This is a genomic window from Paenarthrobacter sp. NPDC091711 (assembly GCF_044756605.1).
In the GTDB taxonomy this organism is placed as follows: Bacteria; Actinomycetota; Actinomycetes; order Actinomycetales; family Micrococcaceae; genus Arthrobacter.
Genome location: NZ_JBIVTF010000011.1, coordinates 1 through 56,557 on the forward strand (window position 1 = coordinate 1; position 56,557 = coordinate 56,557).

Genomic DNA, 56,557 nt, shown 5'->3' on the forward strand with positions numbered 1-56,557 from the left:
GCGAAGAAGACGGTGTTGAGAACGAGATCAACGAGAAGCTGTACACCACCACCGAAGACGCCCTCGCCACGATCGAGGCCCTCGGTGCCGGCGAGCACGGCCGTTACCTGACCGCGTTGACGTTCGGCAATGTGCACGGTGTGTACAAGCCGGGCAACGTGAAGCTCCGCCCGGAACTGCTCAAGCAGATCCAGGCCGAGGTTGGTGCGAAGATCGGCAAGGAAAACCCGTTTGATCTGGTCTTCCACGGCGGTTCGGGCTCCACCGAGCAGGAAATCGCTGACGCCGTTTCCTATGGTGTGATCAAGATGAACATCGACACCGACACCCAGTACGCATTCACCCGCCCGGTGGCCGGCCACATGCTCGCCAACTACGACGGCGTCCTGAAGATCGACGGCGAAATGGGCAACAAGAAGACCTACGATCCCCGCGTTTGGGGCGCTTCCGCCGAAGCCGGCATGGCCGCGCGCATCGTCGAAGCCGCCCAGCAGCTCGGATCGGTTGGCAAGACCTTCTAATGTCTGACGAATTCCGCAGAAACCTCATGGGGCCGGAGCCCACGCTCCTGCCCGCCGAAACCGAAATCTACCAGCACCTGGCTCTCGGCAACGAAGCGCTTGACCTGGTGGCGAAGAACCCCACGTCGTCCCTTCTGTGGGCCATCCTCGCAGAGGAAGCCTGGGCGGAAGGCCGGACCATCGAGTCCTACGCCTATGCCCGCGTTGGCTACCACCGCGGCCTGGATTCCCTGCGCCGCAACGGCTGGCGCGGAGTGGGACCCATCCCGTGGGAGCACGAGCCCAACCAGGGCTTCCTGCGTGCCCTCTACGCCCTGGGCCGTGCGGCATCGGCAATCGGCGAAGCTGAAGAGCCGGAGCGGATCGAGAAGTTCCTGAACGACTCGGATCCCAAAGCCAAGGCAGCGCTCGAGGCCCGCTAGGAACTCAAGCACGAAAACGACGGCGACCCTCACCAGAAAGGTGAGGGTCGCCGTCGTCGTTAAGGGTGTTAGTCCGTGACCGCCGCGTGCCTCGGCCGCCCGAGCGGTACCACCAGCGGCGTGTGCGTCACGGGGTCATCGATAATTTGGCAGGCCATTCCGAACACTTCGTCCACCAAGGATTCCGTGATCACGTCAAGGGGAGCGCCTTCGGCCACCACCACGCCGTCCTTCATGGCAATGATGTGGTCCGCATAGCGGCTGGCGTGGTTGAGGTCGTGCAGCACGGCAACCAAGGTGTGGCCCTTGTCCAGGTTGAGCTCGCGGAACAGTTCCAGCAACTCGATCTGGTGGGCGATGTCCAGGAACGTGGTGGGCTCGTCCAGGAGCATCAGCGGCGTCTGCTGGGCGAGCACCATGGCCACCCACACGCGCTGGCGCTGGCCTCCGGACAGTTCGTCCACCAGTCGCCCGGATAAGGCCGAAACGCCCGTGGCTTCCATGGCTTCCACCACTGCGGACTCGTCCTCCTCACTCCACTGCCGCAGCAGTTTCTGGTGCGGGTAGCGGCCGCGCGCCACGAGGTCCGCCACGGTGATGCCGTCGGGGGCGATGGAAGACTGTGGCAGCAATCCCAGGCGCCGTGCCAGCTCCTTAGCCGGAAGCGAGGTTACGGACTTGCCGTCCAACAGCACCTGCCCACTGCGGGGCTTGATGAGCCGGGCCAATGCACGCAGCAAGGTGGACTTACCGCAGGCGTTAGGTCCGACGATCACTGTGAACTTCCCCTCGGGGATGCGCACATTGAGGTTCTCGGAGATGATGCGTTGCTCGTAGCCGATGGTCAGGGCTTCGGCATGGAGCTGCGGCGCAGCTGTAGTGAGGCTCATGATTTCCTTGCTTCCCTGGCCAAAAGCCAGACGAGGTAGATACCGCCGATGCACACCGTCACAACACCAACGGGCAACTGGATCGGTGCGAACAGGCGCTGTGCGGCAAGATCGCTCGCCACCAGCAGGAAGGCGCCCATCACTGCGGAGGGAACCAGGGTGATGCCGGCGCTCCGGGTGAGTCGGCGGGCCAACTGCGGAGCGGCGAGGGCCACGAACGCGATGGGCCCGGCCACTGCAGTCACTGCCGCCGTCAGTGCGACGCCCAGAATCAGCAACAACAAACGCGTGGGTTCCGCCCGGACGCCCAAGGCGCGTGCGGCGTCGTCGCCCATTTCAAGAAGCTGCATCCGACGCGCCACTGCCAGCGTGGCCAAGCCAACCACAACAACCACGACGGCGGCAGGCGCCGCTTGCTCCCACGTGATGCCGTTGAGGGACCCGGCTCCCCAGACAGCAGCCGCCAGGGCGGCCTCAAGCTCGGCCTGCAGGATGAGCCAGTGGTTCAAGGCGGCGAGCATCGCACTGATGCCGATGCCTACGATGATGAGCCGGAAGCCCTGGGAGCCGCGGCGGTAAGCCAGTAAGTAGACGGCCAGAGCGGTGAGGACGCCACCCACCAGGGCGCCCGCTGCGATGCCAAGGTAGCCGCCGCCCACCGTCAGCATCACGATGAGTGCCCCGGTGTAGGCGCCCGTGTTGAACCCGATGATGTCCGGGCTGCCCAGCGGGTTGCGGGTCATGGACTGGAATATTCCACCGCTCATTCCCAAGGCCGCGCCGAACACCAGCGCCGCAAGTACACGGGGGAGACGCCACTCCATAACGATGGTCTGGGCGAGGCCTGGTGCATCGCCGGTGAAGGCTTGCAGGACCTGTTGCACGGAGACGTCGTAGTCGCCGGTGGCCAGTGAAACAACAGCCACAGCGAGTGCGGCCAAGGCCAACGGGATGCAGACGAGGATGCTCCGGACATCAAAAAGGAGGCTCAGGGAGCGGTTGCGGAGCAAGATCGTGGGCCGGCCAACGTCGATGCGGCTACCGGGATCCAAGCGCGTCATAGCCCGCTCACCTTCCGCCGACGAGCCAAGGCGATCAGTACGGGGGCGCCAATGAACGCGGTCACCACGCCTACCTGCAGCTCACCGGGCGCGGCCACCCTGCCAACGACGTCGGAGACCAACAGCAGGATGGGGGACAGGACCACAGTGGTGGCCAGGATCCAACGCTGGTCCGGCCCTACGATCCACCGGGCCACATGCGGAATCATGAGCCCCACGAATCCGATGGCGCCAGCCCCGGCGGTAGCTGCGCCGCTCAGGAGTGTGATGGCTACGATGCCCAGGACGCGTGTGCGGTTGACGTTGGCGCCGAGGGAGGTGGCGAGGTCATCACCCAGTGCCACGGCGTTGAGTCCACGGACGCAGAACAAGGCCACCAGGAGCCCCACACCCATGAACGGTGCCACGGTCAGGACGGACTCCATGCTGCGGGTGTCCAGCGAGCCGATGCTCCACGAGCGCAGGTGATCGAAGGCTTTGGGGTTCAAGAGGGTGAGCCCGGAGCCGATCCCGGTGAGGACCGCGCCCAAAGCAACGCCCGCCAGCGTCAGCCGGATGGGATTCACCACGTTCCTGCCGGAGGTCCCGATCAGGTACACGGCCGCGGTGGTGAGGATGGCGCCCGCAAACGCAAACCAGATGTAGCCGCTCAGGGAACCAATGCCAAAGACGCCAATTGCCAGCACTATCGCGAAGGATGCGCCAGCGTTGACGCCCAGGATGCCCGGATCGGCCAGGGGGTTCCTTGTGATGGCCTGGATGAGCGCGCCGGCCACACCCAGGGCAACGCCGACGGCGATCCCCATTAAGGTGCGTGGCAGGCGGCTTTCAAGAATGATCGCGTGATCGGCCGTGTCCTGCGGGTTGGTGAACGCTTCCAGGACAGTGGCCGCCGGGATGAACTTTGCGCCGACGCCCAGGCTCAGCACCACGGTGCCCAGCAGGACTGCCGCGGCAAGTACCAGGACAGCGATGCGCCAGCGGGATTTATTGACGACACCGGAACTGGCCACTGCGCTTGCAGCCGAACGGGCGGGAGCGGCTACTTGGGACATAGCGCCGTCAGGTGGGACACAGCAGGGGACCATTCCGAGAGGGGTGGGGCAGGAGAAGTGGGCCATCCCGTGACTGTTGTCACAACGTCACGGAAGTGTGCCTTAATTAGGTTAGCCTTACCCAGTGAAAAATGACGATTTTGAAGTGCAGCCCCGTAAGGCTTCCCGCATGCGCAAACTTGCCATGAAGGTGGCTGGCGCCGCCGTAGTGGTGGGCCTCCTCGCGGGCTGCGGCAGCAGTGGCGGCTCCGGCTCCACCGCTGGCAACGCCGATGTTGCCACCGGCGGATCCAAGTTCACCACCGCGGACCAGGAAACGGCAAAGCTCGGCACGGACGCCGCCCCCGGCGTCTTCCCGCGCACTCTCAAGCACGCCAACGGGGAAACCACCCTGGAGAAGAAGCCCACCCGCGTGGTGGTCCTCGACACCGGTGAGCTGGACGACGTCGTGAGTCTCGGCATCACGCCGGTAGGCATGGCCACCACCGAAGGCGCCAACCCTGTTCCCACGTACTTGGCTGACAAGGTCAAGGACGTGGCCTCGGTTGGCACCATCCAGGACCTCAACCTTGAGGCCATCGCAGCGCTGAAGCCGGACCTCATCCTGGGCAGCCAGCTCCGCGCCGACAAGCTGTACAAGCAGTTGTCCGCCATCGCTCCCACAGTGTTCAGCATCCGTCCGGGCTTCCCGTGGAAGGAGAACTTCCTCCTGGTGGGCAAGTCCCTGGGTGAGGAAGACAAGGCCGTCAAGGCGCTCAACGACTACCAGACCGAAGCTGACGCCCTCAAGGCAGACGTCAAGGGCGATCCCAAGATCTCGCTGGTCCGCTTCCTCCCCGGCAAGATCCGCCTCTACGCGAACAAGTCGCTGATCGGCGTCATCCTGAAGGATGCCGGCCTGGCCCGTCCGGAGAACCAGAACATCGATGAACTCGCAGCGGAGATCTCGGCCGAGAACATCGAACAGGGCGATGCCGACTGGATCTTCTACAGCAGCTACGGCGATCCCGCAGCCACCGGCGAAACGTCCGTTGTTGAAGGCGCCGTCTGGCCCAAGCTCGGTGCAGTCAAAGCCGGCCAGGCCAAGGCCGTCAGCGACGACGTCTGGTTCCTCGGCCTCGGACCCACAGGCGCGCAGCTGATCCTGAAGGACCTCCGCAGCATGCTGGTCGGCTAATAGACCCAACCCCCACAACAAGCACCCCAACAACGAACGGCGGCCCCCACCAAAAGGTGAGGGCCGCCGTCGTTAAGCGCAGGGGTAATTAGGCCTTGCGGGGAATGCCCGTGCGGGCCATGGCCTCGGCGTAGGCGCCGTGGATGGCGTCCAGGTATTCCTGCTGGCGGGCCGGGGTGCCGGCGAAGGAGCGGCCACCGAGCGAGCGGACCTTGAAGGTCTTGAAGCCGCGGCGCGCGATGCTGGCCGGTGCGGCCTTCATGAGCTGATCGGCGAGGCGGTGTGCCTCGTTGCCGTGTGCCACCAGGGCGGAGGTGCGCGGAAGGAGCTGCAGAAGGCGCAGGAGCGGCTTGAGGCCCTCGGTGATGTTGGCGGGCGTCAGCTTGCCCGGTTCCTCGGAAGGTTCAATCCACGGGTACGCGTTCCAGGGCATCATGAGCTCGGGGCGCAGGCCCAGCTGCCACTGCATGCCCAGCATGCGGGTGGTGGCTTCTTCGTCGCCCGGGTTGATGAAACCCTCGCCGGTGTTGGTGCGCTGATTGGAGAAAAGGCTGACGATTCGGCAGTCATCCATGCTGTGGGCGGGGTCGATGTAGAGGACCTCGCTGCCCGGCTTCTGCACCTTGATGGAGTCGCACAGCTCGTTGACCTCGGCAATGTGCGGTTCGTAGCGGCGGTTCCAGAGGATTTCTTCGGGTGATTCAGTCGCCAGTTCTTGCATCAGGGGTTAGGTCTCCTAGGTGTTACAGCGCACCGTTCCAAGGTGCCGCGGGCATGCCGCAGCCAAACCTCAAAGGGTGCTGTTGGGGGCTAACTAACCTTACCGGACTATGGGGGTGAACGGGGCCTTGTTCGGCGCGCCTTCTGAATGCGACGCGGCGTGTTGCCCAAGAACGTGGCACGCATCTCGACGCCGACGGGCACCCCTCGACGCTGGCAGTCACTCTGCGCCATGATGCGGCCTATGGAGAAATCAGAGTCGTCCGCTGCCGCCACCGCCGCCTTTGAAGGTCTGGGAGCTGATTTGGCTTCGGCCGGGGTGGTGATGGGAAAAATGTTCGGGGCACGCTCCCTGATGATGAACAACGGCTCTTGCCGAATCGGCGCTGCACTTCGTGGCAGGCGGCTCGGCCACATAAGGCGGCCCGCACCGTCGTCGAACGTCCGCGTTAACCCTAAAGTGCACCCCGGCCCGCGGCGGCATTTCCCACCCACATACTGTCTTTGAAACCACCAGTTTCGGGGGAACCGTATGGCCACCCCACCAGATTCAGGTCTCAGCGTCACCTACCGTGGGGGGTAAGAAAAAATGGTCGCAAAAACGTCATCCAATAAGGCCACGAAGGTCCGGGCACTTCTTGCCGGTGGACTTGTGCTGGGCGTCGGCGCAGCTTTCACCTTGGCTGCCTGGACGGATAATGAGTGGATCTTCGGTAATTCAGGTGGGGACAACGGCCCCGGTACCCTGACGTACCACATGGAGCAGAACACGTTCACGAACACCAACGGCGGTGGGGCTGATCTGTGGAGCGACAAGCCGAACATCCCCACGGCGCCGGATTCTTCCGCAGGTGGAGACAACGATGGCGCCCTGACATTCGGTGCCATCTCGGCTGCCCTGAAGCCCGGCGATACGGCCTACGCACCCATGCAGCTCAGGGCTGCAGCGGGCTCGGAAGCGCTGACCGCCACCCTCGCCGAAGCCCTCAAGCTCGGCGGAACGGCCCCGGCATCTGACACCACTGACAACTCCCTGGCCCTCTACAATGCCTTGACCGTCCGCGCGGTTTCAGGAGTCACCAAGCAGAACTGCGCCGATGGTGTCCTGACCGGCGGCACTGACATTGTGGGTTCCGCAGGTGCCAGTGTGCCGTTGACCACCACGTCCGGCGTAGCCATCTCCTTGCCGAAGGGCGCAGACGCAGCTACCGCGGGCGCCGCAGTAGATGTCTGCTTCGCCATCACGCTGCCATCCTCGGTGACGGATGTGGCCCTTCAGGGCAAGCAGACCATCCCCCTGTGGAGGTTCACCAGCATCGCTGGCTCCTAGCCAAGCTCTGTGACAGAGCCTTTGACCCGGACCAGAAGCTCGTTCCCGCTGCCGCCCGCGGCCCCTGCCGTGGGAGGGGCGGGTTTCTGGCCCGTCATTTCCCGGATCCTTAAAGTCTCACGCGAAGTCGCACTCACTGTGGTGGCCCTCTTGGGGTTGCTGTGCATCGTGGCGTTGGTTCTGGGGTTCATTTTCAAGGCCTCGTTTGTGGTGTTCAGGACAGGCTCCATGGAACCGGTCTATCCCGTGGGGGCGTTGTCGCTCACCGTTCAGGTGCCGGCTGAGTCGCTGGTTCCCGGCGACGTCGTCTCAGTTCAGCGTTCCGAATCCGGGGTGTTGGTAACGCACCGGGTGGTCTCGGTGGAGCCCGACGGTTCCGGGGCATCCCTCAGGCTCAAGGGTGATGCGAACAGTTCCGAGGATCCGCTGCCCTACGAGGTGGAAACGGCTCAAAAGGTGCTGGCAACAGTCCCTGCTGTCGGCTCTTGGGTGATGGCCATGAGGGGACCAGGTTTCATTGGCGGCGCCACCTTGGCCGTGGCCGTGCTGGTGGTGTGGGCCTACTGGCCCAAACGGGTTGCCCGGCACAAGGGGTGACCTGGCCCGCGCAAGGATTTAACAGCGCGCAAGGATTCAACAGGGAGGTGATTGAGCAGTGAAGTGGTGGATGCAGGCAGCGAGGCCGGCAGCGGTGGTGTGCGCCGCCGTCGTGTGTGTATTGACGTTTGCCTTTCCCGCCAAAGCTGCCGATCAGCTCATTCCTGTTCTGGAGAACGGCACGCCCGGCCTGCTGTGGCTCTCCTCATCCGTGTACCCCTTGGAGTTTCCCGCACTGGACGCCGGGGACTCCTTTTCCTGGCAGATCGGGTTGTCTCTTGAGAAGCCACGGGCAACGTCCACGCTCCAGCTGACGGCGGGCGGTGGACTGGCCGGGGCCGGCGGTTACGCCATCGCTGTGGACGAATGCGCCACTCCCTGGCAGGGCGACAGCGGACTCAACCAGCAACTGGAATGTCCGCTGGGTTCGACCTCCCGGATCGCCGCCACCACCTTGGACGCCTGGGACCAGAGCGTGCGGATTCCGCTCAGGGACTTACACGCCGGAACGTCGCCCTACCTGCGTTTCACACTAAGCAAACCACTGAACAGCGCACCCGCGGAGGGTGCCAACCTCACCTTGGGAATCGGGATCACTGCCATGGGAGACGACGACGGCGGGGGCGCACCTTCGCTGCCACCGCCCGCAGACGGGAACACCTCGACCCACGGACGCGAACCTCTCGGAGACACCGGAGCATCGTCCTTGCCGGCACTCTTCGCTGGTGGCGGGTTGCTCCTTGTGGGGGCTGCGCTCCTGACCATGATGAGGCGCCCGCGAGAAACTGCGGACCCGCACGGAAGCTCAGACCCGCGCGAAACCTCAGGGCAGAGCGCATGAGGGCACGGCACATCTTCCGCCGTGTCCTGGGCCGGCCGCGACGCTTGGTGCTTGTAGCAGCCACCGCAGCGATCACACTCGCTGCGACAACCAGCGTCACCACCGCTGCCTGGACGGACAACGAATGGGTGAGAAGCGCCGTCGGCGTCAGCTCGCCGGGCGACTGCAGCACCACCACCATGTTCACCAACCAGTCCTGGGCCAGGCAGTTGCAGGGCACAGTGCTGAACACCAGCCTGGACACTGTTGCCGGAGTCCAGGGGCTGACCGTGCTGAACAACGGCACCACGGCCACACGCACACCCCTGTCCGCAACCCTCGTTCCCGGAACCACGGACGCTTACGTCACCAAGATCCCCGTCTCAGTGCTGGGCAGCAGCCCCATCTCTGTGGGCTTGGGACTGGGGTTGCCCGTGGGCGGCGTGGGCACCTACACACAGTGGGCCCGCTCCGAGAACAGCGGCCAAGCACATGGTGCGTCCGGCCTGGTCTCGGATCAGACCGGTGCCGTGGACGTCGCCGGGACAGCGCAGGGTGCGGCCACCGCGCCGAAATCGGCCAGTATTTCCTTGGGGAACATCGTCCCGGCCTCGCTGGCCGGAGTCACGCTGGACGTAGGGGCAGTAGCCTCGTCGTCACAGCTGGACGGCTGCGACATGGTCAACGGATGGCCCACGCTGGACCCCACACCCGAGGTGCAACGCCAATACGGCATCGCAGGCTTGGACCTGAACGCGGCTGTTCCGGCCGTGGGCACGCTGTCCACGCAGGGTGCCTCGCTGGTGGGAGCCGTGCCCACACAATTGAACGCGTTGTTGGGGACCGGTGGGTTGACCACCGGGATTACCAATGGACTAAAAGCGATCGTGGATCCGCTGCTCGGGACACTGGCGCTGGGAACCTATAGCACCACGGCTACTTTGAGTGCTCCGAACCTCACCGGAGTGACAGCGCTGATGACGGAGTCCATGACGGACGGGATCGTGACGGTGGACCTTGGCGCTGGAACAGTCAAGGTGAATATCGCCGCCTTGGCAGGCAGCAGCACCCTTGGCCTGAACGGGATGGAACCGAACCACGCAGTTGTGCTGGACGCGGCAATGACGGCGGCGGTCACCTCCAGAGTTACCGCCTTGTTGGACTCGTGGAAAAACCGGGTCCTGGCGGCAGTTACCGTGGCGCTGAGCAATATCACCCTCGAAGCAACCACGACCATTGACCTCAGAGCACCCCTGCTGGGCACCCCCTTAGCCAAAGTGACGGTAGCCATTGGTCCGGCCTCACTTGGAAGCTTCCTGGCCGGTACGGCAACAGCGCCGAAAGTAACCACTCAAGTTCTTGGGGGCGATGCGCTGGGTGTGGTGACTGCGCTGCTCAACACTCTCCTGGGTCCCCTGTCCACCGGCACCAACAACGTGGTCAAGAACGTCCTCAACGCCACCATTTTCAACACCGGGCTCGTCACCAACCTGGGCTCAAGCCTGCAGTTACTGATCACACCGGTGATTAACGCCGTCGGGCCTCTCCTGACAGCAGTCCGGTCTCTGGTGGCCATCAACGTCAACGTGCAACCGGATCAAAGCTGGCCCGGGACCAAACCGGCGGATGTTACGGCGGCAGTGGGGGAGTACAAGGTCTCGGCCATCAGAGTGGGGCTGGTGGACAGTGCCGGCTTGTTGAGCCTGCAACTGGGCAGTTCCTCGGCTGGTCCTGTGGCGCTCGCCGTTCCTTGACTTATCCACAACGGCACCCCAACGCCGGGCAAACACCAGAGAAACCGTTGTGATCGGCTAAACTTGGCTGGTAAGAGCCCCGAAACTCTTGCGTATGCCGTGCCTCCGGGCAGGCTGCACCAGCTACGTCGGGGCATTCTCATGTACGGCGTCTAGTCCTGGTCATCCGGCTGGGTTTGGGCCCGAAAGAATGGGGGAGGATCCCATGCCCGCTATCGTGATCGTCGGAGCCCAGTGGGGCGACGAAGGCAAAGGCAAAGCAACCGATCTGCTCGGTGGCCGCGTTGACTACGTGGTCAAGCCCAACGGCGGTAACAACGCCGGGCACACCGTGGTTGTTGGCGGTGAGAAGTATGAGCTGAAGCTCCTTCCCGCGGGCATCCTGAGCCCCAACGCAATCCCCATTATTGGCAACGGCTGCGTGGTGAACCTGGAGGCACTCTTCCAGGAAATCGATGGCCTTGAAGCCCGTGGCGCGGACACCTCCCGCCTTCGCGTTTCGGCCAACGCCCACTTGGTTGCCCCGTACCACCAGGTGCTGGACAAGGTGACCGAACGCTTCCTTGGCAGCCGCGCCATCGGCACCACCGGCCGCGGAATCGGCCCTGCGTACATGGACAAGGTGGCCCGCCTGGGCATCCGCGTCCAGGACGTCTTTGACGAATCCATCCTCCGCCAGAAGGTGGAAGGTTCGCTGCGCCAGAAGAACGAACTCCTGGTCAAGGTCTACAACCGCCGCGATATCGTGGTGGACGAGATCGTGGAGTACTTCCTGTCGTTCGCTGAGCGTCTGCGCCCGCTGGTTATTGACAGCACACTTGTCCTCAACAACGCCCTGGATGAGGGCAAGGTTGTGCTCATGGAAGGCGGCCAGGCAACGTTCCTGGACGTCGATCACGGCACTTACCCGTTCGTCACCTCGTCCAACCCCACGGCTGGCGGCGCGTCCGTTGGCTCGGGCATCGGTCCCACCCGCATTTCGCGGTCCATCGGCATCATCAAGGCCTACACCACCCGTGTCGGCGCCGGACCGTTCCCCACGGAACTGTTCGACGACATGGGCGTCTACTTGCAGAAGACCGGCGGCGAGTTTGGTGTCAACACCGGCCGTCCCCGCCGCTGCGGTTGGTACGACGCCGTCCTGGCCCGCCACGCTTCCCGCGTCAACGGCTTCACGGATTACTTCGTCACCAAGCTGGACGTGCTCACGGGCATCGAGCAGATCCCTGTCTGTGTTGCCTACGACGTTGATGGCGTGCGCCACGACGAGATGCCCATGACGCAGACCGAGTTCCACCACGCGGTCCCCATCTTCGAGTACTTCGACGGCTGGACCGAGGACATCACCACCGCCCGCACCCTGGAAGACCTCCCCGAGAATGCGCGCAATTACGTGCTGGCCCTCGAAAAGCTCTCCGGCACGCGCTTCTCGGCAATCGGCGTCGGCCCGGACCGCGACCAGACGATCGTTGTCCACGACCTGATCAACGACTAAGCACTCTTAAGTTCACGACGACGGCGGGTCGCCCGGGGTTCCTCACGGAACTTACGGGCGGACCGCCGTCGCTGTATGAAGTACTCGGCCACCACCAGATTGATCACCCAGGCTGCCCCCATGAGCACAGCCCGCACGGTCTGGTCAGTGGGGCCTGCGATCAGCATCCATGACAGCAGAACCAGCGCCTGCGTCCCGGCTCCCACAGCGATTGCGTAGGCTCGCGTCATCCAGGCACCGTGTGCCGCAAAGTCCCGCCGGCGTATCGCCAGCAGACCCAGCATGATGCTTCCCAGCATTCCGAAGCCGAAGATCAGGCGAAGAACCAGGAGGGACTGGCCGTCGGTTTCCGGGAGGGTGTAGAACATGGACATCCACAGGCCGGACAAGGCAGCTAGCAGTCCTGCCGGAACCAAAACGCGCCCGGCGGCCTGGTGCCAGGACCATGTGCGCCGTTGACGTTGTGAGCCGCGTTGACGCGGGTTACCGCGTCGAAGAGCAGGGACGAATTGAAACGCTCCCAGCAGGCTGTACACCGTGACGGTGACGATATGGGTCACCACCGGGATGGGCGAAGCGAAGAACCTGGCGTTCTCAGGCGTCACAGTTGCGCCGCCGGCGAGTTGGGTGAGGCGCGCCGCGCCGGCGATCACCGGGATGAGGCTGAGGATGATCAGCGCCGCGGGCACGCCCCAATTGATGCCGCGGCTCCGGGCAGAGGGGGTGGTTGTGGATGTCATGGCTGCTGCCTGCGTTCTTGGGTTGTTAGCCGTTCACTTATGACGGCGTGGGCCTAGGTGTACGGTGTACACCTTTATGGTCCAAACACTAGGTGTACGCTGTATACCTGTCAAGGCCTTAGGCCGTGGCTGAGTGTGAAGAAGGGAATCCCATGACCCAGTTAGTGGAGACGCCACGGCGGCTTCCTCTGAACCGTGACCGTGTGCTGCGTTCGGCCATTGCCCTGGCGGACAATGAGGGAATCGAAGCGCTCAGCATGCGCAGGCTGGCGCAGGAGCTTGGCGTTGTTCCCATGGCTCTCTACAAGCACGTCGCCAACAAGGAAGAACTCCTTGGCGGCATGGTGGACACCATGGTGGGCGAAATCGAAGCTCCCGTTGCGCGTGCTCCGTGGAAGTCTGCAGTCCGGCAGCGGGTTCTTTCGGCCAGGCAAGTACTCCTGCGGCACGCCTGGGCTCGCCCCGTGATCGAGTCCCGCACTACCGTGACGCCTGCCGTACTTGGGTACATGGACAGCTTTGCGGGGATGTTCCTGGCCGGAGGTTTCTCTGCGGACCTCACGCACCACGTGATGCATGCCATGGGCAGCCGAATGTGGGGATTCACCCAGGAAGTCTTTGATGACCCGGCGGAACCGGGCCCGGACCAAGCGGAAATGCAGGCCGCCATGGCCCGGCAGATGGCGGAGATCTACCCTAGTCTCTTCAGGATCGCCGTAACGGCGGCACATGACGATGAGTCCGTGGTGGGCAGCGGCTGCGACGACCAATTCGAGTTCGAGTTTGCCCTGGACCTGCTCCTGGACGGATTCGAACGGCTCCACCGGCAGAAGTGGACATCAGACGGGGGTAATCACCGATGAGCACAGCGATTGACGACGGAGTCGGGTTCCGTTCCCGCCGTGGACCCATTCTGATTGCGCTGATGTTGGCCACTGGACTGGTGGCGATTGATGCCACCATTGTTGCCACGGCCGTGCCGTCCATTGTGGAGGACATCGGCGGTTTCGCCTCGTTCCCGTGGCTGTTTTCGGCCTACCTGTTGGCGCAGGCAGTGTCCGTACCTGTTTACGCGAAGCTCTCGGACGTCGTGGGCCGTAAGCCGATGATCCTGGGTGGAATTGGGCTCTTCCTGCTCGGCTCGATTTTGTGTGGGCTGGCCTGGAGCATGCCGGCTCTCATTGCTTTTCGTGTGCTCCAGGGGCTCGGGGCCGGGGCGGTCCAGCCCGTGGCGATCACGATCGCCGGCGATATTTACACCTTGGCGGAGCGGGCAAAAGTCCAGGGATATTTGGCAAGTGTGTGGGCTGTTTCCTCGGTTGTAGGGCCCACTCTGGGAGGTGTCTTCGCCTCGCTGGGAATCTGGCGGTGGATCTTCCTGATCAACATCCCGCTGTGCCTGCTGGCGGGATGGATGCTCCTCCGCACTTTCCACGAGAACGTGGAGCGGACCAAGCACCGCATCGATTACTTGGGAGCAGGGCTGCTGACCATTTCGTTGAGCCTGCTGATCCTCGGCGCCCTTCAGGGCGGCCAAGCATGGGCTTGGGACTCGACCATCAGCATCTCCGTTTTTGCTGGCGGAGCCGTGTTGTTCGTTGCTTTTCTCTTGGTGGAAAGGAAGGCTGCGGAGCCGATCCTGCCACCGTGGGTGGTCTCCCGCAGGCTGCTGGCTACCACGGCGATGATCTCTTTCGGCGTTGGTGCAGTCATGCTCGGGCTGACAACGTACGTCCCTACCTTCTTGGAGGGGTCGCTGAAGACCTCACCCCTTCTGGCTGGCCTGGCCTTGGCAGCGTTGACCATCGGCTGGCCCATCAGTGCGTCGCAAGCCGGCCGGCTCTATCTTCGCATCGGATTTCGGAACACGGCCAGCATCGGCATCGCGATCACGGTGATCGGCGCGGCCGTCCTCGCCCTCACCGCGTCCACGCCCAATATCCTGCTGGTGGCCATGGCTTGCTTCATTGTTGGACTCGGACTCGGGCTCGTGGCAACGCCGAGCCTTATCGCCGCGCAAACCAGCGTGGAATGGAATGAGCGCGGCGTGGTCACCGGTACCAACCTCTTTGCGCGTTCAATCGGCAGCTCCATTGGCGTGGCTGTTTTCGGTGCCATCGCCAACGCCATCTATGCCAGCAGCCCTAGTGGTGGTCCCGATCCTGAAACTACTACGCACGCGTCCTCGGCCGTTTTCCTGGCGGTGCTCGTCAGCGCCGTCCTCACTGTGGTGGCGGTTCTGGTGATGCCCGCCGACGGCAAACTCCGCACCAAAGAACGGGCCCAGAAGCCCAGCTCGGAACCAGCGAACGATTAGTCTCGATCACATGGAAGAACTGATCACCGGCCCCCTGGAAAAGTTGTTTGAAGGAACCGTCTGGGCGGAGGGCCCTCTCTGGATTCCTCAGTCACAGACAGTTCGCTGGAGCGACATCCCCAACAACCGGATTCTCGAGTTCTCTCCAGCCACCGGCGCGACGCGTGAGTACGCCACCGGCGTCGAGTACACCAACGGGCGCACGCTGCATCCGGACGGCAGCGTGGTGCAGTGCAGCCACGGCCGCAGGCGTGTTGAGCGGGACCACGACGGCGTGGCGACGCCGATCGTAGAAGCGTTCGGTGAGCATCGGCTCAACTCGCCCAACGATGTTGTGGTGGCTGGGGACGGCACGGTCTGGTTTACCGATCCTCCCTACGGGATCCTGCCCGGGACAGTGGAAGGACACGAGGGTGAGCAGGAATACGGCGGTTGCTACGTGTTCCGTTTCGACCCCGAATCCCAGGACCTGGCTCCGGTGGTCACGGATCTGGTGCATCCCAACGGGCTCGCGTTCTCCCCGGATGAATCGCTCCTCTACGTTGCTGACACGGCGGGCCCGGACCACGGTGTGCCGTTCCGGATCGCTGTTTACCCGGTGGAGGGTGGCTCGTGCGGACAAGGCAGAACGTTTGTTGAGCTCGAAGACGACGCAGCCTCGGACGGCTTTCGCGTGGATGTCGAGGGCCGGGTGTGGACTTCCGCAGGCTCGTCAGTGCGCGTCTACGCCGCCGACGGTGCGTTGCTGGCCGCCGTCGAGGTTCCTGAACGGGTCTCTAATCTCTGCTTCGGCGGGGCTGATGGCCGGGATCTCTACATCACTGCCACCACGTCCCTCTACCGGCTGCCGACGTCGACGCGGGATGCGGCCCAAAGGGACCTAGGCCCGGGCACCTCGGCCCTATAACCTTGAACTCAGCACCACGCACTGCGATCGAGGGAGTGAACGTGACCGGAAGCAACCCCGACCCGTACGAGGATAAGATCACCGGCTTGGAGCCGGGTGGGGGAGTGCCCCCTGGTGAGACACCCCCCGGCGAAGCATCAACAGCCGGTCCCCAAGGCCACGACGAGGGCGGCCCCAGGAAGGGCACCCAGGTTTTCTGGTTGGCTGCCATCGGTGCCGGCGTGCTGCTCACGTTGCTGTTCTTCATCGGCTACATCGTGGGATTCTTCGACTAGATCTCCCTATTACTCGACGAGCTTGCCTGCGACCGAGTCGTCCGTGGTGGCCTCGGCGAGGGCCCGGAAGGAGTCCGGAGCCGGAGGCAGACTTTCGAAGGTGACGCCCTCATCTGTTGACCAGACGAAGTTCCCCTGTAGTGACGGATCTGCCGTGGGGAAGTCAGCCCGGTTATGCGCTCCGCGGGTTTCGCGGCGTTCAAGGGCGCACTCGAGGGTGGCTCGTGCTGCAAGGAGTGAGCCGAGGAGGTCGTAAGCGTGGGCCAGATCATCGAACCCTGCAATGTCCGGGTGGGCTGTCACGAGCTGGGCACGTTCCTCCAGCGCGGTCAGCTTCTCCAGTCCTTGTTCCAATCCCTGTTCCGTGCGCACTACCCCGGCATGCTCGGTCATGAGGTTGCGCAGTTCGCGCTGGAGTCGCCGTGCGGACTCCGTTCCGCGGTCACTGAGCAGTGATTGCATTTCCCCGCGGGCTATTCCCACTACGGCGGGATCCCTGACGATCCTGGTGTGCGAACGGACGTAGTCGGACACATGCTCGCCGGTAATACGACCGTAAACGAGCAGCTCAATCAGGGAGTTGCCGCCGAGGCGGTTGGCGCCGTGCAGCCCGGAGGATGCCTCGCCGATTGCGTAGAGGCCGTTCACTCCCGTTCCGTGGTCCTCTGGTGCCACCCAGACGCCACCCATGGAGTAGTGGGCGGTGGGCGCAATTTCGATCTTGTGGGTGGTGATGTCCAGCATCTGCAGATCGATCAGGGTGCGGTAGACCCGTGGCAGCTTTTCCATGATGGTTTCCCGCGGCAGGTGGGAGACGTCCAGGTAGACGCCGCCTTTCTCGGTCCCGCGGCCCTCGGCCACCTCGGTGAATGCGGCCAACGCAACCCGGTCCCGGGTGGAAAGTTCCATGCGCTCGGGGTCATAGCGTTCCATGAAGCGCTCTCCCAGGGCGTTGGTGAGGATGCCCCCTTCGCCTCGCGCTGCCTCGGAGACCAAGGTGCCGGCGGCGTCGTCGGGCTCCAACAGCCCTGACGGATGGAACTGAACCAGTTCGGCGTCGCGGATCCGGGCTCCGGCCAGGGCGGCCAGTCGGAAGGAGTCGCCGGTGTTCTCATCGCGCCGGGAAGAGGTGTGCCGCCAGATGCGGGTATGACCGCCAGCGGCCAGGATCACCGCATCGGCGTGGATCTGTACGGGGGTGCCGTCTACGATGTCGAACCCGTAAGCGCCGAAAATGGTGCCGTCGGCCACGAGCAACCGCGTGATGTAGACGGTGTCGATGATGGGCACGTTCAACTCGGCTGCACGGCGCATGAGTGTCCGCTGGATCTCCAGGCCGGTGTAGTCCCCGGCGTAGGCTGTGCGGCGATACTTGTGGGCGCCGAAGAAGCGTTGCGAGATGCGTCCGTCCTCCTCCCGGGCGAACGGCATTCCCCACCGTTCGAGGTCCTCAATGCCTTGCGCCGCGTTGCGGGCTACCGTCTCCACAATGGACGGGTCGGCCAGGAAGTACGACTCCCTCAGGGTGTCGGCGGCGTGCTGCTGCCAGCTGTCCTCGGGATCCATGGTGCCCAAAGCGGCGTTGATGCCGCCGGCGGCCAGGCTCGTGTGGGCGTCGTGCTTGCGTCGCTTACCCACTGCCAGGACCTGCACCCCTTGCTGGGCGAGTTCAATGGAGGCGCGCAGGCCGGCACCGCCGGTACCGATGACCAGCACGGTGGTGGACATGAGGCGTTCTTGAGTGGTGTTGAGGTTCATGTTTCCAACGCTAGAAGGCGCTGCATGATGTTTCCAATGAATTGTTCGACTGAACTCGATGCATGTAAGCTATGACCATGAAACTAGAGCAGTTGCGCTCCTTCGAGGCGATCGCCCGAGTGGGTCATTTCACACGCGCGGCCGAGCAGCTGTACCTCGCGCAACCGTCGTTAAGCAGGCAGATCGCGGCGCTGGAGGCCGATCTTGGAGTGGCACTGTTCCACCGGGGACCGTCCGGGGCCACTCTGACGAATGCGGGGGAACTCCTCCTGCCCATCGCCCGGCGCATGCTCGGCGACGCGCAGACTGCACGCGAGCAGATGAACGAGCTCGCAGGCTTGCGCCGGGGCCGCATTCGCCTGGGCGCCCCACCTACTTTGTGCGTCTCACTGGTGGCCGATGTACTGGCCTCTTTCCGAAGCGCGCATCCAGGAATTGAACTGCACATCACTGAAGGCGGTTCCCGTTTCCTGGTGGGTGCCCTCAATGAAAGCGCGCTGGACCTGGCCCTGGTGGTCACCCGCGGAACGGACCCCGCAGTGCAGGGCACTGAACTGATTCCGTTGCTGACCGAGGAGCTGGTGGTTGTCTCCGCCGCCGGCTCGTCCTTGCCTCAAGAGCTCACCCTGGAAGAGTTGGCGCGCATTCCGCAGGTTGCCTTCAACCGAAGCTATGATCTGCGGATGGCCACTGAGGCTGCCTTCTCCGCCAAGGACTTGGAACCGGTGATCGCCGTCGAAGGGGCGGAGATGGATGCCGTGCTGCGGTTCGTGGAAAGGGGACTAGGCGTTGCAGTGGTGCCGGCCATGGTGGTCCTCGGCCGGCCCGGACTGCGCAGTGCCCGCCTGGTCAATCCCGCAGTGACAAGGACCGTCAATCTGGCCCGACGTAACGACATTGGACCGTCAGCAGCCACGGCCGCAATGCAGGAGTTCATCTTCAGCACAGTGGATCGGCTGGCGGCACCAGGCACCGAGCTTGCCCGCCTGGTCACGCCAGCACTGCGTCATTGATGGACTTCAGATCAAGCCGAGTTCAGCCACGGCAGCTCGCTCGTCCAAAAGCTCAGCGGCCGTCGCGTCCATCATCCTGCGGCTGAAGTCGTTCACTTCCAGTCCTTGAACGATTTCCCAGTCTCCGCCCGAGGTGGTCACCGGGTATGAGTAGATGAGACCTTCGGGAACCCCATATGATCCGTCGGAGGCAACGGCCATCGACACCCAATCGTCCTCCGGGGTGCCCAGAAGCCAGTCGCGGGCTGCATCAATGGTTGCCGACGCTGCCGATGCCGCGGAGGACGCACCCCGGGCATCGATGATCGCTGCACCTCGCCGGGCAACCGTGGGGATGAAGTCGTTCTCAATCCAGTCCTGATCGTTCACCACCTCGGCCGCGTTTCTGCCGGCGATCTCGGCGTTGTAAATGTCCGGATACTGTGTTGCGGAGTGATTTCCCCAGACAGTCATTTTGCGGATATCACCCACCTTGGCGTGGGTCTTCCGAGCAAGCTGTCCCATGGCGCGGTTGTGATCCAGCCGGGTCAGGGCGCTGAATCGCGCGGCGGGGATGTCCGGAGCGTTACTCAGCGCAATCAGGGCGTTGGTGTTGGCCGGATTGCCCGTCACACCGATGCGGACGTCATCGGCTGCCACCCGGTTCAGGGCCTGTCCTTGCGCCGTGAAAATAGCACCATTGGCACTGAGCAGGTCGCCGCGTTCCATGCCTTTGGTGCGGGGACGGGCGCCGACGAGTAAGGCGAGATTGACGCCGTCGAAAATATGGTCGGCGTCATCGCCGATTTCCACCGAGTCGAGCGTGGGAAAGGCGCAGTCATCCAGCTCCATCACCACACCTTCCAGTGCCTTCAATGCGGGGGTGATTTCCAGGAGCCGGAGTTGGACCGGAGTATCGGCGCCAAAGAGGGCTCCACTGGCGATCCGGAAGAGGAGGCTGTAGCCGATCTGGCCGGCCGCGCCAGTCACAGCGATCTTGATGGGCGTGTTCACGTCACGTTCTCCTTGCTGATCTGAGGTACCCGATGGGGTTTTGCAAGCTGTAAGTCATGGTGCCACAGAGCTGTGTGAGTCACAGGGTCATAATCACAATTTCCGATGTGCTTGTGCTGTTTTATTCGCTATGCAGATGCACTTTGTGCACGTGAGAATGAATTAACCGTCACAGAATAAGGCCGCAGCAGCCAGTGCGCTGTGACCATTCGCCACATAGGAGATCACATGTCAAGCCAAGAGGTTGAGGTCCTCATCGTAGGCGCAGGCCAGGCCGGAGTAGCGATGAGCGAGCACCTGAGCGAGCGGGGAATTCCCCACATCGTCCTGGAACGCCACCGAATCGCCGAGCGGTGGCGTTCCATGAGGTGGGATTCCCTGGTTGCCAACGGGCCTGCCTGGCACGACCGTTTCCCGGGCCTGGAATTCACCGGCATCGAGCCCGGGTCGTTCCCCTCCAAAGAGCAGGTAGCCGACTACTTCGTGGCGTATGCCGAGAAGATCGGCGCGCCCATCCGTTGCGGTGTGGAGGTAAGGTCCGTGCGCAGAAACGTCGGTGCGCCGGGCTTCCACGTGCAAACATCCGACGGCGACTACAACGCACGCTACGTCGTTGCCGCTACCGGTCCGTTCCAGCGGCCGGTGATCCCCGCCGTCGTGCCCGAAACTGCCAGCCTGCCGCAGATGCACTCAAGCTCGTACCGCAACCCGGGCCAACTGCCCCAAGGCGCGGTCCTGGTGGTGGGGGCAGGTTCCTCCGGCGTGCAAATCGCCGCGGAAATCCAGCGCTCGGGCCGGCAGGTATACCTCTCTGTTGGCCCTCACGACCGGCCCCCGCGGAACTACCGTGGCCGGGACTTCTGCTGGTGGCTGGGAGTGCTTGGCAAGTGGGACGCCTCCACTCCGGCATTGGGCGCCGAACACGTGACCATCGCGGTGAGCGGGGCAGGCGGCGGCCACACCGTTGATTTCCGCGCACTTGCCGAGGACGGGATCAAACTGGTGGGACGGACCATGGAGTTCCAGGACGGCGTCATGCGGTTCGCGGACGATCTCCGGAGCAACATCGCGAACGGCGATGCCCACTACTTGGAGTTGCTCGACGAGGCAGACGCGTACGTTGAACGCAATGGCCTGGACTTGCCTGAGGAACCCGAAGCCCGCTTCCTCAGGCCGGACCCGGAGAGCCTCACCAACCCCATCCGTGAACTCGACCTCGCCGAGGCTGGTATCACGTCCATCGTGTGGGCAACAGGCTTCGCAGTGGACTACAACTGGCTGCAGGTGGATGCCTTCGATTCCAAGGGAAAGCCGCTGCAGCAACGCGGCGTTTCCACCGAGCCCGGCGTGTACTTCCTGGGACTGCCCTGGCAGTCACGCCGTGGATCCAGCTTCATCTGGGGCGTCTGGCACGACGCAAAGTACGTTGCGGACCAGATCACCATCCAGCGGAGCTACCTGATCCACAATGAGCAGGATGCGCTGGTGGCGAGCGGAGCCGTCTAACGCCGCAGCCGAAAGAAGGGGACCACGCCAGCAGGCGTGGTCCCCTTTTGCTGTGCACTGCTTCCGGCTTTGGTTACCGCACGAAATAAGGCCCGACGTCGGCACTTGAGTGAGTGCCGACGTCGGGCCTTGCGGTTTGGTGACTTCAGCCGAGCCCCGCCAGCGACGTGGCGGAAAGGGCCGCTTCCATCTTCTGCGGTTCGAGCAGTCCGCGCTCAATGACCAGTTCCGCGATGCCGCGATGGGAGGCGAGAGCTTCCTTGGCCAATTCGGCAGCGGCGGCGTATCCGATCAGGGGCGCCAACCCGGTGACCACGCTGATGGATTCGAGCATCCGTTGCTGCAGCATCTGCGTATTGGCCGTGATGCCGTCCACGCAGTGCGTCCGGAGTTGACGGCAGGCGACTTTGAGCCAAGCGATCGATTCGAGCAAGGCGTCGGCAATGACCGGTTCGAAGGCATTGAGCTGGAGCTGCCCTGCCTCCACGGCCATGGTCACGGTGGCATCCGCGCCGATCACCCGGAAGGCAACCTGGTTGACCATTTCCGGGATGACCGGGTTGACCTTCCCTGGCATGATGGAGGAGCCTGCCTGCACTGCTGGCAGGAGGATCTCGCCAAATCCCGTCTGAGGGCCGGAGGAGAGTAAGCGGAGATCGTTGCAGATCTTGGAAAGCTTCACTGCAGCCCTCTTCAATACTCCGGACACGAGCATGAAGACGCCTGTATCGCTGGTGGCCTCCACCAGGTTGGTCGCGGAGGTTAGCTGCAGGCCGGTGATGCCGCTGAGCTCGCTGATCACAGCTTCCCGGTACCCGGGAGAAGCGGTGATGCCGGTTCCGATGGCGGTGGCTCCAAGGTTGGATTCCCGCAAATGCGGAAGTAGTTCAAGGAGCCTCAGGCCGTCTTCACGGAGGGTGTCCGCGAACGCCCCGAACTCTTGTCCCATGGACATGGGCACGGCGTCCTGTAGTTGGGTGCGGCCCACTTTGATGATTCCGGCGAACTCCGTGGCCTTGGCATCAAAGGCCTGGATGAGACGGTCGTGTTCCTCGCAGAACGCAGTTATTTCCCGTTGCAGGGCGATCTTGATGGCGGTGGGGTAGACGTCATTGGTGGACTGGCTGCGGTTCACGTCATCAATGGGGTGCATTGCCGCATAGTCGCCTTTGCGGTGACCCATCAGTTCCAGCGCGCGGTTGGCAATGACCTCGTTGGCGTTCATGTTGGTGCTGGTTCCCGCGCCGCCTTGGATGGTATCCACCACGAACTGGTCATCAAGGCGACCATCCATGACCTCCAAGGAGGCTCTTTGGATGGCTGCCGACTTGTCCGGAGGCAGAAGGCCCAGGCTTTCGTTTGCTCGTGCCGCTGAGTACTTCACGGCACCCAAGCTCCAGATGAGGGAGCGCAGGGTGCCGATTGTTCGTCCGCTGACGGGGAAGTTGTCCACGGCTCTGTGCGTGCTGATACCCCAGTAAGAAGCCTCGGGAACGTCCGCGGCCCCGAGGCTGTCCTGCTCCCGCCGTACTTTCGGGCAGGGTGAAGTCAGGTTTTCTGTCATGGTCCTGTTCCTGGAAAAGCTCACGACGCCGGACTGGCTGGCTAGGTTGCCAGGTAGTCCAGCGCCGTGAGTGCCAAGGCGGCTGCGCCGTCGTGAATGGCAAGGTTGGCGGCGTCGCCGACGCAGTGCGCGGCGAACTCGGGTTGGTGGTTGGCCGCCGGGAAGCAGCCGAGACCTATGTAGGGGTGGATGGCCGGAACCACTTGGGACACATTGCCCATGTCTGTTGACGCCCTGTTCATGGTGGCTTGCTCCGGGGGTGCGTTGAAGTCGCGTCCCAGGGCCTGCGCATGGTGCACGTACAGCTCAAGAGCCCGCGAGTCCGTGCGGAACTCCGAGTACGGCTCCGATTCCGGAGTCACGGACAACTCGCAGCCGGATGCCAAAGCCCCGGCTTCGAAGCATCGCTGAACACGCTCCTCCAACTCGCCCAACAGCGCAAGTGATTCGGCGCGGACATACCAGCGGCCCTCGGTCTTCTCCGGAATAGCGTTGGGCGCTTCGCCCCCGCGCGTCTGGATCCCGTGGACCCGGGTACCGGGAGGCAGCTGTTGGCGGAGAAGGCCCAACGCCACCTGGGCAACAATGAAGGCGTCATTGGCGTTGACGCCCTGGTCCGGATACGCAGCGGCATGGGCCGATTTTCCCCTGTATTCCACGTGGTTATGGGCAACTGCGTAGGGGCGTGCTTCTGCCGAATCAACCGGACTCGGGTGCGCCATCATGGCCAGGTCCAGGCCTTGAAACGCACCTTTTTTGAGGAGCTCGATCTTTCCGCCGCCGCCTTCTTCGGCGGGGGTTCCGTACAGTTCCACGGTGAGGTCATGTTCTTCAGCAAATTGTGCCAAGACCACCGCGGCACCGCAGGAAATGGCCGTGATGATGTTGTGGCCGCACGCATGGCCGAGACCTGGAAGGGCGTCGTACTCGGCCATGAGCCCGATGCGGCGGGAACCCGTTCCGTAGACGGCGCGGATCGCGGTGGGAAAGCCCAAATACTCCCTTTCCACCTCGAAGCCGTGCGTAGACAGGTACTCGGCGGTCCAGCCAGCGGCGCGGTGTTCCTGCCAGCCAAGTTCCGGGTTGGCATGGAGTGTTTCGGAGAGCTGGATCAGGTGGGGCTTTTGTGCGTCAACGGATGCCAAGACCCGCTGGCGCTGCACGGCCGGGTTGGCAGCGGTCGTCGCTTCAGCGCTCATCGCCCGCCACCCCATAACCCACTGACGACGCGGGGTCCAAGCCGCGAATCACGTAGTCCTGCCGCTGCGGGAGCCACACGTCCAGGAGCTTCCCCAGTTCCTCGATCGGTTGATCGTGCCAGTCCACGCGCAGGTCAGTGTCCCTCCAGCCGTGCCCGGACACTACCGAAAGTCCGGCCGATCGCACGGGTCCGGCTTCGCCGCCGGCTGCAATGGCGGCTCGAAGCGCAGCCATGAGGCGGACTTCCAACTCCCCGGTGCTGGCTTCAAAGGCGTCACAGAGAACTTGGACAACACCCGGATGCGCAAGCATGTTGCCGGCGGCCACGCTGTTCGCGCCCCGGCCCTCGCCGAACACGCCAAGGGTATGCGTGCCGCTGAACACGGCGGATCCACCGTGTGCGTCCAGGACCACCAATTGCCGGTAGTCCACCGCACGGGACTCCTGCACGACGGCGTCAATCGCCTCTCGTGCGGAATAGCCCGCCTGCAGGCGGTCGAGCAACGCTGTTCCCAGCCGAGGATCGGTGATGTTTTGGGAGCTGACGGCGCCGACCCCGTCACGCAGGTGTGCGCAGCGGGCAGCGACCGCAGGAGATGAAGAAGAAACGGCGATGCCGAACCTGCCGCTGCCGTCGGTGGCTGCGATGCTGAATGTCACTGCTGGCCTTCCGTCGAGAGCACGGCAGTGGCGTCAATTTCCACGAGCCATTCCGGACGTGCCAACGCCTGAACCACAATGCCGGTGGAGACGGGGAATACGCCTTTGAGCCAGCGGCCCATGGTGCGGTAGACGGTCTCGCGGTACCGGGGATCAATCAGGTACACGGTGACCTTGACGATGTCTTCAAGGCTGCTGCCCGCTTCCTTGAGCAACATGTCAATGTTGGCCATCGCCTTTTCGGTCTGGGCTTCGACGTCGCCGATGCCTACAGACTCGCGCGTTTCAAGGTCCTGTCCGATCTGGCCGCGAAGGTAAACCACGCCGTTGGCCACCACGGCCTGGCACAGATCGTTGTCCAGGTTCTGTTCCGGATAGGTCTCTTTGGTATTGAACGTGCGGATGCGCTGGTGCTTCATGATCGCAGCTTGCCTTTCAGTCCTGTTAGACGGGTGCTCGTATCCTTCAGCTTCGTGCGCTGCAGTAAATCTGTCCAACAGTTCTTTTAGAACGATTGCATCGACTTTTCCGATCCAGAGTGTATTCTCGTCCCATGGATGTGACCCTTACGCAGTTGCGCTATTTCGTGGAAGCGGCGGCGCAGCTGTCCATGACCGGCGCTGCCGTTCGCCTCAATGTGGCCCAGTCAGCTGTCTCCGCGGCGATCGCCCAGTTGGAGCGGCACGTTGGAACTCAGTTCTTTATCAGGCAGCGCTCCAAGGGGCTGGTGCTCACGCCGGCCGGCGAGCTGTTCGTCAGGGACGCCCAAGCCATCCTTGCGCAGGTTGAGGAAAGCATTGACCACGCGCGCGGAGAACACCAAAGCGTCTCCGGGCGTATTCGTATTGCCTGCTTCAGCACCCTTGCCCCGTTCCTGCTTCCCGGCGTGCTGACAAAACTGCGGGAAGACCATCCCGCACTCGAGGCGGAAGTCATCGAAACCGACACGTCAGGCTGCATCAGCGCCTTGCTCAGCGGGCAGGCCGATGTGGCGTTGTGCTACGACCTGGACCTGCCCGAGGCCATAGCCAGTTCGGTAGCGGATACCGTGAGGCCCTATGTGGCACTTCCTCCGGACCACAAATTGGCCGGTTCAAAAACCGTCCACCTGTCCGCGTTGGGCGGTGAACCATTTGTGCTGCTGGACTTGCCTCACACCCGCGACCTCATGCTGTCCATCGCCAGGCTGGGCGGCCAGGAACCGGACGTCAGGTTCCGTTCGGCCAGCTATGAAACGGTGCGTACTTTTGTGGCCCGGGGCCTCGGTTATTCCATCCTTCATCAGAGGCCTCAGCACCAGTTGACCTACGACGGCGGCAAGCTGGCCGCCGTCGAAATCCGTGATGACGTGCCGGAATTGAAGACGGTCCTGGCGCACCTGAAGTCCCACCGCCCCACGGCGAGGGTGCGGGCGGTAGCGCAGGCGGTGCGGCATCAGATTGTTGCTGCACGCGCGGCTCGAAGCTAACGCACTCTGCCCTAATCATCTGCTCAGCAGATGCACTTGGTGTTAAAAATCTATTAGACAGATCACATTCCACCGCCTGAAGATGGGTAAAACCAGCAAACGGGCGTGATCCACGTCATGTGGATCCCTTCCTCCAGGAGGAACTGTGAACACCAATAACATCGACGGGCAGATCAGCCGAAAGGGTTTGCGCACCAGCGTCGCCGCCGGCTCCATCGGCGTCTTTGTCCACTGGTTCGAGTGGGCCATCTACGCCTACCTCGCTTCCACCATCGCCGTAGTCTTCTTCCCCCAACAGGACAGCACAGCAGCACTGCTGTCAGTCTTCGCCGTCTTCGCCATCAGCTTTGGCGTCCGTCCCCTGGGCGCGTTGGTCTTCGGAACGCTCGGCGACAGGATCGGCCGCAAGAAGACACTGTCAATCGTGATTCTCTCCATGAGTGGTGCCACGCTGGTGGTGGGCCTCCTGCCCACCTACGACGCAATCGGCCTGTGGGCCCCTATCCTCCTTGTGGCTGCCAGAGTGGTTCAAGGCCTCGCGGCCGGTGGTGAGTTCGGAAGCGCGGCCGCCTTCCTGGCCGAGTACTCACCCAGGAAACACCGTGGATTCGGCGTCAGCTGGCTTGAATTCGGAAGCCTCCTCGGTTTCCTGGCGGCCTCGCTGGTGGTCTTCGTGCTCTCCAGCGCCATGGACGCCCAAGCAATCGCTGACGGCGGCTGGCGCATCCCCTTCCTGATCGCGGTTCCCCTGGGGGTCATCGGCTTCTACATCCGGTCCAAGATTGAAGACACCCCGGAATTCCGTTCGCTGGAGGAGCTGGGCAACGTCCCGCAGAGCCCCGTCAAGGAAGTCTTCACCAAGCACCGGAAGCAGCTGCTGCAGATGAGTGGCCTGGAAATCATGATGCACGTGACCTTCTACGTGGTCCTCGTCTACCTCCTGACCTATCAGGAAAAAGTATTGGGTTTCGACGCCGGAACAGCCGCGCTGCTCTCCACGGCAGCGTCCGTGGCCGGCCTGATTCTCGTACCGTTTGTGGGTGCGTTGTCAGACAGAATCGGCAGGAAGCCGCTCCTGATCACTGCCGCCGTTTCACTAGTGGTGCTGGCCTATCCCTTGTTCCTCATCATGCAAACGGGTACAGCCTGGGCCGGAATCGTCAGCACCATCGGACTGGGAGTCATCCTGGCCCTCATCCTGGGTGTTCATGCGGCCGCGGCTGCCGAGCTCTTCCCCACCCGCACGCGGCAGACCGGGCTCTCCATCGCCTACAGCGTCACTGCGGCCATCTTCGCCGGAACCGTCCCGTACGTCCTGACCTGGCTGATTGCCCAGACCGGAAACGACATGATGCCCGCCTTCTACCTGATCCTGGTAGGCCTGATTGGATTGGCTGCCGTGCTGAGCATGAAGGAAAGCAAAGGCAAGGACCTTCTGAGCGAGGACGCGGAAGACCTGCAATCGCCGGGAACCCCAGCCCGGGCAACGCAGGGCGTGGCGCACACGTAGACACACACCATCAAACAGACAATTCACCCTCGCGTACGGGGGTGAATTGTCTGTTTGATGGGGTCATACAGTGACGGCAAGCCGCGCAAGTGCACGCTCCACCAAATGCCGTTGCCGGGACCCAGTGACCGCATCCGGATCCAGCATGGAGGTCACGTGAAGGCCCATCATGATGTTCAGCAGCTCATCGGCAACCGCATCCGGGTCCACCAAAGGTTCGCATTCGCCGTCGTGCTCTGCTTGGGCCAGGAAGCCCATCACCAGGCCACGCCAGTGCAGCAGGGCTTGCCGGCCGACGGTGCGCAGCGCGTTTTCCGTCTGCGCGCGCTGCCAGAAGGAAACCGCCACGCGGGCTTCCACCACGGTGAGGGGATCGGCCGGGATGATTTCCAGGCACAAACTGCGAAGGGCGGACAGACCACGACGGCCGGCCGTGCCAGCCGCAATGCGCTGGTTGGTGCGTTCGCAGATCAACTCATAGGACGCCAGCAGCAGGGCGTCCTTGTTGGGGAAGTAGTGTGCCAGCACGCCCGGTGCCGCGTAACCGCATTCCCTGGCGATGTCCCGCATGCTGGCGTTCTCGATGCCCTGCTCCGCAATCAGGCGCCACGTGGTCTCCATGATGGAACGCCGGCGTTCCTCGTGATCAACCAAGCGGGGCATGCTGCTCCTTCATATCGGGCGGGTGGCCATGGCGGGACCGTGAGCACCCTACCACTGCGGGAACGCCGGGGCGCGCTCCCGCAGTGCGGATAAAACCGTTAGTGTCCGCAGGAGCCGCCGTTTTGCTCCGCAGGTGCGCAGTGCCCGGTGGTAGAGGAAGGCACATTCAGGGTGGGGTTCTGATCGAAGAAGCCGTGGGGCTTCAGCGTGAACCCGGTGGTGTCAACGGGCATGATGGGCCAGTCCTCGGGACGGGGGAAGTGGGTCAGGCCAAACGAATGCCACACCACGAGGTCCTGGCCATCGAGGTCGCGGTCCTGAGCCACGTAGCTGGGAAGCCCGGCACCTCCCGGGTGCTGGTTGACGAAGTTGCCGGCGGCGTAAAGTTCGTCCTCGTCGTGCTGCGTGACCCACAGGTGGTGCTTGGCAAAGGCGGCCCGTGAAGCGATGGAGGAATCATCGGCCATGGCCAAGGTGGGGTTGCCCTCCGGGTAGAGGGTGTAGCCCACAGGGTGGCCGAGGTGGTTCAGCGAGTCCGGGTTGCTGATGTGCCACACCCTTCCCTTGGTGCCATCGGCGTCGCGAACTGCTTCCGATTCACGGGTCAACGCCGTGCGCTTCTGCGTGAAGGCATTACCGTGCGGGTTTCCGGGCCCTTTGGGCAGGCGCACCAGGTCCAGTTCCTCAACCCGGTTCGTGTCGCCGTCGATCATCATGTCCAGCCGGGCGCTGAACAGGTGCTGGTGATAAGGGGCGCCAAGGCCCGGGGCGATCTCCGAGGCGTAGGCGTAGTCCTTGTCCGGAAGCGCTGCCGTGAACACGATGCCCGTGGCTTTCGCTTCAAACTCGATGGTGCCGTCCAAGTAGAGGTACCAGTAGAAGCCGTAATCGTAGTTACCCACAGTGGTGAAGAAGGAGACAACCAGCCTGCGGTTGCGCCGGACCTCGTTGGAGCCGGCCCACTCATCCGTGTGCTTCCACAGGATTCCAGCGTCTTCCTCGTGGATGCAGATGCCGTTCTCAATGGTCCGCGGGTTGCCGAAGTCATCGGCCACCACAGGGGACATGTAGGTGATGTCGCCCAGGCAGTCGCAACCAAGCTTGAGGGAGTTGGCATCCCGGCCCACCAGGTACTCGCCGGAATCGAAGTAGTTCTGCCAACTGCGATAGGGGGACGGGTCACCGTAGGGGACCACCATTTCGGAGATGGACGCGCGGTGAACCACCGGGCGGCGCCGCCCCTGGTGCGAGTGGTGGAGTTGGTGGAGCACTAAACCTTCACGGGCATCGAAGCCTACTCGCAGGTCCCAGCCGGCCCATGAGAGGTGATTGCCCTCCAGCGTAAAGCTGGGCCCTTGGGGCTGGGTGATTTCTATGGGTTTCAGGTCCGTGCGGAGTTCGCCGTGAATTGCCGGGTCCGTGTAATTGCCGTTGACTTCCGGGACTGGAACCGGTCCGTCGTCGATCAGGTGATTGACGCGTCGGTTTTCCACGTCAACAAAAGCCACCAACCCGTCGATCGGGTGGGCCCAGGGGTGGTCTGCGGGGTGGTCCTGGCGGAATCCGAGGCCGCGAAGCAGTCGTTTGCCTTCCTCATTCCCGTACTCGAAGACGCCCGCGGACAGGGGAGCGACGCGGACCTGCGCCGAGGTCAGGCCGCGGCTGGCCAGAGCTGCAATCCACTGTGGATCTGCCGCCAGGATGTCCTCGATGATCCCGAATTCCTCAAGCAGGACCGGCAATTGGCCATCGATCTGCGGGTTCAGTTCCCGCCTTTCCAGCACCAGGCCAGTGGTCAGGGACAGCCTGACATCCAGGGAAAGTGACCGCGCGGCGTCCCAGAGCATTGCCCGGACCAGGCGGGGGGCGTCTACAGCATCTCCCTGGAGGGTGGCTTTGGGTGGCTCGATCAGCCCCAGGTAAGCGAAGCGGGTGGTTTCGGCGACGAGGCCAGCCTCTGCCAGAATCCGGCGGGCCTGTTGAATTTCCCGTGCCGAGAGCTGCTCAAGCGGATGCTGCCCCAGCGGAGCCTGCATCGTTGCGGCCGAGGGGGTGGTCTGAAGGGTCATGGCACTTCCTGAAGTCGATTTTTGATGGTACAACTGTTCAACCAACGCTTTGATGTTACCCACCTCACAGGCCGGCGTAAAGTCCCGGACCAAACATCGCCGGCAGCCAGGAGAATCATGAACCAACAACCCCGCCCACCCTGGCGGCGCGGCACCAGCACGCCCGATACCGCCGGCGTTGTCGGCTTGGGTCTTGTCAGCGCGGGCCTTGTCAGCATGGCCGCCGCGGGCAGTGCTGTAGCCCACGTTGTGGTAGCCGTCAGTGGGCCGGCGGGTGCGATGGCTTGGTGGATGGCGGCCATGGGTGCTGCGTGCCTGAGCTGCATCGCTCCCATGGTGGGATTCCCCGCGCGAAGACTGCGGCCCTGTGCCCGGCAGGCTGCGCCACGCGCTGCGGGACACCTCCTGGCCATGAGTGCAGCCATGATCCTCATCCATCTGGTCCTCCTGCTCGGACCTGGCAGCCTGTCGGGAACTGCCGGCCTGTCGGGAACCGCCGGCGGCCACCACGGCCTCATCCACAGCTCAATCACGGCGGACCACCAAACATCCATGCTCACGCTCATTGGCGTTGAACTTCTTTGCCTCATTGCTGCTTCGGCGGCTCTGCGCATGGCCCGCACCCAAACACCACCCCGAAACTAGAAACCCACCTCAGGAGTCACCATGAACACCACGTCCACCACGCTCTCCCTCGACTGGCACGGCCGTGCCGATGCCCTGGCCGTAGATGGCAGGGCCTTTGTCGATGGCCGCCGGGTAGCGGCCGGCACCGGCCTTACCCGTCCCACGATCAGCCCGATTGACGGCCGTGTCCTTGCTGAGCTGGCTGCTTGCACGGCCGCTGATGTTGATCGCGCAGTCACAGCCGCAAGGCGCGCCTTTCCTGCGTGGGCGCGATGCGGGGCCGAGAAGCGGAAGGAGCTGCTGCTGTCCTTGGCTGCCCTGATGGAGCAGCATGCTGATGAACTGGCTCTCCTGGAGACGCTGGACAGCGGAAAACCAATACTCCAGAGCACAACAGTGGATGTGCCCGGTGCCATCTCCACGCTGCGTTGGTACGCGGAAGCGGCGGACAAGCAGAACGGGGAATTGCCAGCAGTTCCGCCTGGAGCAACAGCGTTGGTGACACGCGAGCCGCTGGGGGTGGTGGCGGCGATCGTTCCCTGGAACTTCCCGCTGGAAATCGCGGTGTGGAAACTGGCTCCAGCGCTCGCCTCCGGCAACACTGTGGTGCTCAAGCCCGCCGAACAGACCTCGTTGAGTGTGCTGCGCCTCGCCGAGTTGGCCGCTGAAGCGGGTCTCCCGGATGGTGTTCTGAACATCATGACCGGCACGGGCCGCGAAGTGGGCGCGGCTTTGGCAAACCACATGGACGTTGATGCGCTGGCCTTCACGGGCTCCACGGCCGTTTCCCGGACCCTCCTGGAAGCCTCGGGGCGCAGCAACCTCAAGCGGCTAAGCCTCGAAGCGGGCGGCAAGAGTTCCAACATCATCTTTGCTGATACGTCAGACCTGCGTGAAGCGGCCGCCAAAGCCGCCTTTGGGGCCTTCTACAACCAGGGGCAAGTCTGCTCGGCGAACTCCCGGATCCTGGTTCAACGGGACATCCATGACGAATTCGCTGCCCTGCTTGCAGACGCGGCGTCGGGCTATCGCCCCGCGGATCCTTTGGCTGGCTTGGAGGGCAACGGTGCCCTGATCAGCAGCGCCCACGCGAACGACGTCGAAGGCTGGATTCGGCGCGGCCGCGCCGAAGGTGAGGTGCTTTTCGGCGGTGAGCGGCGCGAAATCCGGGGCTCCGACGCCTATCTTGAACCCACCTTGCTGGGCGGGCTTGGGCCGGATCACGACGTCCACCGGGACGAGATTTTTGGACCGGTGGCTGTGCTGCACGCTTTCGACTCGGAGGAAGAAGCGGTGCGTTTGGCCAATGCCACAGATTACGGATTGGCCGCGTCCGTGTGGACGTCCAACCTGTCCCGCGGCCATCGGGTAGCGGGGGAGCTGCTTGCCGGAACGGTCTCGGTCAATACGGTGGATGCGCTGGGGAATACCACCCCGTTCGGAGGCTTCAAGCAGTCCGGATTCGGCCGCGACCTCTCCCTGCACGCCTTCGATAATTACACCGCGACGAAGACTACGTGGATCCAGTTCGGCTGATCATGGGCATCTGAAAATCCGTTGATGTGCATCGTTATTCCATGGTTTACGTGATGCAACTCACGCGCCTACGCTGGGTCTCACAGTGGACCGGAGCCGCCACGTCAACGTAGACGCGGGTCCGCCCGTCCCTCCCTTTCGCACCAGTCGTCAAGACACCTTCCCTTCCCACCCTTCCTGCTCAGTAGCAAACTTAAGCAGTAGCAAAGGATCGATCATGGATCACCCAGTAGCCTCAACGCGACTCGCACAAGAGCAAAGCAAGCATCTGCAAAAATCCCTGGGCCGCTTCGACATTCTGTTGTTGGTAGTTGCAGCCGTCATCTCAGTGGAGGTCCTGGGCCAAGTCTCCGGCTTCGGCGGGGAGACCTTCACCTGGACGCTCATCCTGGCCGTCACGTTCATGGTTCCTTATGGGCTCATTTTTGCCGAGACCGGCGGGGCTTTCACCGAAGAAGGCGGCGTCTACGTGTGGACGAAGATGGCGTTCGGCAGGGTGGTCGCAGCCATCACGTCCCTTTTCACTTGGGTGACCCAGCCAGTCTGGGTGGGTGGCGCCATGGCCTTCGTCGCAGTGGAGACGTGGTCCGAGTATGTGGGCCACGTGGACGCGGGCAGCCCGGTTGATTATCTGTTCAAGCTGCTCTTCATCTGGATCACGGTGACGTCCGCAATCATCAGCTTGAAGCACGGCAAATGGCTGCCCTCGCTGGGTGCCATCCTCAAGGTGGCGTTCCTGACCTTCTTCATCATTGTCACTATGATTTACGGGCTGCAGCACGGATTCAACGGCCTGGACCTGGGCTTCTTCTCGCCAACGCTTGCCGGTTTCCTGGGCGTCACTCCGCTTCTGCTATTCTCCTTCCTTGGTTTCGAGTCCGGAAACAGCGCCGCCGGCGAAATGAAGAACCCGGCCAAGGACGTTCCCATTTCGGTAGCCCGGTCCTCCATGATCGCCGCCGCGAGCTACCTGCTTCCCATCCTTGCCATCCTCCTGGTGGTACCGCTGGACCAGATCACCGGAATCGGCGGGCTGTTCGGGGCAATCGCCACCGTCTACACAGTCTTTGGTCCTGCTGCTGAGATCATGTTGTCGGCGTCCGCTGTGGTCTTCTGCTTCATCCTGGTCTCGCAAGGTGCTGCATGGATGATCATCAGCGACCGCATGCAGGCCATGGCTGCGGCGGACGGCTCCTTCTTCGGAGGATTCTTCGGCCGCTTCCACCCCAAGCTGGGCACGCCTATTCGCGTCAATACGCTCTCCGGCGTGGTGGCCACGCTGTTCATGCTCGCGGCCATGCAGCTCAGCGGCACCAGCAGCGCACTGTTCGGAGTGGTTCTCTCCATTGCGATCTCCACGTTCCTGCTCAGCTACCTGATGGCAATCCCGGCAGCGGTGAAGCTCCGGAGCAAGTATCCCCAGGTTGACCGCCCCTTCAAGGTGCCGGTCTCCGATGCAGGTTTCCGCATCCTCGGGTACATCTGCTTCGCGTGGATCCTTATCGGTTCCTGGGTAGCCATTTTCCCGGGCACACTGGATGTGCTCTTCGGCTTGCCGTACAACTTCGAGGCGACGTGGGGCGTCTCGCAGTTCACGTTCGAAGCCTTCGCACTCGGCACCCTTGGCTGCATCCTGGCCCTGGGATTCGTGGGATATGCCCGCGGCAAAAAGGTGCGGGATGCCGTGGCGCCGGTCAGTGAGAAGGCTGAGCTGGTCAACGACTAACTGCGAGATCACCCGGGACGCGCGAGATCGCGGGACCCGTGCGAAATCGCCGGAAGGTTGCCATCGATCTGGCAGCTTTCCGGCGATTTCGGCGATTCAGCGGGCGGGGCGCTAGCGGGTTTCGAGGTCCTCGAGCGATTTGCCCCTGGTGTCCGAGGACAGGAGGGTTGCTACGGCTGCGACGAGGCAGATGCCGAGCGTGGTCAGGCCGATGACCAGGGGGATGTTGGCTGAGCCCGGGGGAGCGATCGCCGTGAACAGGCTGGGGAAGAAGGAAGCGATCATAAGCCCGATGTTTTGGGAGACCGCGAAGCCGGTGACCCTCATCCGCATGGGGAACTGCTCCTGGAAGAACGTGGCAAAGGTGGCGTTCCACATCTGGAAGAGGATGCCCTGAACGATCACGACGCAGACGAACACCAGGGCCAGGCTGCGCTGTTCGATCGCCCACAGGTATCCCATGGTCAGCAAACCACCGGCAATGCCACCGGCAACCATCAGGGAACGCCGGCCAATCTTGTCCGAAAGGGCGCCGAACAGCGGGATGGTCAGCACTGCGGCCACGTTGGCTGCCATGGTCACCCAGAGGAACTCGCTGCTGGAGAATCCGATGCCGTAACCCTTTTGGGTGGCGAAGGAGACGCCGAAGATGAGGGTGGCCATGCCAATGACGTTGGTGAAGGTCATGATGACGCAGCGGACCAGAACCCAGGGGTGGGTGCGCAGGAGGTCAACCAAGGGGAAGCGTCGTTTGGCGGTGGTGTCCTCGGACTGGGCCAGGTAGGCGGGAGGCTCTTCAACTCGGCGGCGGATGACGTAGCCTGCGATGATCACCACGGCGCTGAGCAGGAACGGCAAACGCCAACCCCACGAGTGGAACTGCTCGTCAGGGAGGAGGGCGGCGAGCGGAATCAGTACCGCTGTGGCGAGAATGGATCCCACCTGCGTACCCTGCAGGCTGAAGCTGGCGAAGAAGCCGCGCTTCGCGTCGGGGGAGTGCTCCACGATCATCGCACTGGCGCCACCGAGTTCACCGGCGACGGCGAATCCTTGGATCAGACGCAGGATCACCAGAAGGACGGGGGCCAGGAGGCCCACCTGTCCGTAAGTGGGTAGGAGGCCGACGGCGAAAGTAGCGAAGCCCATGAGCAGCATCGCGAAAACGAGCACCTTCTTGCGCCCGTGCCTGTCACCGTAGGCGCCCAGGATCACGGCGCCGAGCGGCCGGGAAACGTATCCCACGGCGTAGGTGGCCAGTGAGGCGATGATGCCGACGGTGGGATTCTCCGTGGGGAAGAAGATGGTGGGAAACAGGAGTGTTGCCGCCAGCGAATACAGGGCGAAGTCGTAGTATTCCAGCGCGCTTCCGATCCACCCGCTCATGGCGGCCTTCTTCGGATCTTTCCGTCCCGTGGTGGGTTCGGGAGAGGTGCTGAGGTCCCTCCGGTGCGTGACTGTCACGTCGCTGTACTCCTCTGGCGTCGTTGGCAAGGAACAAGAACTCTTCCCATCCAGGACTGAACAAAGTGGTTATTCAGCGTGAGGAAGGTTACATCTTGAATCGATTCATAAATCATAGGACGTGACGTGCGCTACGTCAACGCGCGACGGCAGGGGTGTGCTCAGGGCAGGGGGTGATAAGTAGTCTTAGCTTTTATCCTGTAATGTGCGGCGGACTACGTCTACCACGCGCCGTCAGGCTCGTCAGGAAGAAGACTATTCGTGTTTGAAGTCCCCAGCATCTTGTTCCTCTCGGCTGGCTTCGCGGTACTGGCCGCCGCAGTCCTGCCGAAATTGTTGCGCCATACGCCGCTCTCCATGCCCATGGTCTTCCTGGGCAGCGGAATTCTGGCCTTCACCCTGCTTCCTGACTTGCCGGACCCGGACCCTGTCCTGCACGCGGATTTCGCGACGCACCTGACCGAAGTGTGCGTCATCATTTCCCTCATGGGAGCCGGGCTGGCCCTGGATAGGCCGTTCCGTTGGCGTGGCTGGTCCACCACCTGGCGTCTGCTCGGAATCGTCATGCCTTTGTGCATCCTGGTGATGACCTTGCTCGGACTGTGGGTGCTGGGGCTGGGCCTTGCTGCTGCCATCCTGGTGGCCGCTGCGATTGCCCCCACGGATCCGGTGCTGGCCTCCGAAGTCCAGGTGGGACGACCTGCAGATGCCGAAGAGGACCCGGACGAGGACGAGGTCCGCTTCGCTTTAACCTCCGAGGCAGGCTTGAATGATGGCCTTGCCTTCCCGTTTGTGTACTTGGCCATTCTCATCAGCCTCGTGGGAGCATCTCCGAGTGCCTGGGTGGGGGAATGGGTTGGCCTGGATGTTGTGTGGCGAATAGCTGTTGGCGTTCTGCTCGGTTTCGGAACCGGCAAACTCCTCAGCCTGATCTTCTTTGCGGCCAAGCGTAAGAGTTTCAGGTTGTCGGACCACTCCGAGGGTTTCGTGGCGCTCGCTGCCACTTTCCTGGCGTATGGGGTGGCCGAGATGGTGGAAGGGTACGGGTTCGTTGCAGTCTTCATCTGCGCGGTGACAATCCGTTCCGCTGAGCGCCACCACTCGTATCACCAGGTTCTTCACGGCTACGTAGAGCAGCTCGAGCGCCTAATGACTGTAGTGATCCTGGTGCTCCTTGGTGGGGCCATAGCCCGCGGACTCCTGGAAGGGATCGGGTGGACGGAGCTGTTGGTGGCCCTGGTTTTCATCCTGCTGGTCCGGCCTTTGTCTGGATGGCTCGGGTTGATGGGCGGGAAAACCGGCCCGCGGGAGCGGCTGGCCATCTCCTACTTCGGTATCCGCGGGATCGGCTCGCTCTATTACGTGGGCTACGCGCTGACACACGGAAACTTCGACGCCGAGGCGCGCGAGCTTTGGGCCTTGATCGCTTTGGTGGTGACGCTGTCCATTGTGGTGCACGGGGCCACTACTGCGCCTCTGATGAATCGACTCGATGAACTTCGGCTCGCTGCGGCACGCAATCAGCATGGCGATGAAGGCAAGGCGCCGACAACCGCTGTTTAGGCCCCGCCAGCCCGGACGTGCCGATGTTTGTCGGGAACGTGGATAAATTTATCTTTATTTTTAGGCAGGCGCCTTTGCATCAATTAGTCAGCACCCTGATGGTCTGAACTGGGGCGATGCAATTTTGGGCCCTGTAAGCCGGGTTCCTGCGCATACGGCCGCCCTCATTTTGGCCGGATTCTGCCCTAGGCAGGCAGTACTTGCGGGCGTACAGTCCGCTGTATAGCTCCCCCGCATCCTGTTGGGCAGTTGCTTTGGGGCGCTTGCCCCGCCGGGGGAAGGAACTGCCATGCACCATAGCTCTGCGCGAAGAAATCCACGAACACCATCGACGGGATCGGGCCGTCGCCGCACCACCGTGTCAGTGGGGGCTGCCTCTGGAGTTCTTCTCCTTGCAGGCGCCATCATGCTGCAACAGTCGCCTGCGTTCGCAGCCACACCGGTCAACTTGGGTACGGCGACGTCCTACTCCGTCCTCGCCGCCACAACCGTGACCAACACAGGGCCAACTACCCTCCAAGGAGACCTCGGCCTGAGCCCAGGCACGGCCATCACGGGATTTCCGCCGGGCATCGCCGCTGGAACCACCCATGCAGCTGATGCGGTGGCACTGCAGGCTCAGTCTGACCTGACCATCGCCTACAACAATGCCGCGGGGCAGCCACTCACAACCAGCGTCTCCGGAGATCTGGTGGGCCGGACGCTTGTTGAGGGCGTCTACAAATCCACGTCCTCCTTGGCGCTTAGCGGGCAGCTCACGCTGGATGGTCAAGGCAACCCCGGCTCTGTCTTCGTCTTCCAAGTCGCGTCGACCCTGATTACGGCCTCAGCCAGCAGCATCGTCTTCATCAACGGCGCCCAAGCCTGCAACGTGTTCTGGCAAGTGGGCAGCTCAGCCACCCTGGGCACAGCCTCAAGTTTCAAGGGAAGCATCCTCGCCCTGACGTCCATCACCGCTCAAACCAACGCTGTGGTTGAGGGTCGGCTCCTGGCCCGAAACGGGCAGGTCTCCCTCGATACCAACGTGGTGACCACACCGGCCTGCAACACGACACCCCCCACCTCGGCGCCCCCTGGCACGGGAACCGCAACGGCGACCGCCACTCCAACCGAGACGGCCACACCCACCGAGACGACGACGGCGACCGCTACGGTGACGCCGACGGAGACGACGACGGCGACCGCTACGGTGACGCCGACCGAGACGACGACGGCGACTGCAACAGTCACGCCAACGGAGACGACGACGGCGACTGCAACGGTCACGCCGACCGAGACGACGACGGAGACGACGACGGCGACTGCTACGGTTACGCCGACGGAGACGACGACGGCGACTGCTACGGTCACGCCGACCGAGACGACGACGGCGACCGCGACAGCCACTGCCACGAATCAGTCAGTGCCCTTGGCCGGAACGGGCAGGAACCAAGGCGCGAACGTGGACACCGCCGTCGCTTTGTCCCGTACAGGCGCCACGAATCCAACGTCCATGCTCGGAACTCTCTTTGTGGGTCTCGGTGGGGCGGGCATGGTCTTCCTTGCAACGCGGCTGCTGATGACCGGGCGCAGGGGAAGCCAGAAGGAGTAATACCGTGCGGCGCCACGCTGTTCAGCGGAGGCGGCATCGCGGCAGTCTTGTTCCGGCGAGGCTAGCAGGGCAGCGGTGGGGTGGGGTGGCGCTCGCGGCCCTCCTCGCCGCGGTCCTGCTGTCTGTGGGGTTTCCGGGATGGTGGTCACCGCAGGAAACGTCCAGTAACTCCCGTCCCGCAGCCGTTGCGGCAGCACCCCGGCCGGCAGCAAGCACCGCGGACTCCCCGCTGCCAAGGAGTCCCTCGGCCGTACCCACGGAGTCGGAGTCGGAGCCGGCGCCGCAATACCAAGTCCCGGGTGAGGTAGCTGCTGCGGGGGCTGGCGCTCCTCCGCTGCACATCAGTTATGGCGCGGTGGGGCTTGACCAGGGCATACTGCCTTTGACGCCGAGCCCGCAGGAGCTGTCGCTGAATTCGATCGTTCCGCCCCACACCCCGGACGCCTATTGGCTTAGCCCCTACGGCATGCCCGGCGAAGGTTCAACGAACACCACCTATGTTGTGGGACACAGCCTGGAAGGTGGCAACTCTCCTTTCAACAACATCAGCGCCCGTGCGAAAGCGGGTGATCTGTTGAGCGTCACCACTGCCGAGGGGAGGCTGGAGTTCGTGGTGGACGAGGTGACCACTGAGTACAAAGCGACGTTGCGGGACAGCAGGATCTGGGACATCGTGCCGGGCAGGCTCATTCTGATCACTTGCTATGCGGCCGATCTTTGGGGGAAGAACATTATTGTTCAGGCAAGCCCCCTGACAGGAAAGCCCTCCGCGCCGTAGATTTCTCGGTACAGCTCCCACTACCGAATCGAGGGACGCCTTGGACAAGCGCTCGCGCCGAAGGACCATCGTCCGCAGGGTTCTTCTGGCCGCGCTCATCATTGCGGCAATAGCGGTGGCGCCTGGCGCGGCCCGGTTGATCGACTTCGGTGTCCGCGTGGGGGAGGGCGCCGCCGTTGAGTCAGCCGTGGCACCGTTTTACCTTGCACCTACTCCTGCACCGGAATCCGCTGCCCCGGGAACAATCGTCCGGCAGGAACCTGTGGTGGGTGCGCCGGGCGGAGCCAAAGCATGGCGGGTTTTGTATCACTCCACCGATGTGGACGGTAAGGACACTCTGGTTTCGGGACTCGTCATCGCTCCTGCAGCACCTGCCGCCGATGGAAGCCGCACGGTGGTGTCGTGGGCGCATCCCACCACGGGTACAGCACCGAGGTGCGCGCCCTCCAGCGGAATCGCACCGTTCGTGTTCATCGAAGGACTTTCAGACCTGCTCGCCGCGGGCCACGTGGTGGTTGCTACAGATTATGCCGGGATGGGTATTGCGGGCCCGCCGTCGTTTCTTATTGGGGCGACGGAGGCGGCCAACGTCCTGGATATTGCCCGGGCGGCGCGGCTGGTTGAGGGCATAGGTGCCGGTGACCGTGTAGTCCTGTGGGGCCATTCCCAGGGTGGGCATGCGTCCATTTTCGCTGCCCAGCGGGCGGCGGACTATGCGCCCGAATTGACCATCGCCGGCGTCGCGGTTGCGGCCCCGGCCACCAACCTTGGTGCGTTGCTCAGCGCGGACATAGGGGATGTCTCAGGGGTGACCATTGGTGCGTATGCCTTCACCTCTTACGCGGAGGCTTATTCGTCCCGGCTCCCCGCCGATCCCCTGACCACGGTCCTCACCCCTGCCGGTGCATCCGCCGCGCCCGGCATGGCCAAACTTTGCCTGTTGGGCCAAAACAGTGAACTTCATACCATCGCGAACCCCCTGATCGGCTCCTTCGTTCTGGGGGACCCCACCAAGATTCCTGGGTGGAGCGAACTTCTTACGGAGAACACCCCTGATGAGGCCCCACTGCCCGTGCCCCTGTTCGTGGCCCAGGGGGCGAAAGACACGCTGGTCCGCCCCGAAATTACGGCCGCGTTCGTCGCCTCCCAAACGCAGGCCGGGACCGCCGTCGAGTCCCATGTCCTGCCGGACGCCACTCACGGGACGGTGGCCCTGGACGCCTTGCCCTCCTTGATGAAGTGGATGGGCTCACTGCGGTAGGAGGCCGGGCCGTGGAAGACTGGACGCATGTCTTCCCGTCCCAAGAAACCGCGCCCCCAGTCCGACGCCGTTGACAACGGAGGCCCCACGCCGCTGAGTAAGGGGCGCCGTCACCTCGCCATGAGGCTCGACGACGCGTGGCTCGGTTTTCAGACGCGTCTCGCGATCCGGCGTGGCCGGGTGGAAACCGTCATCCCGTACACCGGGTATGGGAGCACATCCTGGGTTCGGGTCCTTGCGCGTGTGGTCCGCAGTGACCCCCGGGACGCTGCAGGTCACTCCAATCCGTTGCAGGAAAGCATGCGGGGCTGGCGCAACTTCACCAGTGCGCCAGTGGCCCACGCTCGTGTGAACGTGACTATTGCCGGCACAGTTTTTGATGTGAGGGCTGACCGCGGCGGCGTGGTGGATGCGCGTATTCCGGTAGCTCTCGATGCTGGCTGGCACACCATTTCCCTCCAGTCCGGAGAGTCCCAAACCGTGGAGGCTCCCTTGGAGATCGTCGCGGACGATGCCGATTTCGGCGTCGTCTCTGACATTGACGACACCGTGATGGTCACTGCATTGCCGCGTCCGTTCTTGGCCGCGTGGAACACTTTTGTCCTCAACGAGCACGCGAGAACCCCCACGCCGGGCATGGCAGTGCTGTACGAACGGATTGCCCGGACGGCTCCGTCCGCTCCAGTGCTGTATCTGTCCACCGGGGCGTGGAACGTGGCACCAACGCTGTCCCGGTTCTTGTCCCGCAATCTTTATCCTGCCGGGCCCAAGCTGTTGACCGACTGGGGTCCCACACCTGATCGCTGGTTCCGTAGCGGTCAGGAGCACAAGCGGACCTCATTGGAACGCCTCGCGGAGGAATTCCCCAACATCAAGTGGCTGCTGGTGGGCGACGACGGTCAGCACGACGAAGCGATCTACTCCGAGTTCGCCCATCGTCATCCCGCCAATGTCAGGGCAATCGCGATCCGCCAGCTCTCCGCGGGTGAAGCGGTGCTGGCCGGTGGACGGTCAAAGACCGGCGGCCAGCCCACGCCCGGTGTCCCGTGGGTTTATGCGCCGGACGGGGCTGGAATGTCGGCACGGCTCGAAGAACTGGGCGTCATCCGGAACGAGGTCCGGTCCGCCGACGATCCCGAGGAAGGCGACCTCACCGCGGCCTCGGAGTAACCACTACGCGACGTCGATAAACACCGGGTTGGCGTAGAACCACGTGTCCGTCCAGGGATCGGCGTCGCCGAGGTTGTCACCATGACGGATGGGGCCGGCAGGATCCACGGACGCCCCGTAGTAGCCTGCACCGTGGCGGTTTCCATCGCTCCCACGAAGGCGGAAGTAGCAGGACTTTTGCACGTCCTTGATGACGTGCCTAATGGTGAACGTTCCGGTGCGCCCGGACACATCGATCTGCTTCCAGACGGTGGTCTCGGGGGCCTTCAAGGCGTCGCGGTCCGCAGCGGCACCCGTCACTGCGCCTCCAATCACATCTACGTGCGCGAGCTTTGGCATGATGCCCGCGAAGTTGCGGTATTCCGTCGTCGTTATGGTGATGGAAATTTCGACGTCGGCACCTCGCCTCACCTGCAGGCGGGAACCCAAGGTGACGCCGTTGCGTCCGTTGCCGTTACCAGCGCCGTTGCCGCGCACCTCGCGGACCCGCACATCGAGGCCCTGGAGAAGGTGGCCGTGGTCCACCCACATACGGCCATTGCGCATAGCTTCCAGAACGCCGGTGTAGGAGCGCTTGGTGACGCCGGTGTGAAGGCGGCTGAACTGACCCGGCCAATAGTCGCTGCCACCTTGCTTTTCGCCGGTGTCGAACGGGTCGGGGCGCTTGCCGGTGACTGACCAGCGGTCGAACTCGTTGGGCAAGCTGAGGTACGGCTCTTCAGCCGGGTAGGGGCCGGTTTTCCAGGTGTCCTTGACCGTGAGGTGATTGTCCGAATTGGACGTGATCCAGAACGGCAGGCCTTCGGCGAGCATGGAGTCCCACACACCGCCCACGGTTGCGGTGGCCCAGTCGAAGCCGCCGTAGGGCCGGAAGGCATCCGCCGGGTAGCCCGGGAAACTGTATTGGGTGGGGTTATTGGTGTATTCGCCGCGTTGGTCGCCGGCCCTGGCGAATTGGCTGATGCCGGATCCTTGTGCGCCGGGCGCACCTTCCATGCCGATCATCACCTCACGGGCGGCGTCACGCCATGCGCGCAGTTCGTGCGGGGAATCGATGCCCAGCCGCATGGGGTGGTTTGCCAGGGCCACGACGTCGTCGATGTAGCCGGAGCGTCGCTGGTTGGCCAACCAAGCGATGGCTTCCACAGCCTTGCGCTCGAACGTTTCCACTTGGGCCGTTCCGGCGGTTGGCTTCTCCCACTGGTTCAGCTTCCCGTCCCACACCAACTCGAAGGTGCGCAAGAGGTTCACTTCGTTGGGGCCCGGAGCAACAAGGACCGAGGCATGCTCTGCGCCAGGGATGTACCACTCGAGGCCTTGGAAGATCAGCAGGTCAGGGCGAGCAGCCCGCTGGGCCTTGATCTCCTTGTTGGCGTTGACGGCGCCGCCGTTGTTGGCGTGGCCGAAATTGCTGTGCTCGGTCAGGGCTACCCAGTCAACGCCGTAGGCCTGGGCGGTGTCCAGCTGCTGCTTGATCATGTACTTCGCATCATGGCTGTACTGGGTGTGAACGTGGTGATCGCCCACCAGCCATTTCAGTTGGGGGTCGTTCCCGCCCGGGTTCGCCACCGCGGGCCGCGCCATCGCTGCCGAAGCGGCAGTGCCGGCGGCCAGGATGCCGGCAGACTGAAGGATACGCCGTCGGCTTAGCCCCATGGTCTTCAGCTCAGCATCGGCCAGCTTTACACTCCGGCTGTGGGTGGTGGTTTCTTCTTCTGCCGTGCACATTAACGTCTTCCCTCTGTTGATTCCGATCCCCCAGCGGGATCACAGTAGGGAAGCGGGATGGCAGGAAGGTTAACCGGGCGGGAACGGTTGGGGGTGCGGGATCCGCTAGAACAGCGGGATCTGGACTTCCTTGATCCATTCACCCCGGCGGTAGTCGCGGGCCTTGACCACCACGCAGTCGTTGTAGACCTCTACTTGCAGTCCGCTGGCTTCGCGGCCATCGAGGGCGCGCTCGCCGCCTGCACCGTTGTCCTCCCAGAGCGTCTGAACAGCACCGGTATTGATGACCTGGAAGCCCTGGAGGTTGCCGGTGCCGGGAACTGTCCGGCGGACTTCCCAGTCAGCCAGCTGAAGCGCCCAGTGGGTGTGGGCCGTGAAGACGAAGACGTTCTTGTACTTGCCAAGAATGCCCAGCAGCCGGTCCACCTGCAGGTAATCCTTCTTGTACAGGTTGTTGCGGGTTCCGGAGACGGTGTCCGGGAACGGGTGGTGGGTGAACACCATGACGGGCTGGTTCCTACGGTCCCAGTAGGCCAGACGCTGCTCGAACCAGACGATCTGTTCCTCGCTGAGCCACACCTCGTCCCAGAGCGTTGTGTCGTGGTAGTGCATGTACTTTTCCGTGCCCAGGATCAGGCCGGGGACACCGCCAAGGTCGATCTCGGTGTACACCTTGTCCCGTCCGGTGAAGGTGAAGAAGCTCTGGAAGAGGGACGCTTCCGTGGTTCCGTTGGGCCACGTGGCTTGGGCAAGCGTGGCGGGGTTGGAGTACTTGGGAACATAAAACTCGTGGTTGCCGATGGCCCATTGCACGTTGGCGGCGTGGGTGTTGGCATCCAGTACCTTGCGCACTGCCTCGTACTCAAAGTCGTAGCCCCGTGGGGTGATATCGCCATTCACCACCAAGCCCGCGCTTCGTCTGCTGGGATTGGTTTGTTCAATGTCCTTGAGCGCCAGGTCAAAGTCGCCCAGATCTCCCTGGATATCGCTGATGACGGTGAAGACAGTGGGCTTGCCGGAGGGCCGGTTGCTGCCGTGTCCGTTTCCGGTTGCCTGCGCTGGAGAAGCGGCGACGGCGGTGGCGCCCATGGTGGCCAACCCTGCGATAGATGCTGCGATGGCAGAGCGGCGGCTGGGGGAAGTCATGATGGAACCTTTCACTCAAGGGATGCGTAGACCCTCAGAATGTAGGTACCTCCGATGAATTGCCGGCTAATGGACAGTGGCTGACTTGTCATGACAGGTTGACCATTTGGTGACCTCAACCCAGCGTGATGCTGTTCCTTGCTCGAATCCCGGCGTCAGGTTGTCTAGTCAAGTGGGCGTTCCTGGGCGCTCCGACGGATCCGCGGTGAGTCAAAGTCGCCACCAACTCCGGGCCGGGTCCTGTCGCTTTTCTACCCTCGATCCGCCGGATCAGTGCCGAGGCCGCGGCGATTCCCATGTCGTAGACGGGCTGAGCTATCACGGTGAGCGGGGGAGTGGTGAGCCGGGTCCAAGCGAAATCGTCGTACATCAGGAATGAGACGTCATCCGGTATGGATAGCCCCGACTTTTGGATTGCTTCCACAACGCTCAAGGCGATCAGACCGTCGGAGGCGATGATGGCCGTGGCGGCGTCAGGCCCGCGCAACAGGTCTTGAGTGATGCTCCTGATGGAATCGGCGTCGCCGGCATTGAGCCGGATCAGGTCCGTGGGGTAGGGAAGGCCCGCGTCGTCGAAAGCGCGGTGGATTCCGTCAAGGCGGTCTGAGATCTGCGAGGAGTCCAGTGTCATCCCGGGAAAATAGGGGACTTCGGTGCGGACCGTGGAGACAAAGGCAATCCGGCGGTGCCCAGCTTCGATCAAGTGCGCAGTGGACTCGTAGGAAATGCTTCCCATGTCCACCGCAAAGGTCTCCACATCAACCCCGGCAGCGGCGCGGTCCAGTAGTACCAGGGGCCGGCCGGACTCGCGGACCTGTTGCAGATGCGAGGTTTCCACGGAAGAAGCAGGGGCCACAATGAGCCCGTCCACGCGCTTGTCCAGCAGCACGCGGACGGCGTCCACTTCGGCAGCCCGTTCCTCGTCCGTGTTGATGAGGATGACGTTGTAGCCGCTCTTTTTTGCGGTATCCGTGATACCCCGCATCGCGAGCCCGAAGTGGGGGTTTTCAATGTCGCCCACCACCACGCCGATGGTGTTGGATTTGCCCGTGTTCATGCTGCGCGCAAGCTCGTTGGGCCGGTATTCGAGCTCTTCGGCTGCGGCGAGGACGCGCTCGCGCACGTCATCGCTGACCGCACCGTAATTGCCCAGTGCGCGGGCGGCTTGTGCTTTGGACACTTTTGCGGCTTTGGCGACGTCGGCAACCGTTACGTCCCGCCGTCGGGATCCGTCAGTGCTCATGTTCACCTTTCACGAGGGGTGTTGACGCGGCTTTGTGACTTCCGCTACATTTCTAATCAATCGATGTGAGTCCGGTCTCAATCCTAGGGGCTGAGACCGGACTCAACAAGACCCAACATCGAGTAATAACTTCCAGCGGCTCCTGACAGCACCGCTTTCCCTCCCACGATTGGACAACGCTGTGATCAAACTGAACTTCCGCCCGGCAGCGCTCGCAGCAGCAGCCTTGGCGGCCCTTCTTGCCCTCTCCGGCTGTGGTGGATCGTCCGCCAGCTCATCACCATCCGCCGACAACCCCTACGGCCTGATCGAATCCGGAACCATTCGGGTGGCCAGCCTCGGCGACTCCAAGCCCTACACCTTCACGGACGCCTCAGGTAACTTCACCGGCTTCGACGTGGAACTCTTCAAGGATGTGGCCCATCGCGCCGGTGTGGACAAGGTGGTCTTCACCGGACAGGACTTCTCCGGCCTCCTGGCGGCCGTGGCCAACGGCCAGTTCGACGTCGGTGTGGCAGCTATCGGTATCACGGACAAGCGCAAGGAAACCGTGGACTTCTCCGACGGGTACCTCGCCGGATACCTGACGGTCATCACCACCAAGAACTCCGGCATCAATGACGCCGACGGCCTCAACGGCAAGCGCCTGGGCGTAGTCCAGGGCACCCTGCAGGAAGCCTATGCCGTGAAGAACTTCACCTCGGCGCAGCTGGTCCGCTTCCCGGACAACAACACCGCCATCTCAGCAGTCAACAGCGGTTCCGTGGACGCCCACTTCCTGGACTACGAGGCCGCCAAGGAGTACCAGGAGCAGTTCGGACTGGTAAGTGCCGCGGACATTCCGTCCTTCGATGCCCCGGCCGGCTTCGCCATCGCCAAGGACAAGCCCGCCTTCAAGGAAGCCTTGAACAAGGGCCTGGCCGAGGCAATGGAGGACGGCACGTGGAAGAAGCTCTACGAAAAGTGGTTCCCGGGCTCACCGATGCCGGAGCAGTACCTCCCCAAGGCCGAGCAGACCTCCAGCCCGGCACCTACAGCCAGCAAGTAAGCATCCCAACACCTAACGTCTGAGAGCATTCAATGGATTGGCTCAATACCATCAGCCGCACGTTCTTCGACTTTGACGCCATGGTCGAAGTGCTGCCCCAGCTCCTCGGAGTTGGCCTCCTCAACACCCTGATCATCTCCATCGCAGCAACCATCCTCGGCGTAGTGATGGGCATGGTGGTGGCGGTCATGGGAATCTCGCGGTCCAAATGGCTGCGCATCCCGGCAAGGATCTATACGGACCTGTTCCGTGGCCTGCCCGCCATCCTCACCATCCTGCTGATCGGCCAGGGTTTTGCGAGGTTGAGCCAGTCGGTCTTCGGGCCCTCTCCCTATCCGTTGGGAATCATCGCCCTGAGCCTCATCGCCAGCGCTTACATCGGAGAAATCTTCCGGGCCGGCATCCAGAGCGTCGACAAGGGCCAGGGGGAGGCTTGCCGCGCATTGGGCATGAGCTACTCCAAGTCCATGGCCCTGGTGGTGGTGCCGCAGGGGATTCGCAGGGTTTTGCCGGCCTTGGTGAACCAGTTCATTGCCATCGTCAAGGACTCGTCATTGGTCTACTTCCTGGGCTTGTTGGTCAGTGAGCGTGAACTGTTCCGGGTAGGCCAGGACGCAGCAGTACTGTCCGGCAACCTGTCGCCGCTGGTCATGGCAGGCGTCTTCTACCTGATCATCACCGTGCCGCTGACCCACTTGGTCAACTATTTCGACAACAAGTTCCGCACCGGCCGCCGTCGTCCCACGGCACCTACCAGTGGGCTGAAGGAAGTCAAGGAACTCGATGCGGCCTCGCCGCTCATCACCGGGAGCAACACGTGAACCTCACAAGCAGCAGCAGCGCTACCAGCACCAACCAGCCGAGCACCAACCAGCCAAGCCAGGACATTGAAAAGTTCCACGGCTCCAGCTTGGAACTGCAGAACCTGACCATGGCCTACGGGGATGTTGAAGTGCTCCGCAATATCAGCCTCAACGTTGCACCGGGAACCACCACGTGCATCATCGGCCCCTCGGGTTCGGGCAAGTCCACACTCCTGCGCGGCGTCAATCGGCTGCATGAGCCCAAGAGCGGGGACGTGCTCCTGGCCGGCGAAAGTGCCCTGAAGGTCAAGCCGGATATCCTCCGGGCCCGCATCGGGATGGTGTTCCAGCACTTCAACCTGTTCCCGGACCATACCGCCTTGGAAAATGTGGCGCTGGCCCTCTGGAGCGTCAAGGGAATGTCCAAGTCTGAGGCCAGGGAACGTGCCCGGCGCCGCCTCGCCGAAGTGGGCCTCGCCGAACGCGCCGACCACCGGCCACGGGACCTCTCCGGCGGACAGCAGCAACGTGTGGCCATCGCCCGGGCACTGGCCATGGAGCCCGAGGTCATGCTCTTCGACGAAGCTACCAGCGCCCTGGATCCAGAGCTCGTCAAGGGTGTCCTCAACCTCATGGCCGGCCTCGGACGCCGCGGAATGACCATGCTGGTGGTCACCCACGAGATGGGCTTTGCCCGGAAAGTGGCGGACCAAGTGGTGTTCATGGATGAAGGCGAAGTGGTGGAGATCGGAACCCCCACTGAGCTCTTCGACAACCCGCGCAGCGAACGCCTGCAGCGCTTCCTCTCGGAAGTCCTGTGATGGGCGGGACGCCTGTGGAGGGCAGGTCAGCAGCGGCACCCATCCGGACCGCCGTCGTCGGGTTTGGCGTCTCGGGCAAGGTGTTCCATGCGCCGCTGATTCACGCGGACCCGGACTACTCCCTGGACGTCATCGTGACGGCGGACCCGGAACGCGCCGCTGAGGCTGCCCGCCTCTACCCGCAGGCGCGGATTGTGCCTACGCCGGAGGATATGTTCGCCCTGGCGGATCACCTTGACCTGGTGGTCCTGGGAACGCCGCCGCTCACGCATCGTGAACTCGGTGCCACAGCAATCGCCCACGGGCTCAATGTTGTGGTGGACAAGCCTTTCGTCACCACGGTTGCCCACGGTGAGGAGTTGGCAGCCCGCGCGTCCGACGCCGGTGTGCAGCTCACGGTGTTCCAGAACCGCCGGTGGGATGCCGACTTCCTGACGCTGCGGAAACTTCTGCGGGAAGGCGCCTTGGGTGAGGTGCGGACGTTCGAGTCGCGCTTTGAGTGGTGGCGGCCGGAGGGTTTTGGGAACTGGCGCGATTCAGCCACGTTGGCTGAAGGCGGCGGCATCCTCCACGATCTTGGTGCCCACCTGATTGATCAAGCCATCCAGCTGTTCGGCCCTGTGGAGGAGAGCTACGGGGAGACCACCAACCATGGCCCGCACCCGGAGGCAGCGGACACCGAAGCCTTCGTGTCCCTGCGTCACGAGTCGGGCGTCCGGACACGGCTGTGGATGAACGGAATGGCCGCCCAAGTTGGCCCGCGCTTCCACGTGCTCGGCTCCAAAGCCGGCTATACCAAGTGGGGACTCGACAGCCAGGAACCCGCACTCGCAGCCGGCATCACGCCGTCGGACGCCTCCTACGGCGAGGAACCCCAGGAGTCCTGGGGGCTGCTCGGAGTAGACGGATCAGCCACGCCCGTCCCGGCGGAAAAGGGCGACTACCCGCAGTTCTACAGGGAACTCGCCGCCGCACTCCGTGGGCAAGGAGCACTACCTGTGCAGCCGGCCGAAGCGCTGGAAACCCTCAAAGTCATCGAAAAAATCCACGCCTTCGCCTAAGCACGTTTCACACCTTAGAAACCGAAAGAGAGATCACCCATGTCCTCCACCAAGCACGTTGCCGTCATCGGAGGCGGCATCCTGGGCGTATCCACCGCCGTCCACCTGCTCCGCCAAGGTGCTTCGGTCACCCTCCTGACTGAGCAGGGCCTGGCAAGCGAAGCCACCGGCCGCTCGCTGTCCTGGCTCAACTCGGCGGGCGAGCGCTCCACGCCATACCACCAGCTGCGCGTGGCCGGCGTCGATCGTTACCGTACACTCTTCGCCGCGGACCCCAACCGTGAATGGCTGCAGTTCGGGGGCGGACTCATGTGGAACGCCGCCGGCCAGGGCGATGTCACCCAAGCCCGCCACGCCTATGAGAAGTCCATCGGCTACGACTCCAAGCTGCTGGCTCCTGAAGAGATCGCCTCGGTGACGCCCGGCATCGATTCCAGCGCAGTCCCGGAGAACGCCATCTTCAACCCCGGCGAAGGATGGGTCAGCCTCCCGGACCTGGTGAACTTCCTGATGGAGGAATTCCACGCCTTGGGCGGCCAGCTGGTCCTTAACGCCGGCAAGGCCTCAGTGAAGGTCGACGGCGGACGGGCCACCGGCGTCGAAACCACCGGCGGTGAAACGTACCCCGCTGACGCCGTGCTGGTTGCCTGCGGCGCGGCGACCCCCGCCGTCGTCAAGCCTCTGGGTGTGGAAATCCCCAACGGTTCACCGGTTTCCATGCTGGTGGTCACCAAGCCTGTGGAGCACCAGGTCACCACAGTGATGAATACTCCGCGGGCAGCTGTTCGTCCGAATCCGGGCAACACTTTTGCCTTGGATCACGACTGGTACGAAGAGAGCATTACGGAGCACGCCGACGGTACTTTCACCATCCCGGATGACGTTGTCCAGGAGCTGGCGGACGAGTCATCCAAGCTCATTGCGGGGAATCCCGAACTCAAGCCGGCGTCCTGGAAGATCGGCTACAAGCCCATCCCCGGCGACGGCGAACCGGTCTTCGGTGAACTCGGCCAAGTGCCGGGCTGCTTCGTGGCCTTCACCCACTCGGGCGCCACGCTGGGCCTCATCGCCGGCGAATTGTTGTCCGGTGAGATCCTGAGCGGCGAAACGCACCCGATGCTGGCTACGTTCAGGCCGAGCCGTTTCTCCTAAGCCGCCCAACCGTTCAGCAGGTCATGGTGCCTTTGAGGGGCTTACCGGTCCAGGAATTGTTGGAGCCGGGAACCTTGTAATAGCCGCGGACTTCGTAGCTCCAGGTGCCAATGATCTCGATGCCGGAACTGTACGTTCTTCCCGCGGCCTGGCTGAGGTCACCGGTGAACTCGAGGTTGCCTGAGCGGTCATAGACCTTCACCTCGTAGTAGTTGGCATTCGCCACCGCTCCGTAAGAATTCACGGTGACCACTGTTTGCAGGCCGAAGGTGCACCGCATGGTCACGTTTGCGGTAGCCGGAGCGGGAATGATTGCGGCTGAGAACTGTGGGGTAGCGCGCTCGCTGTCCGTGAAGGCAGCCACAGCGGCCGTAGGCCCTGCTATCAGACCAAGAATTACGACGGCGACGATCACCAAGGCACGGAGGAAACTGTTCCGCGGTGTCATGGTGATGGTTCTCCGTTCTGGTGAAGTGGCAGTGCTTGACGTGATACTCGCCGGGCCTGATCGGGCTGGGGGGAAAGGAACCGGTCAGACCCGGCGGGGTAGGTGGTGTTGCTTACTTGGTGGTTTCGGTGCGTTGGGTGCCGGTGAAGGCGAAGGCGATGGTGGAGGTGGCGCCTTGGAAGTCGTTGTTCGCGGTGGTGGGGAACGCGGTGGTGACTTTGAGGTTGTCGGTCTTGGCCGAGGTCAGGGAAGTGAGGTTGGCCAGGGCTTTGTTCGCTGCGATCACGGGGCCGGAGGCCAGGACCGTGCTGCGAGTGCCGGTGCAGTTGTAGGGTGCGGTGGCGCCGGTCCAGGCAACGGAGCAGTTTTCGATGGTCAGTTGCAGGCCGTTGGTGGCGTCGGTGGTGAGCAGGGAGCCGGTGGCGCCGGCGGAGGTGGTGAGGGTGACGTTGTTCAGGTCCGAGTTGCCGGTGTTGGCCAGGGTGACGAGTTTTTCGACCTTGTCGCCGGGCAGCAGGCCTGCGACGGGGACGTTGAGGGTGTTGGCCGGTCCGGGTGCGCCCAGGGCGATGGTGACGGTTCCTGCGGTGACGGCCTGGGAGGCTGAGGTGGAGGAAGTGAACGCGCCGTAGGTGCCCATGCCGGCGACGGCGGCTGCGGTGCCGACCAGTGCGACCGAAGCGAGGATCTTGCCGGAGGTGGTTTTGAGGCTGATGGCCATGGGGATCAGTTTCCTTTCGGGAGGCCACCGCGTTTCCGGCCGGCCGTTTCTTTCAGCCTCTCTGGCTGACAAGAACTACTGTGCCGGGCCCGGATCAAGAACAAATCCTGCATACCCGCAGCACTTCCTCAGGAAAACCTCAAGACTCCCGCAGGCCAACCAAGCATGCCAACCAGGCAGGCCAATCGAGCAGTTTCGGAGAAGCCACAGATCCGCGGGCAGCCTACCGTTAGGAGTATCAGTTCACAGACCAAGCGGAGCGGACACCATGACGGATTCAGGCAAGCCGGGCACCAAGGAAAAGTCCTACGACGGCTTCACGGAAGAGGAGCGCGCCGCAATGAAGGAGCGCGCGCAGGAACTCAAGAAGGCACCCCGCAAGAAGACGTCCACAGCGGACGGCGAGGCTGATGTCATGGCCAAGATCGCTGAGATGCCCGAGTCGGACAAGCTCATAGCCGAGCGACTCCACGCGATCGTCAAGGAGCACGCACCAGAGCTCACCCCTAAAACCTGGTACGGCATGCCGGCCTATGCCAGGGACGGGAAGAACATCGTGTTCTTCCAGAGTTCCCATAAGTTCAAGGCGCGCTATGCCACGCTCGGCTTTGAAGAGAACGCGAAGCTGGACGAGGGAGCCATGTGGCCCACGTCCTTCGCTGTCACGGAAATGACCCCTGAGGTGGAAGCTCGGATCGTCGAGCTCATCAAGAAGGCGCTCGGGTAGAGGCTGTTATCGAGTGAGTGAGTCGGCTTACGTCGGCTGGCTGTTGGCGGGCGGCAAATCCGGATTCATGGGTTCCAGGTTCGGATCCTCGGCTGTCCAGACTTGAATGATGGCCCAGGTGACGGCCGCGATGGGTACGGCCAGGACGGCGCCGATGATTCCGGCGAGGATGGTGCCTGCCGTCAAGGCCATCAGGATGACCAACGCGTGGAGTTCCAGGGACTTGCCCATGACGATTGGCTGGAGGAGGTCACCTTCGAGTTGGTTGACGGCGATCACTACGATCACTACGATCAGCGCGACGATGGGTCCGTTGGCAACGAGTGCCACCAAGGCCGCCAGGATTCCGGCCACCGTGGCACCCACCAGGGGGATGAACGCGCCAATGAACACGATGATCGCCAAAGGGATGGCCAACGGAACCTGCATGATGAGTAGGGCCGCGCCGATGGCCACCGTATCCACTAATGCGACGATCGCCGTTCCACGGACGTAGCCACCAAGGACCTCCATGGTCCGCTTGCCAACACGGCGGAGCTTCGCTTCCCGCACGCCTTTGAAGGGGCGCAGGAAGAACTCCCAGATTTTGGCGCCGTCCTTGAGGAAGAAGAACAGGATGATGACCACCAGGCTGGCGCCGGCCAGGAACTCAGTGACCACGGACAACCCGGTCACTGTTCCGGAACGCACCTGGCTGCTCTGCGCGAATTCAACCACGGCTTCGCGCGCCTGATTCAGTTGCTCTCGATCAAGGGGGAGCGGCCCGTTCAGCAGGAAGTTCTCGAGTTCGTCCAGCCCACCTGCTGCCTGACTGATCAGCTCGTCCCACTGGCTGCGCACCGACAACACGATGACAGTTATCACTCCGCCGAGCACTATCAACAAGCCCAGGAAGGCGACGCCGGTGGCCAGGCCCCCGCGCCATCCGCGGCGTCGCAGCATATTCACAAAGGGGCCGATGGCCGCGGCCAGAATCAAGGCGATGAGGACCGGGATGACAAGCAGCCGGATCTGGAGCAGCCCGAAAACAGCCACCACGGTCAGGACCAAGATGAGCAGTATCTGGCTTGCCCGGACAGCCGTCCGGCCCAGTGAGTCCTTCCAAAGATCGGGCTTGGGTGGCTTGCGTACGGAAACGCTGGCTGTTTCCTCGGATGCCGTCATGGTGAGCTCCTGTTCCTTCACATCGGTCAACCGATGAGACCAAACATAAGCCTACTGATTATTTTCCTCGCCTGGCGACGCTCTTCAGGGGATGCGCCAGCTAGTGAGTCGGATCAGGATGCGGCGGAACAGGTCCTGGATCAGGAATCGGCGATGGGCCCGGGCTTGGATTCGGATCCGGAATGGGGCTCGGCGGAAACGGCGTAGTGGGATCCGGGGGTGGCGGCACAGGTCCGGGATCGGGAGGAAATGGCTCAGGCTCGTGGGTTGGAGGCAGTGTCACGGTATCTCTCCTTTGCGTACTGAAGGGTATTGCTCCGGCAGATAACTGCAGCCTACTCCCGGTTTCCACTCGGCTACAGGGTTGCCCTTCGCACTTAGCGGACAGAAATGGACCGCAATGCTGGCTACCGTGGGAAACAAGGACGCTGGGAAACGAGGACCCTGGGAGGGGCGTGGAGATGCGAATTGCAGTAGCAGCACCAACCGGCCACGTAGGCCGTCATCTAGTGCCGATGCTGATCCGGGCCGGAGTGAAGCCGCTGCTGCTGCTCCGCGACCCCGACCGTCTGGCTCCGGATGTCCGTCCTGAAGTAGATGTGGCAGAGGTTGACCTGCTCGACGCCGACGCTGTGGTCCGGGCCGTATCCGGCGTCGATGCCCTTTATTGGGTGGACCCGCCTCCGGCGGGCCATAATCCGCTGGCCGAGTACAAGCTGGCCACCGCCAGCGCGGCGAGAGCGGTCACTGAGGGCGGCGTGGGCAGGGTGGTTTTCCAGAGCAGCGTCGGGGCCGAGAGGCGGCACGGCATGGGCGAAATCGACGGACTGGCCGCCACCGAGGTTGCCTTGAATGCGACGGATGCCAATGTGGTCCACCTGCGCTGTGGCTACTTCTTTACCAACCTTGAGTACCAAGTGGACGCGATTCGAGCCGGAGCGCTTCAGGTTCTTCTTCCCGTCAACCAGCCCATGGCCTGGGTCTCGCCCCGGGATATTGCTGAGGTGGCAGCCGGGCGCTTGTTGTCGGAGGAGTGGCGCGGGCGCATCGTCCAGGCCGTTCATGGACCAGCCGATCTTTCATGGCAGCAAGTTGTAGGCATCATTTCCGAGGCCGTGGGGAAGCCCTTGGAGGTGGAGCGTATTCCGGAGGAAGAAATGCGCGGTACTTTGGCTGGCTTCGGGATGAGTGCTGAGCAGATTGACTCATTGGTGGGTATGTCCACGGGGTTCCTTGGCGGTTTCACCCCTGAGCAGGAGAGGTCCGTCCACAGCACAACGCCAACCACTTTGGCCGAGTGGGCCTATACCGAACTGAAGCCGATGCTCCAATAACCACATTTTAGGTCATATGACCTAGAATTGTTTTCATGAACGATCTCCTCGAACTCGATACCGCCGGTCCTGTGCTGATCGTTGGCGGCTACGGCACCGTCGGCACAGCCCTCACGCGATTGGCCGCCGCTGAATGGCCCCTGCTCCTGACGGGCCGGAACCCCCAGCGCGGCAGCCACCTGACCAACGGCAGGGTGGAGGTTCGGAAATGGGACCTCAACCAGGCCGAACCCTTCGCCGCTAAGGTCAGGGCAGTCATCAGCACCGTCAACGATCCCGACGACAGGGTGCTTCGCGCCGCCGTCGGCTCCGGCATTCCGTACGTTGACGTCACTCGTTGGACCAGCCGCGTTACCAGGGCGCTCACCTTGGCCACCCTTCTCAGGCCCACAGCTCCCGTGCTACTGAGTTCCGGATGGATGGGTGGCGTTACCAACATCGTCGCAGCCTTCCTGGCCCAAGAACTGGGCGGGGCCGAGCAGGTGGACGTCGCCATCCGCTATGACACGAGCGACCAAGCCGGCGCAGATTCCGTCGATTTCATTGACAGGCTGGGAGTGGACTTCGAAGTACGCAAAGGCGGTAAGGCCGCCGTCGTACGCCCCCTCACTGACACGCGCCTGGTGGACATTGCCGGGCACCGCACCAAAGTGGCGCGGCTCGATACTCCTGAACAGTTCACTTTGCCGCTGACTCTGGGAGCCGGCTCGGTAGCCACACGGATCGGCTTCAGTTCCAAGACGTCCACGACGGCGTTGCTCGCCGCGCGGGCGGCGGGACTGTTCCGCTGGGGTAGCGGGGAGCGGTGGGCGCCGCTGCGTCGTTCGCTGTTGTACTCGCCCGGATCGGGAGGAATCGCGCACATTCGTGTTGATGTGAAGGGGCCGCTCGGGGCAAAAACGGCTGTCATTTCTGATCCGCAAGGGCAGGCGCACCTCACCGCGTTGGGTGGTTTGCTGGGGC

The 56,557-nt window shown here is 63.1% G+C and carries 52 protein-coding genes (1 of these 52 cut by a window edge); 32 read left to right on the top strand and 20 right to left on the bottom strand.

From position 1 onward, the window contains the following. Both ACIQH5_RS15855 and ACIQH5_RS15860 read left to right on the top strand, forming a co-directional pair. The coding region (locus ACIQH5_RS15855; RefSeq protein ID WP_400405072.1) for a class II fructose-bisphosphate aldolase at window positions 1–521 on the top strand (521 nt) is incomplete at its 5' end. Next, complete coding sequence (locus tag ACIQH5_RS15860; RefSeq protein ID WP_400405073.1) at window positions 521–943, top strand: DUF3151 domain-containing protein; 423 nt, start codon at window positions 521–523, stop codon at window positions 941–943. The genes ACIQH5_RS15855 and ACIQH5_RS15860, both read left to right, overlap by 1 nt. A 68-nt stretch (window positions 944–1,011) precedes the next feature. On the opposite strand, the gene ACIQH5_RS15865 is transcribed toward ACIQH5_RS15860, so the two are convergent. Genes ACIQH5_RS15865 through ACIQH5_RS15875 form a run of 3 tightly spaced genes read right to left on the bottom strand, consistent with a single transcriptional unit; the run spans window position 1,012 to window position 3,949 of the window. After that, the gene (locus tag ACIQH5_RS15865) at window positions 1,012–1,833 is read right to left on the bottom strand and encodes an ABC transporter ATP-binding protein (RefSeq protein ID WP_400405074.1); all 822 of its coding nucleotides are present in this window, start codon (window positions 1,831–1,833) and stop codon (window positions 1,012–1,014) included. After that, window positions 1,830–2,894, bottom strand: a complete 1,065-nt coding sequence (gene fepG, locus ACIQH5_RS15870) for an iron-enterobactin ABC transporter permease (RefSeq protein WP_400405075.1) — start codon at window positions 2,892–2,894, stop codon at window positions 1,830–1,832. Before fepG ends, ACIQH5_RS15865 begins: the two co-directional genes overlap by 4 nt. Beyond that, the gene (locus ACIQH5_RS15875; protein WP_400405077.1) at window positions 2,891–3,949 is read right to left on the bottom strand and encodes an iron chelate uptake ABC transporter family permease subunit; all 1,059 of its coding nucleotides are present in this window, start codon (window positions 3,947–3,949) and stop codon (window positions 2,891–2,893) included. The genes fepG and ACIQH5_RS15875 overlap by 4 nt, the downstream gene beginning before the upstream one ends. Window positions 3,950–4,133: 184 nt before the next feature. Here ACIQH5_RS15875 and ACIQH5_RS15880 point away from each other — a divergent pair, with 184 nt between their 5' ends. Continuing rightward, complete coding sequence (locus ACIQH5_RS15880) at window positions 4,134–5,126, top strand: ABC transporter substrate-binding protein (protein ID WP_400405337.1); 993 nt, start codon at window positions 4,134–4,136, stop codon at window positions 5,124–5,126. A gap of 88 nt (window positions 5,127–5,214) precedes the next feature. Here ACIQH5_RS15880 and ACIQH5_RS15885 read toward each other — a convergent pair whose 3' ends face one another. Then, window positions 5,215–5,847, bottom strand: coding sequence for a hypothetical protein (locus ACIQH5_RS15885; protein ID WP_024819365.1), 633 nt, complete (start codon window positions 5,845–5,847; stop codon window positions 5,215–5,217). Between the two features lie 588 nt (window positions 5,848–6,435). Here ACIQH5_RS15885 and ACIQH5_RS15890 point away from each other — a divergent pair. The 5 genes from ACIQH5_RS15890 (at window position 6,436) to ACIQH5_RS15910 (ending at window position 11,842) form a co-directional block, all read left to right on the top strand. Next, complete coding sequence (locus ACIQH5_RS15890) at window positions 6,436–7,176, top strand: SipW-dependent-type signal peptide-containing protein (protein ID WP_400405079.1); 741 nt, start codon at window positions 6,436–6,438, stop codon at window positions 7,174–7,176. 9 nt (window positions 7,177–7,185) lie between these two features. Beyond that, window positions 7,186–7,773 carry a signal peptidase I gene (locus tag ACIQH5_RS15895; RefSeq protein ID WP_400405080.1) on the top strand — a complete coding sequence of 196 codons (588 nt, stop codon included), beginning with the start codon at window positions 7,186–7,188 and terminating at the stop codon, window positions 7,771–7,773. 58 nt (window positions 7,774–7,831) lie between these two features. Further along, the gene (locus ACIQH5_RS15900; RefSeq protein ID WP_400405082.1) at window positions 7,832–8,614 is read left to right on the top strand and encodes a hypothetical protein; all 783 of its coding nucleotides are present in this window, start codon (window positions 7,832–7,834) and stop codon (window positions 8,612–8,614) included. Then, complete coding sequence (locus ACIQH5_RS15905) at window positions 8,611–10,347, top strand: choice-of-anchor G family protein (RefSeq protein ID WP_400405084.1); 1,737 nt, start codon at window positions 8,611–8,613, stop codon at window positions 10,345–10,347. Before ACIQH5_RS15900 ends, ACIQH5_RS15905 begins: the two co-directional genes overlap by 4 nt. 205 nt (window positions 10,348–10,552) lie before the next feature. After that, window positions 10,553–11,842: an adenylosuccinate synthase gene (locus tag ACIQH5_RS15910; RefSeq protein WP_400405086.1), complete on the top strand. Its 1,290-nt coding sequence runs from the start codon at window positions 10,553–10,555 to the stop codon at window positions 11,840–11,842. Here ACIQH5_RS15910 and ACIQH5_RS15915 read toward each other — a convergent pair. Further along, on the bottom strand, window positions 11,839–12,582 hold the full coding sequence (locus tag ACIQH5_RS15915; protein WP_400405089.1) for a DUF2306 domain-containing protein: 744 nt from the start codon (window positions 12,580–12,582) through the stop codon (window positions 11,839–11,841). The two genes, ACIQH5_RS15910 and ACIQH5_RS15915, sit on opposite strands and share 4 nt — an antisense overlap. A gap of 152 nt (window positions 12,583–12,734) precedes the next feature. On the opposite strand from ACIQH5_RS15915, the gene ACIQH5_RS15920 reads away from it, so the two are divergent. Genes ACIQH5_RS15920 through ACIQH5_RS15935 form a run of 4 tightly spaced genes read left to right on the top strand, consistent with a single transcriptional unit; the run spans window position 12,735 to window position 16,081 of the window. Beyond that, a complete protein-coding gene (locus ACIQH5_RS15920; RefSeq protein WP_400405091.1) occupies window positions 12,735–13,445 on the top strand; it encodes a TetR/AcrR family transcriptional regulator in 711 nt (236 codons plus the stop codon). Further along, complete coding sequence (locus ACIQH5_RS15925) at window positions 13,442–14,899, top strand: MFS transporter (RefSeq protein WP_400405093.1); 1,458 nt, start codon at window positions 13,442–13,444, stop codon at window positions 14,897–14,899. The genes ACIQH5_RS15920 and ACIQH5_RS15925 overlap by 4 nt, the downstream gene beginning before the upstream one ends. 10 nt (window positions 14,900–14,909) lie before the next feature. Continuing rightward, window positions 14,910–15,806: an SMP-30/gluconolactonase/LRE family protein gene (locus ACIQH5_RS15930; RefSeq protein WP_400405095.1), complete on the top strand. Its 897-nt coding sequence runs from the start codon at window positions 14,910–14,912 to the stop codon at window positions 15,804–15,806. 41 nt (window positions 15,807–15,847) lie between these two features. Next, window positions 15,848–16,081, top strand: a complete 234-nt coding sequence (locus tag ACIQH5_RS15935; RefSeq protein WP_400405096.1) for a DUF6480 family protein — start codon at window positions 15,848–15,850, stop codon at window positions 16,079–16,081. Window positions 16,082–16,090: 9 nt separating this feature from the next. Here ACIQH5_RS15935 and ACIQH5_RS15940 read toward each other — a convergent pair whose 3' ends face one another. Continuing rightward, window positions 16,091–17,839, bottom strand: coding sequence for an L-aspartate oxidase (locus ACIQH5_RS15940; RefSeq protein ID WP_400405097.1), 1,749 nt, complete (start codon window positions 17,837–17,839; stop codon window positions 16,091–16,093). Window positions 17,840–17,910: 71 nt separating this feature from the next. On the opposite strand from ACIQH5_RS15940, the gene ACIQH5_RS15945 reads away from it, so the two are divergent. Further along, the gene (locus tag ACIQH5_RS15945) at window positions 17,911–18,852 is read left to right on the top strand and encodes a LysR family transcriptional regulator (protein WP_400405099.1); all 942 of its coding nucleotides are present in this window, start codon (window positions 17,911–17,913) and stop codon (window positions 18,850–18,852) included. Between the two features lie 6 nt (window positions 18,853–18,858). Here the strand turns inward: ACIQH5_RS15945 and ACIQH5_RS15950 are convergent, their stop codons facing one another. Further along, window positions 18,859–19,845: a malate dehydrogenase gene (locus tag ACIQH5_RS15950; RefSeq protein WP_400405100.1), complete on the bottom strand. Its 987-nt coding sequence runs from the start codon at window positions 19,843–19,845 to the stop codon at window positions 18,859–18,861. Between the two features lie 228 nt (window positions 19,846–20,073). On the opposite strand from ACIQH5_RS15950, the gene ACIQH5_RS15955 reads away from it, so the two are divergent. After that, window positions 20,074–21,351 (top strand): flavin-containing monooxygenase, encoded by a 1,278-nt coding sequence (locus ACIQH5_RS15955; protein WP_400405101.1) that lies wholly within the window; start codon window positions 20,074–20,076, stop codon window positions 21,349–21,351. Window positions 21,352–21,496: 145 nt separating this feature from the next. Here the strand turns inward: ACIQH5_RS15955 and ACIQH5_RS15960 are convergent, their stop codons facing one another. Genes ACIQH5_RS15960 through ACIQH5_RS15975 form a run of 4 tightly spaced genes read right to left on the bottom strand, consistent with a single transcriptional unit; the run spans window position 21,497 to window position 25,194 of the window. After that, on the bottom strand, window positions 21,497–22,915 hold the full coding sequence (locus tag ACIQH5_RS15960; RefSeq protein ID WP_400405102.1) for an aspartate ammonia-lyase: 1,419 nt from the start codon (window positions 22,913–22,915) through the stop codon (window positions 21,497–21,499). A 41-nt stretch (window positions 22,916–22,956) separates the two neighbouring features. After that, window positions 22,957–24,114 carry a M20 family metallopeptidase gene (locus ACIQH5_RS15965; RefSeq protein WP_400405105.1) on the bottom strand — a complete coding sequence of 386 codons (1,158 nt, stop codon included), beginning with the start codon at window positions 24,112–24,114 and terminating at the stop codon, window positions 22,957–22,959. Further along, window positions 24,104–24,775, bottom strand: coding sequence for a DUF1028 domain-containing protein (locus ACIQH5_RS15970; protein WP_400405106.1), 672 nt, complete (start codon window positions 24,773–24,775; stop codon window positions 24,104–24,106). Before ACIQH5_RS15970 ends, ACIQH5_RS15965 begins: the two co-directional genes overlap by 11 nt. After that, a complete protein-coding gene (locus tag ACIQH5_RS15975; RefSeq protein WP_105694094.1) occupies window positions 24,772–25,194 on the bottom strand; it encodes a RidA family protein in 423 nt (140 codons plus the stop codon). The genes ACIQH5_RS15970 and ACIQH5_RS15975 overlap by 4 nt, the downstream gene beginning before the upstream one ends. Window positions 25,195–25,328: 134 nt before the next feature. Here ACIQH5_RS15975 and ACIQH5_RS15980 point away from each other — a divergent pair, with 134 nt between their 5' ends. Together ACIQH5_RS15980 and ACIQH5_RS15985 are read left to right on the top strand one after the other, a co-directional pair. After that, a complete protein-coding gene (locus ACIQH5_RS15980) occupies window positions 25,329–26,243 on the top strand; it encodes a LysR substrate-binding domain-containing protein (RefSeq protein ID WP_400405107.1) in 915 nt (304 codons plus the stop codon). Between the two features lie 145 nt (window positions 26,244–26,388). Beyond that, window positions 26,389–27,753 carry an MFS transporter gene (locus ACIQH5_RS15985; RefSeq protein WP_400405109.1) on the top strand — a complete coding sequence of 455 codons (1,365 nt, stop codon included), beginning with the start codon at window positions 26,389–26,391 and terminating at the stop codon, window positions 27,751–27,753. Between the two features lie 63 nt (window positions 27,754–27,816). On the opposite strand, the gene ACIQH5_RS15990 is transcribed toward ACIQH5_RS15985, so the two are convergent. Both ACIQH5_RS15990 and ACIQH5_RS15995 read right to left on the bottom strand, forming a co-directional pair. Continuing rightward, window positions 27,817–28,416, bottom strand: coding sequence for a TetR/AcrR family transcriptional regulator (locus tag ACIQH5_RS15990; protein WP_400405110.1), 600 nt, complete (start codon window positions 28,414–28,416; stop codon window positions 27,817–27,819). Window positions 28,417–28,514: 98 nt separating this feature from the next. Then, window positions 28,515–30,485 (bottom strand): primary-amine oxidase, encoded by a 1,971-nt coding sequence (locus ACIQH5_RS15995; RefSeq protein ID WP_400405112.1) that lies wholly within the window; start codon window positions 30,483–30,485, stop codon window positions 28,515–28,517. Window positions 30,486–30,602: 117 nt separating this feature from the next. On the opposite strand from ACIQH5_RS15995, the gene ACIQH5_RS16000 reads away from it, so the two are divergent. The 3 genes from ACIQH5_RS16000 (at window position 30,603) to ACIQH5_RS16010 (ending at window position 34,374) form a co-directional block, all read left to right on the top strand. Further along, window positions 30,603–31,130, top strand: coding sequence for a hypothetical protein (locus ACIQH5_RS16000; RefSeq protein WP_400405114.1), 528 nt, complete (start codon window positions 30,603–30,605; stop codon window positions 31,128–31,130). Between the two features lie 21 nt (window positions 31,131–31,151). Continuing rightward, window positions 31,152–32,648 carry an aldehyde dehydrogenase gene (locus ACIQH5_RS16005; RefSeq protein ID WP_400405115.1) on the top strand — a complete coding sequence of 499 codons (1,497 nt, stop codon included), beginning with the start codon at window positions 31,152–31,154 and terminating at the stop codon, window positions 32,646–32,648. Between the two features lie 217 nt (window positions 32,649–32,865). Continuing rightward, entirely contained in the window at window positions 32,866–34,374 is a 1,509-nt protein-coding gene (locus tag ACIQH5_RS16010; protein ID WP_400405117.1) for an APC family permease, read from the top strand. A 111-nt stretch (window positions 34,375–34,485) separates the two neighbouring features. Here the strand turns inward: ACIQH5_RS16010 and ACIQH5_RS16015 are convergent, their stop codons facing one another. Beyond that, complete coding sequence (locus ACIQH5_RS16015; RefSeq protein ID WP_400405119.1) at window positions 34,486–35,835, bottom strand: MFS transporter; 1,350 nt, start codon at window positions 35,833–35,835, stop codon at window positions 34,486–34,488. Between the two features lie 261 nt (window positions 35,836–36,096). Here ACIQH5_RS16015 and ACIQH5_RS16020 point away from each other — a divergent pair, with 261 nt between their 5' ends. The 5 genes from ACIQH5_RS16020 (at window position 36,097) to ACIQH5_RS16040 (ending at window position 42,198) form a co-directional block, all read left to right on the top strand. After that, window positions 36,097–37,398 carry a cation:proton antiporter gene (locus tag ACIQH5_RS16020; RefSeq protein WP_400405122.1) on the top strand — a complete coding sequence of 434 codons (1,302 nt, stop codon included), beginning with the start codon at window positions 36,097–36,099 and terminating at the stop codon, window positions 37,396–37,398. Between the two features lie 289 nt (window positions 37,399–37,687). Then, window positions 37,688–38,989 (top strand): ice-binding family protein, encoded by a 1,302-nt coding sequence (locus tag ACIQH5_RS16025; protein WP_400405125.1) that lies wholly within the window; start codon window positions 37,688–37,690, stop codon window positions 38,987–38,989. Window positions 38,990–39,074: 85 nt separating this feature from the next. Then, on the top strand, window positions 39,075–39,767 hold the full coding sequence (locus tag ACIQH5_RS16030) for a class F sortase (protein ID WP_400405127.1): 693 nt from the start codon (window positions 39,075–39,077) through the stop codon (window positions 39,765–39,767). Window positions 39,768–39,807: 40 nt separating this feature from the next. Then, window positions 39,808–41,028, top strand: a complete 1,221-nt coding sequence (locus ACIQH5_RS16035; RefSeq protein ID WP_400405130.1) for an alpha/beta fold hydrolase — start codon at window positions 39,808–39,810, stop codon at window positions 41,026–41,028. A gap of 27 nt (window positions 41,029–41,055) precedes the next feature. After that, a complete protein-coding gene (locus ACIQH5_RS16040) occupies window positions 41,056–42,198 on the top strand; it encodes an App1 family protein (protein WP_400405133.1) in 1,143 nt (380 codons plus the stop codon). A 3-nt stretch (window positions 42,199–42,201) separates the two neighbouring features. Here ACIQH5_RS16040 and ACIQH5_RS16045 read toward each other — a convergent pair whose 3' ends face one another. The 3 genes from ACIQH5_RS16045 to ACIQH5_RS16055 form a co-directional block, all read right to left on the bottom strand. After that, window positions 42,202–43,926, bottom strand: a complete 1,725-nt coding sequence (locus ACIQH5_RS16045; protein ID WP_400405135.1) for a PHP domain-containing protein — start codon at window positions 43,924–43,926, stop codon at window positions 42,202–42,204. 105 nt (window positions 43,927–44,031) lie between these two features. Beyond that, window positions 44,032–45,072, bottom strand: coding sequence for a metallophosphoesterase family protein (locus tag ACIQH5_RS16050; RefSeq protein ID WP_400405138.1), 1,041 nt, complete (start codon window positions 45,070–45,072; stop codon window positions 44,032–44,034). A 115-nt stretch (window positions 45,073–45,187) separates the two neighbouring features. Further along, on the bottom strand, window positions 45,188–46,315 hold the full coding sequence (locus ACIQH5_RS16055) for a LacI family DNA-binding transcriptional regulator (protein WP_400405141.1): 1,128 nt from the start codon (window positions 46,313–46,315) through the stop codon (window positions 45,188–45,190). Window positions 46,316–46,496: 181 nt separating this feature from the next. Here ACIQH5_RS16055 and ACIQH5_RS16060 point away from each other — a divergent pair, with 181 nt between their 5' ends. The 5 genes from ACIQH5_RS16060 to ACIQH5_RS16080 are packed head-to-tail and all read left to right on the top strand — an operon-like array spanning window position 46,497 to window position 51,200. Continuing rightward, complete coding sequence (locus tag ACIQH5_RS16060) at window positions 46,497–47,363, top strand: ABC transporter substrate-binding protein (RefSeq protein WP_400405144.1); 867 nt, start codon at window positions 46,497–46,499, stop codon at window positions 47,361–47,363. Window positions 47,364–47,395: 32 nt separating this feature from the next. Then, window positions 47,396–48,184: an amino acid ABC transporter permease gene (locus ACIQH5_RS16065; protein ID WP_400405147.1), complete on the top strand. Its 789-nt coding sequence runs from the start codon at window positions 47,396–47,398 to the stop codon at window positions 48,182–48,184. After that, window positions 48,181–48,987, top strand: a complete 807-nt coding sequence (locus ACIQH5_RS16070) for an amino acid ABC transporter ATP-binding protein (protein WP_400405150.1) — start codon at window positions 48,181–48,183, stop codon at window positions 48,985–48,987. The genes ACIQH5_RS16065 and ACIQH5_RS16070 overlap by 4 nt, the downstream gene beginning before the upstream one ends. After that, on the top strand, window positions 48,987–50,048 hold the full coding sequence (locus ACIQH5_RS16075) for a Gfo/Idh/MocA family oxidoreductase (RefSeq protein WP_400405153.1): 1,062 nt from the start codon (window positions 48,987–48,989) through the stop codon (window positions 50,046–50,048). The genes ACIQH5_RS16070 and ACIQH5_RS16075 overlap by 1 nt, the downstream gene beginning before the upstream one ends. A gap of 39 nt (window positions 50,049–50,087) precedes the next feature. Then, window positions 50,088–51,200, top strand: a complete 1,113-nt coding sequence (locus ACIQH5_RS16080; RefSeq protein WP_400405155.1) for an NAD(P)/FAD-dependent oxidoreductase — start codon at window positions 50,088–50,090, stop codon at window positions 51,198–51,200. Window positions 51,201–51,213: 13 nt separating this feature from the next. Here the strand turns inward: ACIQH5_RS16080 and ACIQH5_RS16085 are convergent, their stop codons facing one another. Next, complete coding sequence (locus ACIQH5_RS16085; protein ID WP_400405158.1) at window positions 51,214–51,648, bottom strand: SipW-dependent-type signal peptide-containing protein; 435 nt, start codon at window positions 51,646–51,648, stop codon at window positions 51,214–51,216. Window positions 51,649–51,760: 112 nt separating this feature from the next. Next, complete coding sequence (locus tag ACIQH5_RS16090; protein ID WP_344763160.1) at window positions 51,761–52,369, bottom strand: TasA family protein; 609 nt, start codon at window positions 52,367–52,369, stop codon at window positions 51,761–51,763. Window positions 52,370–52,637: 268 nt separating this feature from the next. Here ACIQH5_RS16090 and ACIQH5_RS16095 point away from each other — a divergent pair, with 268 nt between their 5' ends. After that, on the top strand, window positions 52,638–53,096 hold the full coding sequence (locus ACIQH5_RS16095; protein WP_400405161.1) for an iron chaperone: 459 nt from the start codon (window positions 52,638–52,640) through the stop codon (window positions 53,094–53,096). A gap of 27 nt (window positions 53,097–53,123) precedes the next feature. On the opposite strand, the gene ACIQH5_RS16100 is transcribed toward ACIQH5_RS16095, so the two are convergent. Continuing rightward, entirely contained in the window at window positions 53,124–54,260 is a 1,137-nt protein-coding gene (locus ACIQH5_RS16100) for an AI-2E family transporter (RefSeq protein WP_400405164.1), read from the bottom strand. Window positions 54,261–54,721: 461 nt separating this feature from the next. On the opposite strand from ACIQH5_RS16100, the gene ACIQH5_RS16105 reads away from it, so the two are divergent. Then, window positions 54,722–55,594, top strand: coding sequence for an NAD(P)H-binding protein (locus ACIQH5_RS16105; RefSeq protein ID WP_400405167.1), 873 nt, complete (start codon window positions 54,722–54,724; stop codon window positions 55,592–55,594). Between the two features lie 35 nt (window positions 55,595–55,629). Next, a protein-coding gene (locus tag ACIQH5_RS16110) for a saccharopine dehydrogenase (RefSeq protein WP_400405169.1) crosses the window boundary here: on the top strand, window positions 55,630–56,557 show its 5' portion. The gene runs 119 nt beyond the window's last position; only the first 928 of its 1,047 coding nucleotides appear in the window; the start codon lies at window positions 55,630–55,632; its stop codon lies beyond the right edge, outside the window.

Excerpts from the sequence above, each read along its gene's own strand:
- ACIQH5_RS16005 (WP_400405115.1), top strand. The coding sequence starts at position 31,152 with ATGAACACCACGTCCACCACGCTCTCCCTCGACTGGCACGGCCGTGCC.
- ACIQH5_RS15875 (WP_400405077.1), bottom strand. The coding sequence starts at position 3,949 with ATGTCCCAAGTAGCCGCTCCCGCCCGTTCGGCTGCAAGCGCAGTGGCC.
- ACIQH5_RS15910 (WP_400405086.1), top strand. The coding sequence starts at position 10,553 with ATGCCCGCTATCGTGATCGTCGGAGCCCAGTGGGGCGACGAAGGCAAA.
- ACIQH5_RS16040 (WP_400405133.1), top strand. The coding sequence starts at position 41,056 with ATGTCTTCCCGTCCCAAGAAACCGCGCCCCCAGTCCGACGCCGTTGAC.
- ACIQH5_RS15930 (WP_400405095.1), top strand. The coding sequence starts at position 14,910 with ATGGAAGAACTGATCACCGGCCCCCTGGAAAAGTTGTTTGAAGGAACC.
- ACIQH5_RS15960 (WP_400405102.1), bottom strand. The coding sequence starts at position 22,915 with ATGACAGAAAACCTGACTTCACCCTGCCCGAAAGTACGGCGGGAGCAG.
- ACIQH5_RS15925 (WP_400405093.1), top strand. The coding sequence starts at position 13,442 with ATGAGCACAGCGATTGACGACGGAGTCGGGTTCCGTTCCCGCCGTGGA.
- ACIQH5_RS15975 (WP_105694094.1), bottom strand. The coding sequence starts at position 25,194 with ATGAAGCACCAGCGCATCCGCACGTTCAATACCAAAGAGACCTATCCG.
- ACIQH5_RS15995 (WP_400405112.1), bottom strand. The coding sequence starts at position 30,485 with ATGACCCTTCAGACCACCCCCTCGGCCGCAACGATGCAGGCTCCGCTG.
- ACIQH5_RS15990 (WP_400405110.1), bottom strand. The coding sequence starts at position 28,416 with ATGCCCCGCTTGGTTGATCACGAGGAACGCCGGCGTTCCATCATGGAG.
- ACIQH5_RS15940 (WP_400405097.1), bottom strand. The coding sequence starts at position 17,839 with ATGAACCTCAACACCACTCAAGAACGCCTCATGTCCACCACCGTGCTG.
- ACIQH5_RS15945 (WP_400405099.1), top strand. The coding sequence starts at position 17,911 with ATGACCATGAAACTAGAGCAGTTGCGCTCCTTCGAGGCGATCGCCCGA.
- ACIQH5_RS16105 (WP_400405167.1), top strand. The coding sequence starts at position 54,722 with ATGCGAATTGCAGTAGCAGCACCAACCGGCCACGTAGGCCGTCATCTA.
- ACIQH5_RS16085 (WP_400405158.1), bottom strand. The coding sequence starts at position 51,648 with ATGACACCGCGGAACAGTTTCCTCCGTGCCTTGGTGATCGTCGCCGTC.
- ACIQH5_RS15890 (WP_400405079.1), top strand. The coding sequence starts at position 6,436 with ATGGTCGCAAAAACGTCATCCAATAAGGCCACGAAGGTCCGGGCACTT.
- ACIQH5_RS15915 (WP_400405089.1), bottom strand. The coding sequence starts at position 12,582 with ATGACATCCACAACCACCCCCTCTGCCCGGAGCCGCGGCATCAATTGG.
- fepG (WP_400405075.1), bottom strand. The coding sequence starts at position 2,894 with ATGACGCGCTTGGATCCCGGTAGCCGCATCGACGTTGGCCGGCCCACG.
- ACIQH5_RS16045 (WP_400405135.1), bottom strand. The coding sequence starts at position 43,926 with ATGTGCACGGCAGAAGAAGAAACCACCACCCACAGCCGGAGTGTAAAG.
- ACIQH5_RS16000 (WP_400405114.1), top strand. The coding sequence starts at position 30,603 with ATGAACCAACAACCCCGCCCACCCTGGCGGCGCGGCACCAGCACGCCC.
- ACIQH5_RS16080 (WP_400405155.1), top strand. The coding sequence starts at position 50,088 with ATGTCCTCCACCAAGCACGTTGCCGTCATCGGAGGCGGCATCCTGGGC.
- ACIQH5_RS15920 (WP_400405091.1), top strand. The coding sequence starts at position 12,735 with ATGACCCAGTTAGTGGAGACGCCACGGCGGCTTCCTCTGAACCGTGAC.
- ACIQH5_RS16055 (WP_400405141.1), bottom strand. The coding sequence starts at position 46,315 with ATGAGCACTGACGGATCCCGACGGCGGGACGTAACGGTTGCCGACGTC.
- ACIQH5_RS16075 (WP_400405153.1), top strand. The coding sequence starts at position 48,987 with ATGGGCGGGACGCCTGTGGAGGGCAGGTCAGCAGCGGCACCCATCCGG.
- ACIQH5_RS15880 (WP_400405337.1), top strand. The coding sequence starts at position 4,134 with ATGAAGGTGGCTGGCGCCGCCGTAGTGGTGGGCCTCCTCGCGGGCTGC.
- ACIQH5_RS15955 (WP_400405101.1), top strand. The coding sequence starts at position 20,074 with ATGTCAAGCCAAGAGGTTGAGGTCCTCATCGTAGGCGCAGGCCAGGCC.
- ACIQH5_RS16095 (WP_400405161.1), top strand. The coding sequence starts at position 52,638 with ATGACGGATTCAGGCAAGCCGGGCACCAAGGAAAAGTCCTACGACGGC.
- ACIQH5_RS15965 (WP_400405105.1), bottom strand. The coding sequence starts at position 24,114 with ATGAGCGCTGAAGCGACGACCGCTGCCAACCCGGCCGTGCAGCGCCAG.
- ACIQH5_RS16050 (WP_400405138.1), bottom strand. The coding sequence starts at position 45,072 with ATGACTTCCCCCAGCCGCCGCTCTGCCATCGCAGCATCTATCGCAGGG.
- ACIQH5_RS16025 (WP_400405125.1), top strand. The coding sequence starts at position 37,688 with ATGCACCATAGCTCTGCGCGAAGAAATCCACGAACACCATCGACGGGA.
- ACIQH5_RS16100 (WP_400405164.1), bottom strand. The coding sequence starts at position 54,260 with ATGACGGCATCCGAGGAAACAGCCAGCGTTTCCGTACGCAAGCCACCC.
- ACIQH5_RS15860 (WP_400405073.1), top strand. The coding sequence starts at position 521 with ATGTCTGACGAATTCCGCAGAAACCTCATGGGGCCGGAGCCCACGCTC.
- ACIQH5_RS15885 (WP_024819365.1), bottom strand. The coding sequence starts at position 5,847 with ATGCAAGAACTGGCGACTGAATCACCCGAAGAAATCCTCTGGAACCGC.
- ACIQH5_RS16010 (WP_400405117.1), top strand. The coding sequence starts at position 32,866 with ATGGATCACCCAGTAGCCTCAACGCGACTCGCACAAGAGCAAAGCAAG.
- ACIQH5_RS15980 (WP_400405107.1), top strand. The coding sequence starts at position 25,329 with ATGGATGTGACCCTTACGCAGTTGCGCTATTTCGTGGAAGCGGCGGCG.
- ACIQH5_RS16065 (WP_400405147.1), top strand. The coding sequence starts at position 47,396 with ATGGATTGGCTCAATACCATCAGCCGCACGTTCTTCGACTTTGACGCC.
- ACIQH5_RS16090 (WP_344763160.1), bottom strand. The coding sequence starts at position 52,369 with ATGGCCATCAGCCTCAAAACCACCTCCGGCAAGATCCTCGCTTCGGTC.
- ACIQH5_RS15865 (WP_400405074.1), bottom strand. The coding sequence starts at position 1,833 with ATGAGCCTCACTACAGCTGCGCCGCAGCTCCATGCCGAAGCCCTGACC.
- ACIQH5_RS15905 (WP_400405084.1), top strand. The coding sequence starts at position 8,611 with ATGAGGGCACGGCACATCTTCCGCCGTGTCCTGGGCCGGCCGCGACGC.